The 44,988-nt window shown below is 46.9% G+C and carries 47 protein-coding genes, 1 pseudogene and 1 riboswitch (1 of these 49 running past the window's edge); of the genes and pseudogenes, 31 read left to right on the plus strand and 17 right to left on the minus strand.

The features are described from left to right. The 4 genes from LCM20_RS18380 to LCM20_RS18395 form a co-directional block, all read right to left on the minus strand. A protein-coding gene (locus LCM20_RS18380) for an ammonium transporter (RefSeq protein ID WP_225196956.1) crosses the window boundary here: on the minus strand, positions 1 to 546 show its beginning. The gene continues 846 nt to the left of window position 1, outside the view; 546 of the gene's 1,392 nt are visible here — the first part of the coding sequence; it begins with the start codon at positions 544 to 546; the stop codon falls past the left edge of the window. 24 nt (positions 547 to 570) lie between these two features. Then, positions 571 to 912, minus strand: a complete 342-nt coding sequence (locus LCM20_RS18385; protein WP_225196957.1) for a P-II family nitrogen regulator — start codon at positions 910 to 912, stop codon at positions 571 to 573. 205 nt (positions 913 to 1,117) lie between these two features. After that, positions 1,118 to 2,158, minus strand: a complete 1,041-nt coding sequence (locus LCM20_RS18390) for a ribonucleotide-diphosphate reductase subunit beta (protein WP_225196958.1) — start codon at positions 2,156 to 2,158, stop codon at positions 1,118 to 1,120. A 12-nt stretch (positions 2,159 to 2,170) separates the two neighbouring features. After that, a complete protein-coding gene (locus LCM20_RS18395) occupies positions 2,171 to 4,372 on the minus strand; it encodes a ribonucleoside-diphosphate reductase subunit alpha (protein ID WP_225196959.1) in 2,202 nt (733 codons plus the stop codon). 137 nt (positions 4,373 to 4,509) lie between these two features. Further along, positions 4,510 to 4,685, minus strand: a riboswitch (cobalamin riboswitch). Between the two features lie 145 nt (positions 4,686 to 4,830). Between LCM20_RS18395 and LCM20_RS18400 the strand changes: the two genes are divergently transcribed. Together LCM20_RS18400 and LCM20_RS18405 are read left to right on the plus strand one after the other, a co-directional pair. Then, complete coding sequence (locus LCM20_RS18400; RefSeq protein ID WP_225196960.1) at positions 4,831 to 5,517, plus strand: class I SAM-dependent methyltransferase; 687 nt, start codon at positions 4,831 to 4,833, stop codon at positions 5,515 to 5,517. A 47-nt stretch (positions 5,518 to 5,564) separates the two neighbouring features. After that, positions 5,565 to 5,714 (plus strand): hypothetical protein, encoded by a 150-nt coding sequence (locus LCM20_RS18405; protein WP_225196961.1) that lies wholly within the window; start codon positions 5,565 to 5,567, stop codon positions 5,712 to 5,714. A gap of 465 nt (positions 5,715 to 6,179) precedes the next feature. On the opposite strand, the gene LCM20_RS18410 is transcribed toward LCM20_RS18405, so the two are convergent. Beyond that, positions 6,180 to 7,013 (minus strand): alpha/beta hydrolase, encoded by an 834-nt coding sequence (locus tag LCM20_RS18410; RefSeq protein ID WP_225196962.1) that lies wholly within the window; start codon positions 7,011 to 7,013, stop codon positions 6,180 to 6,182. A 145-nt stretch (positions 7,014 to 7,158) separates the two neighbouring features. On the opposite strand from LCM20_RS18410, the gene LCM20_RS18415 reads away from it, so the two are divergent. Next, entirely contained in the window at positions 7,159 to 7,584 is a 426-nt protein-coding gene (locus tag LCM20_RS18415; RefSeq protein WP_225196963.1) for a pyridoxamine 5'-phosphate oxidase family protein, read from the plus strand. Positions 7,585 to 7,615: 31 nt separating this feature from the next. Here the strand turns inward: LCM20_RS18415 and LCM20_RS18420 are convergent, their stop codons facing one another. Then, positions 7,616 to 8,509, minus strand: coding sequence for a cation diffusion facilitator family transporter (locus LCM20_RS18420; protein ID WP_225196964.1), 894 nt, complete (start codon positions 8,507 to 8,509; stop codon positions 7,616 to 7,618). 180 nt (positions 8,510 to 8,689) lie between these two features. On the opposite strand from LCM20_RS18420, the gene LCM20_RS18425 reads away from it, so the two are divergent. From LCM20_RS18425 to LCM20_RS18435, 3 genes are all read left to right on the plus strand, one after another. Further along, positions 8,690 to 9,022, plus strand: coding sequence for a PadR family transcriptional regulator (locus LCM20_RS18425; protein ID WP_225196965.1), 333 nt, complete (start codon positions 8,690 to 8,692; stop codon positions 9,020 to 9,022). Continuing rightward, the gene (locus LCM20_RS18430; RefSeq protein ID WP_225196966.1) at positions 9,012 to 9,635 is read left to right on the plus strand and encodes an HAAS signaling domain-containing protein; all 624 of its coding nucleotides are present in this window, start codon (positions 9,012 to 9,014) and stop codon (positions 9,633 to 9,635) included. Before LCM20_RS18425 ends, LCM20_RS18430 begins: the two co-directional genes overlap by 11 nt. A gap of 70 nt (positions 9,636 to 9,705) precedes the next feature. Then, positions 9,706 to 11,163 carry a DUF4153 domain-containing protein gene (locus tag LCM20_RS18435; RefSeq protein ID WP_225196967.1) on the plus strand — a complete coding sequence of 486 codons (1,458 nt, stop codon included), beginning with the start codon at positions 9,706 to 9,708 and terminating at the stop codon, positions 11,161 to 11,163. A 227-nt stretch (positions 11,164 to 11,390) separates the two neighbouring features. Here LCM20_RS18435 and LCM20_RS18440 read toward each other — a convergent pair whose 3' ends face one another. Beyond that, positions 11,391 to 12,683 (minus strand): DUF2254 domain-containing protein, encoded by a 1,293-nt coding sequence (locus LCM20_RS18440; RefSeq protein ID WP_225196968.1) that lies wholly within the window; start codon positions 12,681 to 12,683, stop codon positions 11,391 to 11,393. A gap of 191 nt (positions 12,684 to 12,874) precedes the next feature. Between LCM20_RS18440 and LCM20_RS18445 the strand changes: the two genes are divergently transcribed. Together LCM20_RS18445 and LCM20_RS18450 are read left to right on the plus strand one after the other, a co-directional pair. Next, positions 12,875 to 13,330, plus strand: coding sequence for a GNAT family N-acetyltransferase (locus LCM20_RS18445; RefSeq protein ID WP_225196969.1), 456 nt, complete (start codon positions 12,875 to 12,877; stop codon positions 13,328 to 13,330). Between the two features lie 55 nt (positions 13,331 to 13,385). Then, positions 13,386 to 14,840, plus strand: coding sequence for an aldehyde dehydrogenase family protein (locus tag LCM20_RS18450; protein WP_263622183.1), 1,455 nt, complete (start codon positions 13,386 to 13,388; stop codon positions 14,838 to 14,840). 437 nt (positions 14,841 to 15,277) lie between these two features. Here the strand turns inward: LCM20_RS18450 and LCM20_RS18455 are convergent, their stop codons facing one another. Further along, a complete protein-coding gene (locus LCM20_RS18455) occupies positions 15,278 to 16,453 on the minus strand; it encodes a pyridoxal phosphate-dependent aminotransferase (protein WP_225196970.1) in 1,176 nt (391 codons plus the stop codon). A gap of 95 nt (positions 16,454 to 16,548) precedes the next feature. Here LCM20_RS18455 and LCM20_RS18460 point away from each other — a divergent pair, with 95 nt between their 5' ends. Further along, positions 16,549 to 17,880, plus strand: coding sequence for an FAD-dependent oxidoreductase (locus LCM20_RS18460; RefSeq protein WP_225196971.1), 1,332 nt, complete (start codon positions 16,549 to 16,551; stop codon positions 17,878 to 17,880). A gap of 16 nt (positions 17,881 to 17,896) precedes the next feature. Further along, positions 17,897 to 19,030 carry a nitric oxide synthase oxygenase gene (locus LCM20_RS18465; protein ID WP_225196972.1) on the plus strand — a complete coding sequence of 378 codons (1,134 nt, stop codon included), beginning with the start codon at positions 17,897 to 17,899 and terminating at the stop codon, positions 19,028 to 19,030. Positions 19,031 to 19,106: 76 nt separating this feature from the next. Here the strand turns inward: LCM20_RS18465 and LCM20_RS18470 are convergent, their stop codons facing one another. Next, a complete protein-coding gene (locus LCM20_RS18470) occupies positions 19,107 to 19,889 on the minus strand; it encodes a carbon-nitrogen family hydrolase (RefSeq protein ID WP_225196973.1) in 783 nt (260 codons plus the stop codon). Between the two features lie 99 nt (positions 19,890 to 19,988). On the opposite strand from LCM20_RS18470, the gene LCM20_RS18475 reads away from it, so the two are divergent. The 6 genes from LCM20_RS18475 (at position 19,989) to LCM20_RS18500 (ending at position 26,092) form a co-directional block, all read left to right on the plus strand. Next, complete coding sequence (locus LCM20_RS18475) at positions 19,989 to 21,734, plus strand: sensor histidine kinase (protein WP_225196974.1); 1,746 nt, start codon at positions 19,989 to 19,991, stop codon at positions 21,732 to 21,734. Then, positions 21,731 to 22,453, plus strand: a complete 723-nt coding sequence (locus LCM20_RS18480; RefSeq protein WP_225196975.1) for a LytR/AlgR family response regulator transcription factor — start codon at positions 21,731 to 21,733, stop codon at positions 22,451 to 22,453. The genes LCM20_RS18475 and LCM20_RS18480 overlap by 4 nt, the downstream gene beginning before the upstream one ends. A 161-nt stretch (positions 22,454 to 22,614) precedes the next feature. Then, positions 22,615 to 24,057, plus strand: a complete 1,443-nt coding sequence (locus LCM20_RS18485) for a carbon starvation protein A (RefSeq protein WP_225196976.1) — start codon at positions 22,615 to 22,617, stop codon at positions 24,055 to 24,057. A 373-nt stretch (positions 24,058 to 24,430) separates the two neighbouring features. Beyond that, a complete protein-coding gene (locus tag LCM20_RS18490) occupies positions 24,431 to 24,700 on the plus strand; it encodes a GNAT family N-acetyltransferase (protein ID WP_225196977.1) in 270 nt (89 codons plus the stop codon). A 22-nt stretch (positions 24,701 to 24,722) separates the two neighbouring features. After that, a complete protein-coding gene (locus LCM20_RS18495; RefSeq protein WP_225196978.1) occupies positions 24,723 to 25,190 on the plus strand; it encodes a GNAT family N-acetyltransferase in 468 nt (155 codons plus the stop codon). A 23-nt stretch (positions 25,191 to 25,213) separates the two neighbouring features. Next, positions 25,214 to 26,092, plus strand: a complete 879-nt coding sequence (locus tag LCM20_RS18500) for a diacylglycerol/lipid kinase family protein (protein WP_225196979.1) — start codon at positions 25,214 to 25,216, stop codon at positions 26,090 to 26,092. A gap of 115 nt (positions 26,093 to 26,207) precedes the next feature. Here LCM20_RS18500 and LCM20_RS18505 read toward each other — a convergent pair whose 3' ends face one another. Next, positions 26,208 to 26,408 carry a hypothetical protein gene (locus LCM20_RS18505; RefSeq protein WP_225196980.1) on the minus strand — a complete coding sequence of 67 codons (201 nt, stop codon included), beginning with the start codon at positions 26,406 to 26,408 and terminating at the stop codon, positions 26,208 to 26,210. Positions 26,409 to 26,887: 479 nt separating this feature from the next. Between LCM20_RS18505 and LCM20_RS18510 the strand changes: the two genes are divergently transcribed. After that, on the plus strand, positions 26,888 to 27,508 hold the full coding sequence (locus LCM20_RS18510) for a lytic transglycosylase domain-containing protein (protein ID WP_412098010.1): 621 nt from the start codon (positions 26,888 to 26,890) through the stop codon (positions 27,506 to 27,508). A gap of 292 nt (positions 27,509 to 27,800) precedes the next feature. Here LCM20_RS18510 and LCM20_RS18515 read toward each other — a convergent pair whose 3' ends face one another. Further along, positions 27,801 to 28,355, minus strand: a complete 555-nt coding sequence (locus tag LCM20_RS18515) for an NADPH-dependent FMN reductase (protein ID WP_225196981.1) — start codon at positions 28,353 to 28,355, stop codon at positions 27,801 to 27,803. Between the two features lie 213 nt (positions 28,356 to 28,568). Here LCM20_RS18515 and LCM20_RS18520 point away from each other — a divergent pair, with 213 nt between their 5' ends. From LCM20_RS18520 to LCM20_RS18570, 11 genes are all read left to right on the plus strand, one after another. Next, the gene (locus LCM20_RS18520) at positions 28,569 to 28,850 is read left to right on the plus strand and encodes a YkvA family protein (RefSeq protein ID WP_225196982.1); all 282 of its coding nucleotides are present in this window, start codon (positions 28,569 to 28,571) and stop codon (positions 28,848 to 28,850) included. A 72-nt stretch (positions 28,851 to 28,922) separates the two neighbouring features. Continuing rightward, a complete protein-coding gene (locus LCM20_RS18525; protein WP_225196983.1) occupies positions 28,923 to 29,339 on the plus strand; it encodes an organic hydroperoxide resistance protein in 417 nt (138 codons plus the stop codon). A 180-nt stretch (positions 29,340 to 29,519) separates the two neighbouring features. Continuing rightward, entirely contained in the window at positions 29,520 to 29,807 is a 288-nt protein-coding gene (locus tag LCM20_RS18530) for a hypothetical protein (protein WP_225196984.1), read from the plus strand. 77 nt (positions 29,808 to 29,884) lie between these two features. Continuing rightward, the gene (locus LCM20_RS18535; RefSeq protein ID WP_225196985.1) at positions 29,885 to 30,496 is read left to right on the plus strand and encodes a metal-dependent hydrolase; all 612 of its coding nucleotides are present in this window, start codon (positions 29,885 to 29,887) and stop codon (positions 30,494 to 30,496) included. Positions 30,497 to 30,677: 181 nt separating this feature from the next. Continuing rightward, a complete protein-coding gene (locus tag LCM20_RS18540; protein ID WP_225196986.1) occupies positions 30,678 to 31,718 on the plus strand; it encodes an AimR family lysis-lysogeny pheromone receptor in 1,041 nt (346 codons plus the stop codon). Between the two features lie 58 nt (positions 31,719 to 31,776). Beyond that, positions 31,777 to 31,989: a hypothetical protein gene (locus LCM20_RS18545; protein WP_225196987.1), complete on the plus strand. Its 213-nt coding sequence runs from the start codon at positions 31,777 to 31,779 to the stop codon at positions 31,987 to 31,989. Between the two features lie 191 nt (positions 31,990 to 32,180). Further along, the gene (locus LCM20_RS18550; RefSeq protein WP_225196988.1) at positions 32,181 to 33,497 is read left to right on the plus strand and encodes a DUF2254 domain-containing protein; all 1,317 of its coding nucleotides are present in this window, start codon (positions 32,181 to 32,183) and stop codon (positions 33,495 to 33,497) included. 139 nt (positions 33,498 to 33,636) lie between these two features. Further along, a complete protein-coding gene (locus LCM20_RS18555) occupies positions 33,637 to 35,148 on the plus strand; it encodes a BCCT family transporter (RefSeq protein WP_225196989.1) in 1,512 nt (503 codons plus the stop codon). Between the two features lie 144 nt (positions 35,149 to 35,292). After that, a complete protein-coding gene (locus LCM20_RS18560; protein WP_225196990.1) occupies positions 35,293 to 36,105 on the plus strand; it encodes a DUF368 domain-containing protein in 813 nt (270 codons plus the stop codon). 72 nt (positions 36,106 to 36,177) lie between these two features. Beyond that, on the plus strand, positions 36,178 to 36,495 hold the full coding sequence (locus LCM20_RS18565) for a thioredoxin family protein (protein WP_225196991.1): 318 nt from the start codon (positions 36,178 to 36,180) through the stop codon (positions 36,493 to 36,495). 56 nt (positions 36,496 to 36,551) lie between these two features. Then, entirely contained in the window at positions 36,552 to 37,637 is a 1,086-nt protein-coding gene (locus LCM20_RS18570) for an FAD-dependent oxidoreductase (RefSeq protein ID WP_225196992.1), read from the plus strand. Between the two features lie 188 nt (positions 37,638 to 37,825). On the opposite strand, the gene LCM20_RS18575 is transcribed toward LCM20_RS18570, so the two are convergent. The 5 genes from LCM20_RS18575 to LCM20_RS18595 are packed head-to-tail and all read right to left on the minus strand — an operon-like array spanning position 37,826 to position 42,293. Further along, the gene (locus tag LCM20_RS18575; protein WP_225196993.1) at positions 37,826 to 38,470 is read right to left on the minus strand and encodes a TVP38/TMEM64 family protein; all 645 of its coding nucleotides are present in this window, start codon (positions 38,468 to 38,470) and stop codon (positions 37,826 to 37,828) included. Beyond that, complete coding sequence (locus LCM20_RS18580) at positions 38,467 to 39,426, minus strand: ABC transporter ATP-binding protein (RefSeq protein ID WP_225196994.1); 960 nt, start codon at positions 39,424 to 39,426, stop codon at positions 38,467 to 38,469. Before LCM20_RS18580 ends, LCM20_RS18575 begins: the two co-directional genes overlap by 4 nt. Beyond that, a complete protein-coding gene (locus LCM20_RS18585; protein WP_225196995.1) occupies positions 39,423 to 40,223 on the minus strand; it encodes an ABC transporter permease in 801 nt (266 codons plus the stop codon). Before LCM20_RS18585 ends, LCM20_RS18580 begins: the two co-directional genes overlap by 4 nt. Further along, positions 40,220 to 41,080, minus strand: coding sequence for an ABC transporter permease (locus LCM20_RS18590; protein WP_225196996.1), 861 nt, complete (start codon positions 41,078 to 41,080; stop codon positions 40,220 to 40,222). The genes LCM20_RS18585 and LCM20_RS18590 overlap by 4 nt, the downstream gene beginning before the upstream one ends. Continuing rightward, on the minus strand, positions 41,061 to 42,293 hold the full coding sequence (locus LCM20_RS18595) for an ABC transporter substrate-binding protein (RefSeq protein ID WP_225196997.1): 1,233 nt from the start codon (positions 42,291 to 42,293) through the stop codon (positions 41,061 to 41,063). The genes LCM20_RS18590 and LCM20_RS18595 overlap by 20 nt, the downstream gene beginning before the upstream one ends. A gap of 158 nt (positions 42,294 to 42,451) precedes the next feature. Between LCM20_RS18595 and LCM20_RS18600 the strand changes: the two genes are divergently transcribed. Beyond that, positions 42,452 to 43,042 (plus strand): class I SAM-dependent methyltransferase, encoded by a 591-nt coding sequence (locus tag LCM20_RS18600; RefSeq protein ID WP_225196998.1) that lies wholly within the window; start codon positions 42,452 to 42,454, stop codon positions 43,040 to 43,042. Here LCM20_RS18600 and LCM20_RS18605 read toward each other — a convergent pair. Further along, complete coding sequence (locus tag LCM20_RS18605; protein WP_225196999.1) at positions 43,036 to 43,665, minus strand: pyridoxamine 5'-phosphate oxidase family protein; 630 nt, start codon at positions 43,663 to 43,665, stop codon at positions 43,036 to 43,038. The two genes, LCM20_RS18600 and LCM20_RS18605, sit on opposite strands and share 7 nt — an antisense overlap. Positions 43,666 to 43,720: 55 nt before the next feature. Between LCM20_RS18605 and LCM20_RS18610 the strand changes: the two genes are divergently transcribed. Continuing rightward, a complete protein-coding gene (locus LCM20_RS18610; RefSeq protein WP_225197000.1) occupies positions 43,721 to 43,975 on the plus strand; it encodes a DUF2164 domain-containing protein in 255 nt (84 codons plus the stop codon). 167 nt (positions 43,976 to 44,142) lie between these two features. Continuing rightward, positions 44,143 to 44,595, plus strand: a pseudogene (locus tag LCM20_RS18615) (cupin domain-containing protein); the annotation flags it as partial. Positions 44,596 to 44,988 lie beyond the last annotated feature (393 nt).

Consider the following 44,988-nt stretch of genomic DNA (forward strand, 5'->3'; position numbering starts at 1 on the left):
AGTAGAGCCTGCGAAGTCAACGAATCCTAGAGATGACAACCATCCGCCACCCCATACCCAGTGACCGACAACCGGGTAGATGAAGCCTGTCATAAGCACAGTCAGAAGAAGGTAAGATTTCAATTTCATACGCTCTGCGACAGCTCCGGAAATGATGGTCGCACACGTAGCGGCGAAGACGGCCTGGAAGACGAAGAATCCAATTTGATCGGCTTGACCGCTCAGGAAGAATCCATCTGTTCCGATGAATCCACCACCAGATGTTCCGAACATGATTCCAAATCCGACAATAAAGTAAAGGACAGCAGCGATAGACATCGTCATGAAGTTTTTCATCAAAATGTTGAGGGCGTTCTTGGAGCGGGTGAATCCTGATTCGACCATTGCGAATCCTGCGTGCATGAAGAATACTAAGAATGCGGCGATCATGATCCACACCATATCAACGGACTGTAGAACCGCTTCAGGTGTTACAGCTGTCTCGGCACTTGCGATGACAGGGAAGCTGAATAAAGCGATAAGAAATAAGAGCAATGTTTTTTTCATAGTAAATGATCCATCCTTTTCTTATTAGAGTAGGGCTTGCTTACCGGTTTCGCCGGTGCGGATTCGATATACCTCATCAATCGTTGAAACAAAGATCTTTCCGTCTCCCACTTCGCTTGTGGCGCACGTTTCCATGATGACATCGATAATGGAGGCAAGCTCGAAATTCTCAACGACCATTTCCACTTTCACTTTCGGATAGAGCTTCACTTCAAATCGGTTGCCTCGGAAAATCCCTTCCTGCCCCTTCTGTTGACCACAGCCGGCCACCTCAGAAACAGTCAGCCCTTTCACGCCGAGTTGATCGAGCTGATGACGCAGTGCCTGGAAGGCTTCCGGGCGGATGATGGCTTCTACTTTTTTCACTTTATTGTCCTCCTTTTCTCTTGTGTTAACTTTCTTAACATAAGAGGTAATGAATTAATCTAATCATAAGGGAAAATAGTCTGAAAAATCAATACATTTTGAAAATTAATGTCAGGAAAGGTTACACATATGCCGGTTCGTAACCGTTTCCATTGTTTGTATATCAACAAAAAATCCCCTCCAAAAAAATTTGAAGGGGACAGGCTTATAAATCGTCGAAACCGTTCGTTTCGGTCACTTTTGTGTACTGGCGGGATTTCTGTTCGAAGAAGTCCGATTTACCTTCATCGACTTCCTGATAGGCCCGGATCCATTTCAGCGGGTTCTTTTTATAGGAGGGGAAAGGTTTTTCAGCTCCGAGCTGTTTACTCCGCTTATTGGCCATGAATTTGATATAGTCCTCTAATTCAGATAGTTCGATACCTGTGAACTGATGGCCGATGATGTGGCGTGCCCATTTGATTTCAAGCTCAGCCGCTTTCGTGAAGGTATCGGTTACGAAAGCGTTCATCTCTTCCTGGTCGATTTCCGGATGTTCGTTCAAGGTCTCTTTGAAAATCCGGGCGAACAGATTGACGTGGATCTGTTCGTCACGGTTGATGTAATTGATCATCGTACTTGTCGACACCATCTTATGATTCCGTGCCAAGTTATAGAAGAAGGCAAAGCCGGCATAGAAAAACAGTCCTTCCAACACGACGTCATAGACGATGGATGTCAGAAAGCTTGGTACTGTAGGGTCGTCAATGAATTCCTGATAGCCATCCGTAATAAAGGCGTTTCGTTCAATGAGGATCTCATCGTGTTTCCAGTATTCGAAAATCGCTTCCTGCTCGTGCTGCGGAACGAGAGTGGAGAGGACATACGAATACGATTGATTATGGACGACTTCTTGAAAAGCCAAGACCTGCATTAAGGCCGACAAGCTGGAGTCCGTCAAATAGTCGGCTATTTTTCCTGAGTAGTCGGTTTGGATCGAATCTAAAAATGCGAGCAGGCCGATGATTTTCTTGAAGGTCTGCTGCTCTTCTTCGGATAAGTCCGGCCACTGCTTCAAGTCGTTGCTCATATTGATTTCATTCGGAATCCAAAAGTTGGAGAGCATATTTTTATACATCGGATAAGCCCATGAGAACGCGGTGTCATCCCAGTTCAAAACATTTGAGCTTTGGCCGTTCAGGATCCCTGTGGACTTATTGGGTGCATGGATGTCAACGAGTTTTCTTTTTTCTAACTTCTGTGTCATGACGATTCCTCCTTAAGATGAGCAGCTTTCGCATTCATCGTAGCTGCCTTGGCTGGATGTGGATCTAGTGTAATAGGTCGTCTTCAAGCCGAGCCTCCAAGCTTCCAAGTGAAGGTCCAGCAGTTCTTTGGCATGAATGGAATTTCGGACATAGAGGTTGAACGAAATCGACTGATCTACATACTTTTGACGGGCAGCATTCTGTCTGATGCTTGCTTTCTGATCGACATCATAGGCCGATGGATAATATCCGTACGTGTGGTGATCGAGCTCTGGTGCCGTGACCGGAATCTTGTAATCCTTCTTTTCTTCGGAATAAAACTTTTGGAAAATCGGATCGATACTTGCGGTGCTTCCGGCAATCAGAGATGTGCTGGAATTCGGAGCGACAGCAAGCAGGTACCCGTTTCGAAGCCCGTTTTGGTTCACCTTTTCTTGAAGGGAGCTCCAGTCCCACGCATCATGTTTGTGATAGCCGCGTTTTGAAAAGTAGGCCCCGCTCTCCCAGTCGGATCCTTCAAATAGAGGATAGCTTCCTTTTTCGTAGGCTAAGTCACTGCTTGCTTCGATTGTGTGGTAGGCAATCGTTTCGTACAGCGCATCGGCGTAATCGACCGCTTCCTCTGACTCCCAGTGGATTTGTTTTTTTGCTAACAAATGAGCCCACCCAAACGTCCCGAGACCTATGCCGCGATACTGCTGGTTCGTGAGTTGTGCCTGCAGGACAGGGATCGTGTTCAGGTCGATCACATTATCCAGCATCCGCACTTGGATTTGGATAATGCGCGCCAGCTCGCCTGAAGGAATGGCTCGTCCTAAGTTCAGGCTTGATAAGTTGCACACGACAAAGTCACCTGGTGCCTGGATGGTAATGATTTTTCCATCCTCTACAAATTGCTGCTGCTGAACGGTCGGGCTTTGGTTTTGAGTGATTTCTGTACACAGGTTGGAGCAGTAAATCATACCGGCGTGTCCGTTAGGGTTCTTCCGGTTCACCTCATCCCGGTAGAACATATAAGGGGTGCCTGTCTCGAGCTGACTCATCATCACACGCTTCATAATGTCGATGGCCGGAACCCGCTCCTTGCTCAAGGAAGGGTGATCGACACACTGCTCATAGCGCGTCCGGAACGTGCCGGCTCCGCGTTCTTCATCGTAAGCATCTTCAAGCGAGAAGCCCATCACTTCACGGACTTCATGTGGGTCGAATAAGTACCAGTCATCCCTATTTTCCACGGCTTCCATAAAAATGTCCGGAATGGAAACGCCTGTAAACAGATCGTGGGTGCGCTGGCGCTCATCCCCATTGTTCAAACGGCTGTCCAGGAATGAAAAGATGTCCTTGTGCCACACGTCGAGGTAGACGGCGATGGCACCCTGCCGCTGACCGAGCTGATCGACGCTGACTGCGGTATTGTTCAATTGCTTCATCCACGGAATGACGCCGGAGGAAACCCCTTTATACCCTCTGATATCACTACCGCGGCTTCTGATTTTCCCTAAGTAAACGCCAATGCCTCCGCCGTTTTTGCTTAAGTTGGCGATGTCCGTGTTGCTGTCGTATATGGATTGGAGGCTGTCATCAATCGTATCGATGAAACAGGAGCTGAGCTGCCCGTGCTGTTTTCCCGCATTGGACAGGGTAGGGGTAGCGACGGTCATATAAAGGTTGCTTAAAGCCCAGTAAGCTTCTTTGACAAGGTCTAGTTTGCGGTGCTCCTGTTCCTGCGCCATCAGCATCATAGCGATGATCATGAATCGTTCCTGAGGCAGTTCGAATATCTCCTTCGATTTTGAACGGGCAAGGTAGCGGTCACTTAATGTCCGTAAACCAATGTAGGTAAAAAGATGATCGCGTTCCTGGACGAGCTCTCGTTCGAGCTGTTTTATTTCCGCCGGGCTGTAGTACATAAGTATTTTTCTCGTATAGACGCCTTCCTCGATCAGCGTTGTGATCAATTCGTGAAAATCGCGATAAGGGGCTGTGGTGCCCCGGTTCTTTCTGGCTTCCTTGTACATCCACTTTAAATAGATGCGGCTGGCAGCAAAGGTCCAGTCCGGGGATGCTTCATCTACTTCGGCCAAGCAAGCGAGAATCATGTCCTGCGCGGCTTCTTCTATTCGGTGGTGCTTCCATTTGCCGAGTACTTGATTAATAGGTAAGGAGGGGAAGGAATCCTGCAGCCACTCCTGGTCTGTTGCGGTGTAATTCATCGTTTCACCTCTTTTATAAAATAAAAAAATCCGCTCAGAATTTGAGCGGATGAAACCATGAAAAGAACCACAGGAACCACGAAGAAGAAGCCTGCTTTCATTCCATCGCTTCATCTTCTCAATCCCCGAAGAAGTTGAAACTTGCAACGAAGGAAGACAGGTCTCCTGGCTCGCATACGATCTTACTCTGGTCCTTCCCGTGTGAACACAGTGGATGACCCATTTCGCGTATGCTTACAGTTGCGGGGGCAGCTCCGGTTTTTCACCGGATTCCCTATTAAGCCGTAGTGGCATCTCCGCTTCGTAGATACTATATATAGTGTTTTGTTTATGGTTTTTTACCTTATGTAGTAATCCAATCATAACGAACAATTCCATAACCTTCAAGTCTAAATCATTTCTTTAGAGAAAAAATCGGCGAATGGGTATATAATGGAAGGATAGGAGGTGCCTCTAAAATGGATTCATTCAATTGGCATTTAGAAGCGGAGCGGAAGTGGGACACGATGGCGGAATCGTGGTACGAACGAAGTCAGACGATGTGGGACGAGGGGAGTCGGAAGACGATTATTCCCTTCTTGAGAAGCTACATAGAAAAGGGAGCATCGGTCGCGGACTTGGGCTGTGGAGACGGTTACGGGTCATATAAGCTTTTTCAAGAAGGGTATGATGTCACAGGTCTTGACCTTTCGAAGGATATGATTGATCGGGCGAATGCGAGGATTAGTGAAGACGGTCTGCGATTTGTTCAAGGTGACTTGACGAAGCTGCCTTTTGAAGCGGAGACGTTTGATGGAATCATGGCTATAAATTCATTGGAGTGGACGGAAATCCCGTATGAGGGATTGGAAGAGATGAAGCGGATTCTTAAGCCCGGTGGGAGGGCGTGCATTGGTCTTCTTGGACCGACTGCCATGCCGCGTACAAACAGCTTCCGTCGTGTTTATGGTGAGGCGGTGGTGTGCAACACGATGATGCCATGGGAACTGCGTAGAATGGCCGAAGAAACAGGTTGGTCGTATATCGGAGGCGAAGGGGTCTACAAGCGAGGGGTTTCAGAAGAACTAGCCCGTTCTCTTGATGAAGAACTCAACCAGGCTTTGACCTTCATGTGGTTGTTCATGTTTGAAAAGCAGGAAGTATGAATCGCTGTCGTTTGTCATAAGTTGAAATCATAGGGAGGGATCTATCCATGGTGGCCTGGATGCACGCTTTTTTCTCCATGCGTATTTTATTTATCGGTTTCTTTTCACTGACGGCGTTAAGTTTACTTACTTTTCAATCGGTCGCAATCTTCCAAGCGGTAATGGAGATGTTCGAGGTCTTCATACATCGTAAATAATGCAGAGGAGAGGCTGAGACACTTTTGTGTCTCAGCCTTCTTGGTTGTTGAAAAAGTATGGAGAACGCTTCTGTTACAGATGAGGAGGACAGTTGGGTGGAAAATAACTCGCTTTCCGCGGCCCAACAGGACGTTGGGTCGTTCGACGTTGCCACAGGACGTGGCGATTTTAGTTCGAACATCCTTGTTCCTTTTTGTACTCAGGCGATGCCTGAGTGGATCTCGCCGTGGCCCGTTCATCCCACTGGAGTCTTATCATTTTCCACCACACTTTGCGATAATAGTGGATACAGAACCTAACAGTAACCATAGGCTAAAGCGATTGTCCGTGTGAACATCCAGCATTTGAGCATTCTATCTGCTGTATATCGACAAAAATTCTTCTACTTGAAAGCTTAGTAATTAACCAAACCCGGAGGGGCATCTTCAGATGATGCTCCTCCGGGTTTGGTTTTTGGGTGGATGTTAGGAGGTGTCTGGTTCTTTCCAGAGGAAATCGGCGACGAGTTTGTCGACGTAGGGGCTCTCGTGTAAACCGGAATGAGTGGCGAAGTTGCCACGAACGATTTCAAATTGGATCCGGTGCCTTGGAACGAGTGATTGAATGCCTCTCACGCTGTTACGTTTGACGAGTCCGTCCCACTGCTCGCTCGCACGATCTTCACGGTTGATGACGCCTGCAATGGCGAGAACATCAACGGAGTCGATCTGTCGTTTTTTCAAATCAACCAGCGCTTTCGATTCCGGTCTCAAATCGGTGGCGGCATCGCCGAAGTTCACTTTGAAATATCCTTCCTTTTCAATGCCGTTGAAGGGGCTTGCCATCACGACCAGTTTATTGACATCGGGAGCATCTTCCTCTTTTTCGGCAAGGAATCCTGCGAGGGAGAGCCCTCCCATAGAGTGTCCGACCAGGTTGATGTGGTCGACTCCGTAATCATCTTTCAAAGCAGACATGATACTCTTCAACCAATCCTTCTGCTGATCTATACTCGCTCTTGCATCTTCGAATATCACTTGAACCAGAGGAGCGGAACCTTCCAGATCCCCTTTGATTTGTACCTTTCCTTTTTCTGTTACTCGAACTATCATCTGTTTCTCACCTGGACCTCTCCGCTCCAGACGCTCCAGCATCGTAGCGAAGCTTCGTTCACTTCCTTTGTATCCGTGTAGGAAGAGGGTGGGCGTATCATTCGACGTGTACTCCGATCGAATGGACTTCGTAATCGAGAAAAAAAGGAGGAGACCGATGAGCAAGGTGAACAGGATAAAGGGGACTGCTCTCTTACGGTTTTTCAATGCTAATCCTCCTCTGCATAAACGGTTCTCTACCTTAGCATACCCTGTCGGCCAAGTTAAAAACAATCGGTGCGCAGCGAGATGTTTATAATTTACAGCTCTCAGGGAAAACTGAATGAGACTCTAGAAAAGGGGAGATTATGAAATGAATCAGGAAGAACTGAAGACAAAGATCCATAAAGTGATGGAAAATCATAAGATTGGAACACTGGCTACTGTTAAGGATGGAAAGCCGCACTCCAGGTACATGACCTTCCATCATGATGATGAATTCACCTTTTTCACAGCCACTAGTAAAAAGACACACAAAGTTGAGGAAATCGATGAAAATCCGAACGTCCATATTCTACTCGGTTACGAAGGAGAAGGCTATGGGGATCGCTACCTTGAAGTAGAAGGTCAGGCGAAAATCCGGGACGATCAGGAGATCAGAGATTGGATTTGGAAAGATCATATGAAGAACTGGCTCGGAAGCAAAGATAATCCGGACTTTATCGTGCTTGAGATTATGCCGGAATCCATTCGTTTGATGAACGAAGGCGAAGACACGCCGGAAACATTGGAACTATAAAAAGAGAGGGGTTTCCCTCTCTTTTTTAATGTTAATGTTCGTGTGCTGTGATGGCGCAGGGGTGGTCTTCGTATTCGACTTCGATCGTCACGTGATCAAGCTGCATGCTGTCTAAGATCTCTTTGATTTGATCTTTGACTTGGCAAATCTGCTGCTTCGAAGCGTCTTCGGGCACGACAACGTGGGTGGAGAAAGCATGGTGTTCGCCGTCCATGGACCATAAGTGAGTATGGTGTGTGGATCTGATATCCTCAATGGCGCCCATTTTCTCTATGATTTCGTTCAGGTCCATCCCGTCTGGAACGGCTTCGAGGAAGAGCTTCATCGTTTTAATGAAGTTCTTCACCACGTTATACAGGATGAACAGTGTGATCCCGATCGAAGCAAGCGGATCGAGGAAGGGCAGGTCCGTAAAGGCCATAATGATGCTGACGATCAACACGGCGACCCAGCCGAGCACGTCTTCGAGTAAATGCCACGTCATGACTTTCTGGTTCATGGAATCCCCGCCTCGCAAGCGAACAACGGCTGCGCCGTTCACTAGAACGCCTAAAATGGCTAAGGCGATCATCCCGGTCGTATTCGGCTGTACAGGATTCAACAGTCTCGGGATCGCCTCGGTCAGGATGAAGATCGACCCGACGATTAACACTACACTGTTAATCAAGGCAGCCAATAAAGAAAAACGCCGGTACCCGAATGAGAAGTTTTCGGAGTGTTCTTTGTTGCTGAATCTCTGTAAGAACCAGGCGATTCCGAGAGAAAGGGAGTCCCCGAGGTCATGCAGGGCATCGGATAAGATGGCCATACTGTTAGTCAGCAACCCGCCAATAATTTCAATGATGGTAAAAGCTAAATTTAGAAAGAATGCTGTTTTAATTTTTCCAGTCGACGAATCGACATGGTGATGGTGGTGATGTCCCATAGGATTACCTCCGATAACGATATATGATTATATGTTCATATATAATGATAAAAGCGTGGCTGATGACTGTCAATGAATGCTATTATTTTTCCTTGGTTCTCTCTTTTTAAACATCGCTTTACTTACCTCGTAAAATTAGGTATGCTGAATATACCTAATTTTACGAGGTAGGTGAGGAAGATGTTCAACCGTGAACTTGTTAAAGGAAGCACATCCTTATTAGTTCTGCAGTTGCTGAATGACCGTGATATGTACGGCTATGAGCTTGTCAAAGAGATGGATCGGCGGAGTGACCATAATTTCCAAGTGAAGGAAGGGACACTGTACCCCGCCCTTCACAAGTTAGAAAAACAGGGTTATGTGAGTCATTATTGGCACGAACAGGAAAAAGGACCGGCGCGGAAATACTATCAGGTAACCACTGAGGGGCAGAAGATGCTGGAAGAAAGAACGAGCGAATGGCACCGCTACGTTCAAGTGATGAATAAGCTGATGGGAAAACATGAGTCATAGCGAGCATGATCGTTATTTAGAGGAATTGTCACAAGCCTTGTCCTTCCATCCTGAGCGCGGCTCGATTGTCGAAGAATATAAGGGTCACCTTACAGCTATGGATGGAGCAGGGCAGCTGACGTATGATGATTTGATCATGCGTCTCGGGAGTCCTGGCGAAATCGCTGAGATGTTCAAAGAGGAGCATTCTGTCACAGAATCCCGTTTACAGTGGCTTTTTGTTCTGTGTAATATTGTGCTCTTTGTCGGTGGGGGATTGCTGACAGTCGGTTATCACCTGCTTGAGTGGAACGTGCTCGAATGGGTATTTGAACGGCTGATTTCCATTCCGACCATCATCATTCTACTTTATATCGGATTCTGGGCCCTTCTCGGTTATGAAATCGGGAAAGCCTTCGGGCCGAGAGGAGTCGCTTTATTGAAGAAGACCTATGTGATCGGCATCATACCGAATTTGATTTTGATGCTGCTGACGCTCTTCAAAGTGATTCCTCACAAGTGGTTTGCCCCGCTCGTGACGCCGCAATTCATTGTCGTCTGTATCGTCTGCACGGCTTTGCTGTACCCGATTTCGTGGTTAACGTGCCGCTGGGGAAGGAGGATGTCACTGTAACGGGCATTCTTTACACCCATATACATAGAATATCTATGATTAAAGAAAAACTAGGTATAGGAGGAGTTACATGTCTACACCACCACTGAAAATACAGGAGTTGCTGTTTTTTGTTATTTGTCTAGCTTTAGGAGGACTCGCTGAGCTGTCCTTTTTCCATGCGCCTGTCGGCATCAGCTATCTTGTCTTCACGACAGGCTTTTATCTCGTCTTCTTTTTAAGATACCGTCGTTTCCCATTCAGACAGAGACGCATGGGCATTCTGATGATGTTTGTCATCTTGGTTCTATCAGCCAATTATGTGTTATACGATGCGTTCATTTTCCAACTGCTGAATGCTTTGCTGCTTCCAACACTGATGCTCGCCCATCTCGTGTTGCTGACGAAACCGTCCTACATTCATTGGTATCGAGGGACCTTCCTCATCCGGATGATTACCACTTTCTTCGGTGCATTTGCCTTTAACGCATATTTTCTGCAGCGATTGTACAAACGAATCTTCAAGCAGATGGATGAAAAAAATTCAGAGGTGATGAGGAAGGTACTGCTCGGTCTTTTAATCGGTGCGCCACTTCTGTTTGTCGTCGTCGGTCTCCTTATGCAGGCGGACGCAGCGTTCCAAAACTTCCTCTCTGTATTTCCGGACTGGTTGAACGGACTGGAAGTGAACGAAGTATTCATTCGAGTGTTGATCGCATTGGCGCTCGGGTGGCTCTTCTTTGGCGTGATGCAGATTCTGCCTCGTGAAGAAACGAAGACGCCGGCAGAACCGAAGCAGGGGGAGACGTACGATGGCATCGTATCCCTGACTATTCTCATTCTATTGAATGTCGTCTATGCCTTGTTCACAGCTGTGCAGTTCACGTATTTCTTCGGTGGAGAATTGTACGAAGGCATGAGCTATGCTGAATATGCCCGCCGTGGCTTTTTCGAGCTTGTGGTCGTGTCGCTTGTGAACTTGACGGTGCTTGTCATCATGCTGAAGATCAATCGTCCTGATGCCAAAAAGCTCGATCGTACGTTGAGGAGCATGTACTCGCTGCTTATCGTCTTCAGTGGCATTTTGCTTGTTTCTGCCTTTCAGAGGCTGATGCTGTATGAAGCTGAATACGGCTACACGATGGCACGCGTCCTGCCGCATGTCTTTATGATTTTCCTTATCGTCATTTTCGCTTATACAGGGATCCGTGTCTGGATCGACCGTCTACCGCTGATCCACTTCTACTTGATAACAGCCGTTCTGTTTTATACAGGATTGAATGCGGTGAACGTGGAGGCGTGGATTGTGGACCGTAACATCGACCGTTACGAAGAGACCGGGAAACTCGATATCGACTACTTGAATTCACTAGGCTATACCGGCGTTGATGGTCTTATTGAAATCTACCAAGAGTACCCGGAGTATAAGAATCTGGAACGTAAGTTGGAGGAGAGAAAAGAAGAATGGACAAATCAAGAGAGAGCGTGGCAGTCCTTCAACATCCCGAGGTATGAAGTGGTGAAGAAGCTCGATGACCTCGAGCTCTGACTAACGTAGGAATGGTTGTGAGAAGAAGTGTCTGGACCATTACTCGTTAAACGTACATTCAAAACGGTCTCTAGAAGGGGCGCTTCAAGTTCGTTTTGTGGAGTGGGGGGGAGAAAAAACGTCCAGAGAGCCATTCTCTGAACCGTTTTAACCCTCCGCTCGTCTGCAAAAAAGCCGAACGATGATTCGAGTGCCTTAATAGGCTCGAAAATCGTTCGGCTTTTTTATTAAAGAGGTGAAAATTTTTTCTTAAGGTTCTCGAACTCTTCCATTTCATCAGTCTGGACAGCGAGTTTTTTTAGGGCGGATACTAGGAACCTTTGATCGAGCTCGTACAACGAGGTGGTGTCCATATGCTTCACCGTTTGACAGGCGAATCTCCATAGAGGCTCGTGTTTGGAATCATCGATCGACTCAGCAATCTTCGCAAGCGAGTTCAGGAGCTCTGTGATAATCAGGTGGTTGTCTTTTGCATAATGTCGGATGAATCCGAAGCCTCGGTAAATGTAGTAGTCGAAGGATTCCTCAAGCAGGATGACCCGAACCTGTTCATCCTCGTCCATCAAGTAGGGAGTGAAGGTGATATAGTCCTCGACTGTCAGCATCAGCTCCGCCATTCGGTGAATGGTGTTGATGGCCGTCTTCGGGTCATCGTTTCCTATTGACTTTATCGCGATTTCAGCCAGTTTGTGCATCCCCATCTGGATGTCTTGAATCTCTGTTTCTTTATGTCCAATCTCAAGCATCCGACAGTACTTCATGGCATCGACTTTCTCCGCGCCGGGGCCCCAGTAGCTGATTAAGTTATTGCCCTTTAATGTGTAATCACCGATTTGAGAGTGGAGTTGCACAATGACGTCGTCTTTTTTCGCTTCCGCGACCATCGTACGGTAATCGACAAGCTGCAAGTAACCTGATTTCACAGAGTCTACTGATATAGCATTTTCCCGTTCGATTTCTTTCGTATCGCCTGCGTCCATCGTTCTATAAGTTTCAAGCTCCTTGCTCAACGTCTGGTTGATGATTTCTTCAGATGTCTTTTTCATCGTATAGGTGATGTTGTGCACCTGCATCCACATCGTCGCGTGATTGATGAAGTAGATAAAGGTCAGAGCGGATATGAACGCAAGCAGGATGGTCATGAAGGGAATCGCTACGAAGAATTCTTCCGAAGAGTTCCCGATGAACAAAAAGACGACAAGCACAAAGACGAAGCTGCCGTTAAAGATGCCGAGAGCGTGCTGCGTTCGCTTGTCTGAGACGAAGTTGAGAAGCATGCGCGGAGAGAATTGACCGCTGAACGTCGTCAGGACCACGAGTAAGGAGTTGAGTGTGAAGGCGCTGAGCGTCAAGATTCCGCCAATCAGTGTGCTGACTAGTATTCTCGTTGAGTCTGAATTGATTTGTAAGAACGAGGGAACGTGTGGGTACAATTCAAATCCCTGATCGAGATAGAGGACGATGCCTGCTAGCACAATGGCTAGAGATATGTAAACGGCAGGCATGTACCATATGGCCATTTGCATTTCGTGTTTTCGTTGCCTCTTTGACATTTCAAAGTATTTTCTCAATGAGACAGGTAGTAGATCCAGTATCATGTTTGACTCCTCCATCCTGCTTTGTTGACATATTTTTTCCCATTCTGAATGCTTTTCAAACGAATTGGGTTTCGATATAGTTACAGGTACAAGAACGAAGGGGGAGACAGGGAATGGAATGGGTGAAGAAAACATTCGATCAACTGACGAAAGAGGAACTTTACACGCTGCTTCAACACCGTGTGAATGTATTTGTTGTAGAGCAGGAATGTCCGTACCCGGAAATCGATGGACGGGACCCGGAATGCTTACATATTTGGAAAGAAGAAGCTGGAGAGGTCGTAGCTTACTGTCGACTTGTGCCACCTGCTGAAGGTGAAGAGCATTATTCAATCGGAAGAGTATTGATTCAAGAAAAATACCGCAGAAAAGGTCATGCCAGAAAGCTCATGGATTATGCCATAGATGTCCTTGTAAATGAGATGGGTGTTCAAGGGATTGCCCTTCATGGTCAAGAGCACCTCCGCCACTTCTATGCATCTTTCGGATTTGAAGAGGTGTCGGATGTGTATCTTGAAGATGGCATCCCTCATGTAGATATGGTCAAGAGCACCTTGAAACGTTTATAATCTTCGTTTCGGTGGAATTTAGTTGTGTGCTATCAAAATGACGAGGAGGACAATCATGACTCAGAAAGATTTCACACAACAATTCATCAATGGACAATGGAAGAATGGGTCCAGTGAGAAAACCGTAGAAAACGTGAATCCATATACAAAAGAGACCATCGCCTCCATCCCTTCAGCGAATGAAGAGGATTTAAATGAAGCTTACGAAGCCGCGCGGTCTGCTCAGAAAGATTGGATGGAGCTTACTCCTGGTAAGAAGCAGGCTTATTTTGACGAGTTATTAAACGTCGTCCATAAACGAAAAGAAGAAATAGTCGACTGGCTGGTGAAAGAGTCAGGGAGTACGCTTGTAAAAGCGGAAGTCGAATTTCAGGCTGCGGCAGCGATTATCCGCGAATCCGCCAGCTTTCCGACGAGAATGAAAGGTGAGATTCTCCCGTCCAATACACCGGGAAAGGAGAACCGTGTCTATCGTTCACCGAAAGGCGTCATCGGCGTCATTGGACCATGGAACTTCCCGTTTCACCTGGCTATGAGGTCAATTGCTCCGGCCTTGGCGACAGGGAATACAGTTGTCGTCAAACCAGCATCTGATGCACCCGCCACTTCAGGATTGCTGATTGCCGACCTCTTTGAAGAGGCAGGCTTCCCGAAAGGTGTCATCAACGTTGTCGTAGGACGTGGCTCAGAGATCGGTGATGCTTTTGTCACTCATCCAACAGCGAAATTGATATCGTTCACTGGTTCAACAGAAGTCGGCAGCCATATAGGTGAACTGGCAGGCAAGCATATTAAAGATACGGCGTTAGAGCTCGGTGGGAACAATGCGATGATCGTCCTTGACGATGCCGATCTTGACCAGGCGGTGGAAGCGGCCGCGTTCGGGAAGTACCTTCACCAAGGTCAGATCTGTATGTCCTTGAACCGCATCATTGTCCATGAAAGCGTACATGATGACTTCGTGGAGAAGTTCAAAGAAAAAGTGGCAGGTCTAAAAGCCGGCGATCCATCCGATAAGGAAGTCGTCGTGGGTCCCGTCATCAATTCTGAGGCCGTAGAGCGTATTCAAGAAGACGTGAAAAAAACGGTCGAACAAGGAGCCGAGCTTGTGACAGGCGGCGAAGCAGAAGGAAATGTCATGGAACCGACCATTCTGACGGGTGTGACAAATGACATGCCGACGGCTAACCATGAAATGTTCGGACCTGTGGCTTCCATTATTAAAGTCGGGGATGAAGACGAAGCGGTTGAAGTCGCGAATGGCTCACCATATGGCTTGAGTGGATCGCTGTTTACGACGGACATCCACAGAGGTGTAGAATTGGCGAAGCGCGTCGAGACGGGGATGATTCATATTAATGATCAATCAGTCAATGACGAGGCGCATGTTGCCTTCGGTGGGGAGAAAGAGTCCGGCATCGGCCGTTTTGGCGGTGAATGGGCGCTTGATAAGTTCACCACGGTGAAATGGATCGGTGTCATGACCGGCTATCGTAAGTTTCCATTTTAATTGATGAAAAAAGCCCGGGGCTTCTGCCTCGGGCTTAGTTTATGGATGAAGGTTCTGTACGGGGTGGAGTGTTCAGTGGGGTGGAAAATAACTCGCTTTCCACGGCGGACGGTGAGCTACCTCCAGCTGCGCTGTCGGGGATCTCACCGTTGTCCGTGCATCCCGTAGGAGTCTCGTCATTTTCCACCCCACTGTGCGATAACAGGGAATACAGAACCTTATGTCAAAAGGTTATCGGACCAGCATTTGTGCAGGTAAGGGCTTCTCAAAAATTAAACACATTACAAACATTGACCATCCATGCAGGAAATGAGATAGCTTATTATATATTCTTGACACTTATGCCCGATGCTTATGTATCGGGCTATTTAGGCGAATACATGGAGGTGGGAAGTGCTTTTTCCACAGTGCTTTTCACTACACCAATTTCAGCATCCTTACGATGACTTGCTGTATTTAGCAAAGCGTTTCAGGGCGTCGTGTAGGGTTTGTTCTGGGTTGTTCAGTCCGATGCGTACATATCCTTCACCATGGGCTCCGAAGCCTACGCCTGGTGCGACGAAGAGGCCGACTTTTTCTAGTAAATCATCAGCGAATGCTTCGGATGTGAAGCCTTCAGGTACTTTCAGCCATACGAAGAAGGAGCCGTGGCAGGGCTGGACGTTGAAGCCTAAATCGTTCAAGCCTCCGACTAAGAGATTACGACGGGTTTCGTAGGTTTGGCGCAGATCTTCTACACACTGCTGCGAGTCGAGAAGGGCGGTTGCTGCTGCTTCTTGTTCAGCGCCGAACAGGCTGCAGAAGTAATGGTCCTGCACGGTTTCTAAGGCTTCAATCACACTTGGGTTTCCGACAGCGAATGCAATCCGCCATCCTGCCATATTATACGTTTTCGACATCGTGTACACTTCGACGCCGACGTCCTTCGCTCCAGGCACTTCGAGGAAGCTCATCGGTTTTTTGCCATCGAATCCGATTGCTCCGTAAGCGAAGTCATGGACGACGCATACGTCATGCTTGTCTGCATGTTCAATGGTTTGTTCAAAAAATGATTGGTCGGCGACGGCACCTGTCGGGTTGTTCGGATAGTTCAGGAACATCAGCTTCGCCTTTTCCCACGTGGCTTGATCAATGGCGTCATAATCAGGAAGGAAGTCATTTTCCTGAAGCAATGGCATCGGCTCCATGATGGCATCCGTCATGGCGACTCCAGACCAGTAGTCAGGGTAACCGGGATCAGGCATCAGAGCGATATCATCAGGGTTCAAAAAGCATTGACTCAGTTCCACGAGACCTGTTTTGCTGCCTGGAAGGATGGCGACTTCAGTCGTTGGATCAACTTCGACACCGTATTCTCGCTTATAATAAGTGGCAACAGCTTCCTTTAGGAATTCAAACCCTCGAAATGGTGGATACTTGTGGTAGACGGGATTGTCGGCGGCATCTTTTAATGCCTGTACGATATGTTCTGGAGTAGGCTGGTCTGGATTTCCCTGTCCAAGATTGATGGCGTCATGACCGTTTTCTTGATATGTATTGAGCTTGGATACGAGCTTTGCAAAGAATTGCTCAGGGAGCCGGTTCAGTGCATGGGATGGGGTAAAATGTTTCAATGGGATTCCACCTTTTTGAAGTAGTGTAACACGGTTGAGTAAGATTGTCCTCCTAGGAGAAGGGGTAATAGATACAGAAAAAGGGGTGTTACGAGATGGATATTGTCATTATTGGCGGTGATGCTGCGGGAATGAGCGCCGCTATGCAGATTGTTAGAAACAGTGAAGGACACACCATTACGGTCTTCGAGCATGGGGAAGTCACGTCATATGGTCAGTGCGGACTGCCTTATGTCATCAGCGGAGATGTAGAATCTACTGACGATCTGATTGCAAGGAGCCCGGAGACATTTCGTGAAAAATACGGCATCGATGTGAGGACAAAGCATGAAGTGACGCAGGTTGATTGTGATCATAAGAGAGTACACGGAAAGAATCTTGAAACGGGTGAGGAATTCGAGCAGAAGTATGATCGTCTACTCATTGCAACGGGGGCGGCTCCGATTCTGCCTCCATGGGAAGGACGGGACCTGGAGGGAATCTTCACGTTGAAGACGATTCCGGACATTGAAGCCATCATGGAGGATCTGACAGAAGATGTGAAGCATGTGACGATCATCGGTGGAGGATACATTGGTCTTGAAGTGGCGGAGAATTTAATTAAAATCGGGAAAAAAGTAAAGATGATCGATCGTGGTGACCGGATCGCCAAGATATTCGATCCCGAAATGAGCGATAAGATTCAGAAAGAGGCTGAAAGGCAGGGGATTGAACTGTGTCTCCATGAATCTGTTGAAGGGTTCAAAGGTACGTCCCGAGTAGAAGCGGTCGTCACAGATCAGGCAGAGCATCAGACGGATGCCGTTCTTGCAGCCGTCGGAGTGACGCCGAACACCTTTTTCTTAAACGGAACAGGGATTGCCAAAGGCGTAGCGGATGCGATACAAGTGAATGCCTTTATGGAGACGAGTATTCTGGACATTTATGCTGCGGGGGACTGTGCGACGCAGTTTCACCGGATTAAACAGCGTGCCGACCATATCCCGCTTGGAACACATGCGAACAAGCAGGGGCGTGTGGCAGGACTCAATATCGTAAATAAACGGAAGGTGTTTAATGGAATCGTCGGGACATCGATCATTAAATTCTTCGACCTCACACTCGCGCGTACGGGGCTGTCTGAGAAGGAAGCGAAGAATGAGTACATCCCATATAAGACGATTACCATCGACTCGACCCATGCCGCTGGCTACTATTCGAAAGAGGACCCGATGACACTAAAGCTTCTGTATCATGAAAAAAGTGAGAAGCTGCTCGGGGCCCAGATCATCGGCCACAGAGGGGTGGACAAACGGATTGATGTGCTCGCCACCGCTCTTTATAACGAGATGGACATGGAGCAGCTCGAGGAACTGGACCTCTCCTATTCCCCTCCATATAACAGTGTGTGGGATCCAATCCAGCAGGCGGCAAGGCGAGTGAAGTAGGACAATCTATGGTAGGATGAAAGAGCGAGAACTTGCAGGAGGAGTTAAGATTTTGAATAAAGAACTCTATCAAGAAGCTGAATCGTTCATCCGCCAGTATTATAAGGAAAATGAGCTGCCTGATGTAGAGGAGCGTCTTTCTGATGTGAAGAAGCAAATCGAAGACACAGGCACTTATCAACATACGTATCATGAACTCGTTTATGGAGCAAAAGTAGCATGGCGTAACAGCAATCGCTGCATCGGCCGGCTCTTCTGGGAGAATTTAAACGTATTCGACCATAGAGAAGTGGATGATGAAGAAGCGATTTATCATGCGTTGCTTGAACATATCGACTTTGCCACCAATAAAGGTCGGATCCGTTCTACGATTTCGATTTTCCGCCCAAAGGTAGAGGAAAAAGAAATCCGTATTTGGAACCACCAGCTTGTCAGGTATGCGGGATACGAAGAAGATGGAGTGGTGACAGGTGACCCCGCCTCTGTCGAATTCACCAGGATGTGTCAGAAGCTCGGGTGGGAAGGAGAAGGAGGTTCGTTTGATGTTCTTCCTCTCGTCATACAAATCGACCATCATGAGCCGAAATGGTTCAACATACCATCTGAGAAGGTGATGGAAGTTCCCCTTCGTCACCCGGAATATGACTGGTTCGACGACCTCGAATTCAAGTGGTATGCCGTCCCGTTCATATCGGATATGCAGCTTGAGATTGGAGGCGTTGAGTACACAGCGGCGCCATTCAACGGCTGGTATATGGGGACGGAGATCGGTGCGCGGAACTTAGCTGACGAGTTCCGTTACAACCTTCTGCCTACCATTGCGGAAGGCATGGGACTGGATACGAAGCGCAATTCTTCCCTTTGGAAGGACCGTGCCCTCATCGAGCTGAACCAGGCTGTCCTTCACTCGTATCGAGAAGCGAAAGTGAGCATCGTCGATCACCACACGGCTGCTCAACAGTTTCAACTTTTCGAGAAGAAGGAGAACAAAGCAGACCGTCAGGCGACAGGAGACTGGACATGGCTGATTCCGCCTGTATCACCGGCTGCGACGAACATTTTCCATTCTTCCTATGAAGACAGAATGGATTCGCCGAATTATTTTTACCAGAAGGAAGCCTATAAAAAATGTCCGTTCCATTCGTCTTAAGGTTCATTAAAAATACGTAAATACTTTCACAATAGTATGCAAAAGGTCCCTTTGAATTCATCAAAGGGACCTTTTCTTATTCGTATAAACCTGGACGGCGGTCTTGGAAGATGGGGATTTGTTTGCGGATCGCTTCCACTTCTGAGAAGTCAACGTCTGCTTGAAGCGTTTCTTCTCCACCTCCGGCTTCTGCCACAACCGTTCCCCACGGATCGATGATGATAGAGTGCCCGCCGAAAGTATTGTCCGGATCTTTTCCGACGCGGTTACAGGCGATGACGAAGCATTGGTTTTCAATCGCCCGGCTGATGAGCAGAGCGCGCCAGTGATCCACACGAGGCTTCGGCCATTCTGCAACGACGAAAAGAGCTTGCGAACCGTCGAGCATATGGGTGCGGAGCCATTCTGGGAAGCGGATGTCATAGCAGATGACACCAGCAGCCGGAACCTCTCCGATTGGGAAATTCCCTTTTGTGTTTCCTGACTGTAAATATTTTTCCTCGTTCATCAAGCGGAATAGGTGAGCCTTCCGGTACTCGCTGACTCTTTCTCCAGATGGATCATACACGACCATCGTGTTGTAGAACTGATTTCCTTCCCGTTCTGCGATGGATCCGATGATGGTCACGTGGTGATCGGAGGCCAATGCACGAAGCATGTCGTGAGTCGGTCCATCCAACGTTTCTGCGATTTGTTCAAACCGTGACAAATCGTATCCCGTCGTCCACAGTTCAGGCAATACAATCACTGTACTGCCGTCTGCAGCGGCTTTTTTAATTTTCTTTTCAGCAGTTTTTCGGTTTTCTTCAGGGTTTCCGAAAGCGATGTCCATTTGAATAATCGCTATAGTTGTTTTCACCTTGATCACCTCATTTTCCTAAGTGTACCAAATGAGTGGTGTATATAAAACGTTTACACCCGTGGTACAATAAAGAAAAAATGAGAGGACGAGGATCGGATGTTTGAATTGTTTCTGCCTATGCTTGAGCGGTTAGGCATCATCGTAACGGTAGCGTTCATCATCACACGATTCCGGTTCTTCCGTGAACTGATCGATCGTAAAACGCTTAATGCCGGAGATCGTTATATGGCGATCGGTTTCTTCGGCTTGTTTGGAATCATAGGCACATACACCGGCATCACCTATGATATCACCACATTCGAATTCGGAAGCTGGGCGACGGATCTTTCGAATACAGAAGCGATTGCGAATTCGAGGGTCATTGGCGTGGTGGCAGCCGGTCTGTTTGGTGGATATAGGATTGGGATCGGAGCCGGAGTGATTGCTGGTCTCCACCGTTTTTCACTAGGGGGATTCACAGGATTCGCCTGCGGGATTTCAGCGGTAATCGCAGGATTGATTGCTGGCTTTTTCCACAAAAAAGATCAGCCGTTGAAGCTGAAGACGGCCTTATTCGTCGGTGCTCTTGCGGAGACGATCCAAATGGGGATCATTGTTCTAGTCGCGAAGCCTTTTGGACTTGCGCTCGGACTTGTGCAGGAAATCGGAGTTCCGATGATTCTTGCAAACGGACTGGGTTCGGCGCTCTTCCTGTTAATCATCCGTAATGTATTGAATGAAGAGGAAAAGGTCGGGGCTATTCAAGCTCAAAAAGCGTTGAGGCTTGCAGAGTCAACCATTTCCCATTTGAGAAAAGGACTGACGGAGGGTTCGGCACAAAAAGTGTGCCAAATCATCTATGAAGAGGTGAACGTGAGTGCCATTTCGATTACGGACCATGACAGAATTCTTGCGCATGTTGGACAGGCAGACGATCACCACCAATCTGGTGAAGTGATTCAGACGACAGCGACGAAGCGCGTCATTGAAAAAGGAGAGATGGTCGTGGCCGGGCATGAGGATATTCATTGCCAGCACGACGGCTGCCCGCTTGGTGCCGCGGTGATTGCGCCGCTTAAGCGCCGGAAGGAAGTCGTCGGAACGCTCAAGTTTTATGTGCGCTCAGAAAAGGAAGTCTCTAATGTCTTATTGGAGCTGATCCAGGGGTTGAGTGCCCTGCTTGGACAACAGCTCGAAATTGCAGAAGCCGAGAAAGCGCAGGAACTGGCTCGTGAGGCAGAGGTGAAGGCGCTGCAGGCGCAGGTCAATCCTCACTTCTTGTTCAACTCACTGAATGTGACGGTCTCGCTGATTCGCACCCAGCCTGACCTAGCGAGATCACTTCTTATTGCCCTTTCAAAATTCTTCCGACAGAACTTAGGGGCCACGACGAAGAAATGGACATCGCTTGAAGAAGAACTGAAGCATGTGAAATCGTATTTACTTATAGAAGAAACCCGGTTCGTCGATAAACTTCACGTAACCTATGAAGTGGAAGAGGAAGCCCTCCGTGTCAAAATCGCTCCGCTTACCTTGCAGCCTCTTGTAGAGAACTGCATCAAGCACGGAATCAAAGACCAGGACGGCGATTGTGAAATTACGATTCGAATCAAACGACAGAGTGACGGGGTTCGGATATCGATCATCGATAACGGAAGCGGCATCGAGCAGGAGCGTCTGCAGCAGCTGGGAGACACTCAGGTGGATTCTGAAAAAGGAACGGGGCTTGGGCTTTACAACGTAAATAAGCGTTTGGAGTACATGCATGGTAAGAAAGCGAAAATAAACATTGAAAGCAGGGAAGGAGAAGGAACGACGATTTCTTTTGTCATTCCTTTTCATGAAGAGGAGGTGTCCGCATGATTCGGGCATTGATTGTTGATGATGAACGATTCAGCCGGGATGAGCTCGTCTTTTTACTCTCCAAGCATGAGTCGATTGAGGTGGTTGGAGAGGCCGATTCAGGCGAAGTGGCAGTGATGAAGACAATCCAGCTGCAGCCGGATGTTCTGTTTCTGGACGTGGAAATGCCGAAGATGGACGGGATGGAAGTGGCGAAGTCTGTGCAGGGGTTGAAGAAGGTGCCGAGTATCGTATTCGCGACGGCTTACCCCGACTTTGCTGTGGAGGCCTTCCGTCATGAGGCCGTTGACTATTTATTGAAGCCTTTTGAAGAAGAGCAGTTGGCTGATGCCATCACTCGCCTTGAGAAGAAGCTGGTTCCTGATCAGCCGGTGACAGGCGACGCAAAACCATCGAAGCTCGCCATTGAAGGGGAGGACAATATTCATTATCTCGACCCTGACGATGTGTTGTATGTATTCCGGGAAGACCGTCTGACGAAAATCGTCACGAAGAGCCGCGTATATGAAACGAAGTGGCCGTTAAAAGAAGTAGAGTCCCGTCTTAAAGGGTATTCCTTCTTCCGCATTCATAAAAGTTATCTTGTTAATCTTCAATATATTGAAAAGCTCACCCCGTGGTTCAACGGGGCTTATCAGCTTGAGCTGTGTGGGAAAGAAGAGAAGTTGTCTGTCAGCCGCAATTATGTGAGAGATTTGCGCAAGAAACTTGAATTATAGTGTTGAGCGGGTCATTCGTACCTGCTCCCACCAATTTCAACCCTCTTTCACGACATGTTAATCGTATTCTACAACATCTTAGTCATAATTCAGACACATGTAAGCGTTATCCTGATACTCTTTATGTAAGCGATTACAGAAGAACGAGGGAGGAACCTTATATGATTACGTTTTTAGTGAGTATTGCACTTTTAATTGTTGGTTATTTTACTTACGGTAAATACGTAGAAAAGGTATTCGGCGTGAATGAGAAGCGCCCGACGCCTGCGTATTCTCACAATGATGGAGTAGACTATCTGCCGATGGGGCAGAAGCGAAACTCATTGATTCAATTATTAAACATTGCCGGTGTAGGTCCGATTTTCGGTCCGATTCTCGGAGCACTTTATGGACCGGTTGCATTCCTATGGATTGTATTAGGCTCCATCTTTGCCGGAGCGGTCCATGACTATCTGACAGGGATGATTTCGATTCGAAACCGCGGCGCCCACCTGCCGGAACTGGCGGGACGCTTCCTAGGAAAAGTGATGAAGCACGTGGTGAACGGTTTTGCGATCCTGCTTCTTGTCTTAGTTGGTACGGTGTTCGTTACAGCTCCTGCCGACCTGCTTCATAATTTGACGTCCGGCTGGCTGGCACTGCCGCTTATCCTTGGTGTCATCTTTGTGTACTACCTGCTTGCAACGATGCTTCCGATTGATAAAATCATCGGTCGTTTCTACCCGATCTTCGGAGCACTTCTTTTGATCAGTGCACTTGGAGTGGGTGTATCCCTTGTCGTCACAGGCGCACCAGTTCCTGAACTGACATTTGAAAACATGCACCCTGGAGGCGCAGCGATCTTCCCACTGTTATTCTTGACGATTTCTTGTGGAGCGCTGTCTGGCTTCCATGCTACACAGTCTCCAATCATTTCACGTACGACTCAACAGGAAAAACAAGGACGCCGCATTTTCTACGGCATGATGATTGCAGAAGGAATCATTGCGATGATCTGGGCCGCTGCTGCGATGAGCTTGTTCAACGGTTCAGTCGGATTGAACGAAGTACTGGCTAACGGAGGACCAGCGAATGTTGTAAGTGAAGTTTCCATTACAATGCTTGGAGCTGTTGGGGGTACGCTTGCAGTCATCGGAGTTATTATCCTTCCGATCACTTCTGGGGATACAGCTTTCCGTAGTGCACGTATGATCATTGCGGACTACTTGAATATCTCGCAGCGTAAAGTTGCAAACCGTATCTGGATTGCGCTTCCGATGTTTGTCATCTCTTTTGCTCTGACACGAATCGACTTTACGATTCTATGGAGATACTTCTCCTGGGCAAACCAGTCAACGGCTGTCATTGCCCTCTGGGTCGGCGCCATGTATCTATTCTTGTCGAAGAAGAATTACTGGATTGCCGCCGTACCTGCAACGTTCATGACGATGGCGACTTTCTCGTATATCTTGAATGCTCCGATCGGATTTAACCTGCCATGGGGTGTGACCTACCCACTTGCTGCAGTGATTACGGTAGCGATTGTCACAGTCTTCTTCATCGCCGCGCGACGTGGATTAAACAAAGATATTCCACTTGAAGAAGAGCTTAAGCCTACAGCCTGATGGGGTGCTGTAACCCAAACAGCTATAAGCAGGTCCAAAAACAGGAAGATGAGATCAATAAGAACGGAAATGATGACTTGCCTGTATGGTTTAAAACTGCATGTATGGTTGTAGTCGTATCGGTCATAATGGTTCTGATCTTTTGAATGAATAGGGGAGAAGCCCGGGGGATACATCGGAAATCGATGTGTTCTCCGGGTTTTGTAATTGGAACAGTCCGGATTATGTAGAGCATTGTATCGGTTCAGACGGCAAACGTTTTTTTGGGATGTGAGGCTGCATAAAAAGGTGATTCATTTTTCTCAAATATTTCTACGTGAAGCATAGCTATGAAAGAGAAAGGGTATGGTGAAGAGAGGAAGGAGGTCATCTTATGAGTGAGATTCATGAGAAAGAAGGACTTTTTTATGTTGGAGATGTTGAAGATCCCGTGGCCCATCTATCCTTTGAGGTACGTGATGGAGATATGGTGATCACAAGTACCGTCGTCGATCCGGACCAGCGGGAGCAGGGTCTTGGAACAGAGCTGATTGATTATGCTGTAAACTATGCACGAAAACATAAATTACTAATCGATCCGGCGTGTCCGTTTGCTGGTGAGGTGATAGGAAATACCCCGGAATATCAAATTGTGTTGAAATAGCTTGAGATGAGGAGGCGTTGTCGTGATTCTGGTTCGAGAACCGAAAGAGAAAGATTTGATGCACTTCACCCGATATGCCATCGAACACTTTCGTTTGACGCTGAAAAACGGTTCTTCCGAAGCTCCAGATAATGAAGCTTTGCGAGAGCGGAAGTTCTGGGCTGCAGACCAATTATTTGCGAATAGTGACCATCAGCGTCTTCTTGTGGCTGAACGCGAGGGAGAAGTGCTTGGCTACATTCTGGGTACTGTGGACCGGGATGTGAACGGTCGACTGTGTGGGTGTGTCGAAGAAATATTTGTAGATGAGTTTTACCGTAGAGAAGGGGTAGGGACAACGCTGTGTCGTGAATTGATGGAATGGATGCAGGGCAAAGAGGTAGAAGGCATCCGTCTCAATTTATTAGCCGGCTATCCTCGTGCAGCGGCCTTCTTTGAAGCGATTGGTTTCACTCCGCTTAACACGTTGTATAAATGGAATCCGGAATAAGTTGGAAAGAAGGGGGGATTTTTATGAAGAAAGCGATGCTGATCGTCAACCCATCCTCGGGGAAAGAAGAAGCCTTGGATTATGTAGAAGAAATTACTTCTATATTAAATGATAAGGGGTATGAGGTGGAAGTGGCGCAGACAGAGAAGGAATTGGATGCGACTGCATTCTGCCAAAGGGCCTGCCGTGACGAGTTTGATCTTGTCGTTTCCATGGGTGGAGATGGAACGTTGAATGAGACAATCAATGGAATGGTCGATCAAGACCATCGTCCACTTCTCGGTATCGTTCCACTAGGTACCGTGAATGATTTCGCAAGAGCCCTTCAAATTCCGCTGAAAACAGAGAAGGCGATAGAAGTACTCGGAACGGACGAACGGAAGTCGGTAGACATCGGTCAGTTCAACGACCGTTATTTCGTGAACATCTTCGCAGTCGGCGCTGTGGCGGAGGCTACGTATGAAGTGACGCCCGAGCAGAAGACGAAGTTCGGCGCCTTCGCTTATGTGATGGAAGGCTTTAAGACCATTACCGAACAGAGAAGTTACCCGCTTCGAATCGAGCATGACAACGGAGTATGGGAAGGGGATTCCTTTTTGTTCCTGGCGGCGCTCACGAACTCCACGGCGGGCTTTGAGAAGCTTTCACCAGAAGCTGAGGTCAACGATGGAGTGATGCATGGATACATTATCAAGAATGTAAGCTTAGTGAGGACAGCTACTATTTTGACAGCCATTCTGAGAGGGCAGTTGAAAGAAGAAGGAGATGTTGAATACTTCACCTCATCGAAGATTCGTGTCACGTCTCCAGAGAAAATGATGACCAATGTAGATGGGGAAGAAGGCGATCCACTTCCTGTAACGGCGAAAGTCCTGCCTTCCCATATAGAAGTTCTCGTCTGAACCATAAGCGGAATACAGCAAACAGGCTGTGTTCCGCTTTTTTTTGTGAAAAAGAACATGAAAAATGCGTGCTGCTGATCGCGGCACGCTGCGTGGTTAAGAGTGATAGGTGTTGCTAGCTCTTTGTGAAGAAGTGAAAAAAGCTGAATATGATAATGACGAAAGAAAAGAACGCGACGGCAATGACGCCAACATAGAAGAATAGGGTCGAGAAGAATTCTCCCAGTACTTCATCGGATAACAAAATGAGTGCAAACCCTGATAAGATCGCGGCGAGGTAAGTAAAGACGTGTTTATCGCTCTTGAAGTGCAACATATTACCACCTCCTTTACTCTATAGATATGATTCACCTAAGAATAAAAGAAGTCGTGAATAATAAAAAAACCTTTCTGCAGGTTTCAGAAAGGTTTGGACGTCCCTGACTCCTGGTTGAGGGGGACAGAATATGAGATCTACGATTTTCTTTTCCACTTGAAAAAGAAGGTGATATAGACAAAAGAGACACTTGATCACTGTGCGTTAAAAAATCGGTTGACTAGACCGGATTAGAATAGGATCAACGGATACTGTCGCTTTTGCTCTGTCTATTATTATATCACCGTGGGTTTCCGCTCGCTTTGGGAAAATTGTTGTTAAAACACACGATTGAGTGAGGGGTGTTGAGAAAAATTTTCTCAAGTTTCTAGGTTGATTACGTGTTGCAGGAAAAAAGCAGGGAAGGTATGTTCTCATGTTGTGGCAGAATGTGGGGTAAGGTAGAATGATGATATACATATCAAAACGAGGTGGAAACAGTGGATTTGAATAAGATGCAGCACTTGATTCAAATGCAGAGTATGTCGATTATGAGTGGGAATTCAGCTGACAGTTTTTCGAGCGGAATACGGGATATGGCTTTTCAAAGCATGTTGGAAGCGGCTATGAGCCAGGGACCAAAGGCTCCAACCAACCGAAGTTTCACAGCTGTCGACCTTTTTCAAACGTATCCTCCCGAAACGACGGCAGGGGTGGAGAGTGTTAAGCCGAAAAAGGTTGAAGTGAAAGATTCTGAAATCGACGCCATGATTGCCAAAGCTTCTGAAGCCTATGGAGTAGACGCGGACTTGATCAGATCAGTGGTCAAAGCGGAGTCGAATTTCGACGCGGACGTTGTCAGTCATGCAGGGGCGCAGGGGCTGATGCAGCTTATGCCGGCAACAGCACGTGGTCTCGGTGTATCTGATCCGTTCGACCCGGAGCAGAACATCATGGGAGGGACAAAATACTTGAAGCAGATGCTGGATAAGTATGACGGGGACTCCAAACTTGCCTTAGCGGCCTACAACGCAGGTCCTGGTAATGTCGATAAATACGGTGGAGTACCGCCATTCCAAGAAACCCAGCACTACGTACGAAAAGTACTAGACTTTGTCTGAGATCCTTGGGAACTCAGACAAAGTCTTCGGGGATTTCGCCGTGGTTCGTGCATCCCGTAGAAGTCTCGCCATTTTCCGCCACTGTACGAAAGTAGCGGGAAGAGAACCGAGCAGGGATATGGAAAGTGGAACGTCATTCTGTGCCATATTCGCCTTTTCCGGACGGTAGCATAAGAGGTTCCGTCTCTCCTTCATAAAGTTGTTTCGCCAACACCGATTCTCAAACTATATAAGAACCGATGGGACTTTCTCGACAACCTGATAAAAAAGACCTCTTCGAAAGAGGTCTTTTCTAATGCTTATCTGGTTCGATTTCACGGCTCATCTGCATGTATTGGTTAAAGACACGTGTCATTTCCTTCAGGCGGTTGCGGACGTCTTCATCGATCAGCTCACCTTGTGTTGAAAAATGGTTGGTATGTGTGTACACGTAATTTGGTGTCACCATACAGCGGAAATAGTTCAAAATCGGCTTCAGCTGATTCTCGATGACGAGATGGTGCTGTAAGGTTCCGCCGTTTGCTACAATGGAGACAGGCTTGTAACGCATAGCCAGCGGTGAAACGGCATCGAACACATTCTTCAAGGTGCCAGGTATCGATCCTTGGAAGATCGGTGTCGCAATGACGTAAGCATCAGCTTCTTCTACTTCTCGGATAAGCTGCTGCATGTCTTCGTTATATTCTTCGGCGGGACGACCATCGACAAATTGTAGTTCGTAATCTTCAAGGTTGATGATTTTGGTTTCGTGGTGATCCGGGAGCTGCTTGATATCCTGTTGAATTTCTTCAAGCAGAACCCGCGTTTTCGAACCAACGATCGTTCCGTTAAGAAGTAAGATTTTCATGATCGTTTCTCCCCTTTATGTCTTAAAACTTAAGGTGTGTAAGTTTTATGTGTGTAATTAGGATATGTACATCGGCTTTTGAGGTTCATGGTACTAGTATCTCTCATTCTTCTTCCAATGTTAAATCATACGTTCGTATTTCGCAATTTGCATGGAAGCAAGGGTAATGGACAAGCGATTCGGGTAAATGGATAATAGGAGAGGAGGGATGGAATGATTAAGTTTTGGCGACGAATCAAATTTATATTCAATGTAAGAAAGTCCATTCCTTTCTTGAACCAATTTTTCAGATCGAAAGAAGTAAGCCTGGATAAGAAATTGTTATCAGTAGGTTTTTTGATTTTCTACCTTCTGTTCCCCTGGGATGTCATTCCGGATTTTCTTGTGTTTCTAGGTATTGTCGATGATCTAGCTGTTTTCACCTTCATTCTGCAGTTGATGGTGAAGATGGCACCTGAATCTTTAAAGGAACAATATCATCTGGAAGAGAAGTAAAGATGTTTAAAAGGACAAGCAATGAGGAAAAGTATTGTTGTTGATGATAATACCATTCAAGGAGTGATGTTCATGAGTAATGTAATGTTTACAGCACATGCTACAGCAAAAGGCGGCCGTGACGGTCACGTTAAATCAGATGATGGCTTAGTTGATGTAAATCTATCAACACCTGGTGAAGGTTCAGATAAGGGCTCAAACCCTGAACAGCTGTTTGCAGCAGGTTATTCTTCATGCTTCGATGGTGCGTTGAACTTAATGGCAAGCAAGCAGAAGAAGGAAATCGAGTCAGAGACGACAGCAGACGTCAGCCTTCTAAAAGATGAATCAGACAACGGCTTCAAAATCGGTGTTGTTCTGAACGTCCGCGTGAAAGGTGTTTCTCAGGAAGAAGCAGAAGCATTAGTGGAAAAAGCTCATGAATTCTGCCCGTATTCTAAAGCGACAAGAGGAAATATCGACGTAGAATTAAATACACAAGCTGTCTAATAAATAGCTAAAAGCCTTGCTGCAGGAGCAATCCTGAAGCAAGGCTTTTTATAATGGAAAAAGATACAGCATTCGTTTCTTTTCTGCCTTTTCTTCCAGACTTCACGTGGAACATCAAGGTTTTTCCTTTTGTAAAGGCGTGAGGATATGGTACTTTTAAATCGAAGGAGAGGAGCAGTCATGGAAATAACCGATCAAGCACGCGACTTGTTAAACCAAATACTTGAAGAAGAATCTGGAACACTGCGTTTATTTTTTGCGGGGTTCGGTTGCGGTGAGCCCGATATCGGGATGACCATCGGCGAACCTGAAGCAGATGATGAACTGCATTATATCAACTCGATTCCCGTTGCTATTGATCAGCGGATTGCCCACTTAACGGAACCATTGACGATTGAAGGTAAACAAACGATGGAAGGGCCGAAGTTTCAAATACTAGGTCTTCCTGAAAAGAATTGTGACGATTAAAAACCCGCACATGGTGTGGGTTTCTTTATCGTTGTAAGGCTTACACCATTTGCTACTCGGAAAGGATTCAAGACATCATGTTGGCATCAGGACACCAGGTTGTTGGATTTACATTTGGGATGGGAGCGGTCATGTGGATTCCCTACACGGAAGTATCGACCGCACAGCCCTTTCCCACGCTATTATTTTTCTCTTTTGTACTCGTAGGATCATTGCTTCCGGATATTGATACACCTAAGTCCAAAATCGGTCAGAAATTCTGGCGGGGACTTGTCATTGTATTAGCCCTTGCTCTATTGGGGTATTTATTTGCACCTACATATATTGATCATTACCGGGATGAGCTGAAGGTTTTCGTTATGATGCTCCTGCCTGTACTCGTGATGGTACGGGGCCACCGGAAAATGACGCACTCATTACTGTTTCTGGTCCTGCTTGTATTTTACAGCTATCTGATCGAGATGTGGAGCGGCATTACGTGGTTTTACTTAAGTGGACTTCTGATCGGGGTCGCCTCTCATTTATTTGCAGATTCCCTGACGAAACGCGGGATCCCGCTGGCTTATCCTTTCTCGAAAAAATACACACGCTTCTTTGTTACGTTCCGAACGGGTTCCAATGTTGAACGGATTCTCGTCTATTCACTGGTTGTTTGGAACATTTGGGTGCTGATCAATCAGCTTCTGTAATTTGATCCCCTTTATGCCTGTTTGGCATAAGGGGGATTTTTGTATAGGTAGAGAAATTTGTCGATTACCATCGACCTATATCATATTATGAAATAAAGTGTAAATTTTGAAAAAATAGTTATTAATTACTAGACTTTCGATCGCCGAAATATTACAATTTACGTATTAAGAGGAAAGGTTGATGGCGATGAAAGACTACCAGGTCCTGAAGCCGAAAGCAATTCAAACCTTACAAATGGACTACGATTCAATAGTCTATGACGTATATTTGGACAAGCTGCGGAATTTTTCAAAAGAAGAGGCTGTTGAACAGACGAGAGCTTTTTGTCTGATAATGCGGTCCCACAATATTGAAGATCAAATTGCTTGTCTTGAATTTCTGTATATGAATGATTTTATTGAAGATGTCGTTCAGGTTCTTAATTCAGGTGTTTTGAACGATGATGTTAAATTGCTGTACAGGATGACAATGGAACGATTAGGGTCCTCTTATGAGCAATCCCTTCACTGGTTGAAATCCCTGCATTTTTCACACCCCTCTTTACACTGTCTTCACCAAGCCATCATGGCTTACCGCTACTTTGATATGAACATGTATCAAGGGCTGGATGGTTATATTGAGAGTTATGACCAAGCACTCCAACAAGTAAATGAACCACTTGCTTTGTATTTCTTTGAGAGACGTTATCATGAACTGCTCTTTCATTATTATTGGAAATCGAACCATATCCTCCTTGCGAGAAGATATGCTTACAAACTGATTAATAAGGAGTTATCTCCAAGAAAAAAGACTACCATCCTCCATTATTTAACATTAACCTATGCATTTGAAAGTTATGAAGTGGCAATGGGGCATGCTTATGAAGCTCTCCATTATGCGGAAGAGCACAACCAAGTAAAACAGATTCCTTCTCTGAAGCATCGTACCATTCCATTTATTGCAGCTCTACATAGACAAACAGCGGATGTTACCACACCTGATTTTGTAGAGACTGCTCATTTAGCCATTGCAGATGGCAGGTATGAGGAAGGGGCGGCAATGCTTCAATCATTTGAGGATCTAACCCCATTTCAAGAATGTTATTTAGGCTTTGCTTTGCGGGATGAGAAAATGATCTATAACTCAGAGCGCCGTTTTATCGATGAAAGGGGAGATCGATTCTTTGCACAATTGTCTCATGAATATAGGAGGAGATTAAAAGGTGATGAGTTCTTCGTGTAGAAAAGGGCCTCTGCACGTGAGGATTTAAATATATGAAACTTAAGGAGGGCATTAAGATATGAGAAAGTTGTTTGTAGGTGCATTATTGGCATTGTTTCTTGTCGTAGGCAGTTTTTCATTCACTCCTCTAGCCGCTAACGAAGATCCGGGAGATCCAGGGATTGGCAATGTTGAGCCGGTAGATACGAGTGATTCAGGTGATGAACCTTCCTTTGATCCGGATGGAGTGGTTCAACCATCCTCAGATCCGGGAGACCCGGGCATCGGTTAATAAATCGTGCAGTCGGACCATGATCAATGGTTCCGGCTGTTTTTTTATGGCTTCTTCCTTACTCCTAGACCATTCGAACGCCTTCCCTTCACTCAAATCCCATTATTTTCAAGAATAAGGATGCGAAAATCTAGATGTAGAGTATGATGAAAAGGGAAAGAGTAGGTAGAGAGACAGAAGGAGGAGCTTCGATGAACAGAGAGAAGATGTGGGTAAACATACGTGACAGTTTTTGGTTTCTTCCTGCGTTGTATAGTGCGATATCCATTCTAATGGTCATTCTGACAAGTGCACTGGACGTATGGGTGGTTCCGAAAATAGAAGAAAGTCTGCCTAAGGTATTTTTTACAGAGAAGAGTGTAGCACAAACCTTGTACGGCTCGTTGATCACGTCGATTCTGACAATGACGACAATCAGTTTTTCAACGATTATGGTCGTGTTGACGACTTATACAACGCAGTTTTCCCCACGAACCCTTCAGGATTTCATGAGGAGTCGTGTGACCCAGCACGTGCTGGGGGTCTATTCTTTTGGCTTTGTGTTCTCGCTGATCAATTTACTGCTGCTCGGAAGTGAGAAAAGCCAGGGGCTGCTCAGTCCTTTTATTACCGTCTTCATTTCGATTGTATGTCTCGCCTTTTTCATCATCTTCATTCACCATTCCTCGAGATTCGTTCAAGTAAATAATTTGATCGGGAAGATTCGCACGGATACGTCGGATGTCATTGCGAAGACGTTTGACGAGAAAGATTATCATGAAAACGTAGAATGGAACCCGGCGGAGATCGATCAATACAAGGAGAGGGAGCCGTCCGTGATTACAGCTTCTGAATCAGGATATCTTCAAGGCATTCAAATCGATGGATTACTGCGTGCTGCCAAGCAGCAGGATCTGCTTCTTGAAGCGACCTTCCAAGTAGGAAGCTATATTCAAAAAGGAGTTCCGCTGTTTTATTACTGGGAAAAAGGGGAGGACGCCGAGTCTCCTGACGACTGTTTAGATTACTTGCTGATCGGCAATGAGCGGACGGATATTCAAGATATTGAGTTTTCGATTCAAAAACTTGTGGAAATTGCCGTCAAGGCCATTTCACCGAGCATTAATGATCCTCATACAGCCGTCAACTGCATCAATCGCATCGGCTCACTTCTTTCGGAACTAGCTGAGGTTCATAAACCCATTCGTTATTATGCCGACCAAGACAATCATCTACGGCTGATCATGGAGCCGAAAGAGTTCAGCGACTATTTGTATAAGAGCTTCTACCAGATCCGCATCTATGGGAAACAAGACTTGACCGTGATGAACGGCGTCCTGGAGGCCCTCCATAATATCGCGATTGTTCATAAAGGAACGGTTAAAGAAGATACGTGGCGATTCGGGAAGTATATGATTGAGTCTGTCGATACCAACGAGTTGAATGAGCTGGATTATGAGCGTTTTTACAACCATGCTAAGCGGCTTGCCGATGAATGCGAAGAAGAAATGACGCTTCCCCCTTTGTGAAAACAGAGGGGATTTTATTGTAGGTAATATTCCTCTCTCTGTTTATATTTTCCTACCCAGGGTACATAAAATTATACCTCGTGTCATTATTTCACGAAAATAGTCAACGAGGAGAACAGGATGAGGAAAGGAGAAGTCGATGAACAAAGTTACTTCGGTTTTTTGGATTACATTAGCCATCGCTTTATTCGGTGTGGTTTGGGGGTCCGTTGCACCTGAGAACTTACAAACCATCACCGGCGAGATCCAGTCCTGGATTTCCACCCACTTCGGATGGTATTACTTACTCATTGTCACAGGTTTTGTTGTTTTCTGTCTTTATATGATTGTAAGTCCGTACGGTAAGATCATACTCGGGAAACCTGATGATAAGCCTGACTACAACTATGCGACATGGTTCGCGATGTTGTTCAGCGCAGGAATGGGAATTGGACTTGTCTTCTGGGGAGCGGCAGAGCCGATTTACTTTTATGCTACGAATGCTCCTACGGCTGAAACGGGCACAGACCAGGCCATGAATGAGGCCATGCAGTTCGTGTACTTGCACTGGGGTGTTCACGCCTGGGGTATTTATGCGATTGTCGCATTAGTCCTCGCCTACTTTAAATTCAGACACGATGCACCTGCTTTGATCAGTTCCACGCTTAAACCGATTTTCGGAAGCGCAATGGACGGTCCCTGGGGTAAACTGGTCGATGTTGTAGCTGTATTTGCGACCATTATCGGGGTTGCCACAACGCTCGGATTCGGTGCTTCACAAATCAACGGTGGATTGACCTTCCTGACATCCATTGAGAACAGCTTCGGTGTGCAGTTGATCATTATCTTGATTGTAACGGTCCTGTTTATGGCTTCGGCTTATACAGGCTTAAGTAAAGGAATCAAATATTTGAGTAACACGAACATGATTTTAGCCCTGCTTCTTATTGCTTTGATGTTCATCTTAGGCCCCACACTTTACATCTTGAATGTCTTCACAGATTCCATCGGCGCTTACTTACAAAACCTTCCTTCCATGAGTTTCCGGACGGCGCCAAACAGTGAAGAGAATCGTCAGTGGATCAATTCATGGACCGTCTTCTACTGGGCATGGTGGATTTCATGGTCTCCATTCGTCGGGATCTTTATCGCCCGTGTATCCAAAGGCCGTTCGATCCGTGAATTTCTATCCGGTGTGTTATTAGTTCCATCGGTTGTTGGGTTTCTATGGTTCTCCACGTTCGGTTCTTCTGCTATTGAAGCTCAACGTGGCGGAGCTGGTATCGCTGATCTTGCGACAGAACAAGCGATGTTCGGAACGTTTGACCAGTATCCACTTGGATTATTGATGTCCATTATCGCGATGACGTTGATTGGAACATTCTTTATTACATCAGCCGATTCCGCGACATTTGTACTTGGAATGCAGACAACCAACGGCTCATTGACACCTCCAACGATGGTGAAGTTCGCCTGGGGTATCATTCAGTCCTCCATGGCTGCCGTCCTTCTGTACTCAGGTGGATTACAAGCCCTTCAGAACGCGTTGATTTCCGCAGCCTTCCCGTTCTCGTTCATCATGATTCTCATGGTGGTTTCGCTTTATAAAGCATTACGGGCAGACAAAGCTGCGATTGATCGGGAACAAAAAACAGAGAAAAATTCAGCTTAACTTAAGATAAGAGGCACAAACTCCTGTACGGGGGTTTGTGTCTGTCTTATTTAGAAGAAAAAATCTAATAATAGACGCATGATTGCTTACATATTTTTGTTAAAATAGAGAAGCATGTTGAAATTGTAAAGGAGATCTGAATGTATGTGGGAATGGAGAAATATTTATAGAGGTATGCTCATGGGGGCAAGTGACATCGTTCCTGGTGTGAGTGGTGGAACCATTGCGGTCGTGTTGGGGATTTACGATCGCTTAATCGAAGCCATCAACGGGCTGTTCAGTAAAGAGTGGAAAGAGCATTTGAAGTTCCTGATTCCTTTAGGGCTTGGAGTAGGGACAGCCATTCTACTGCTGGCGAACCTCATCAACTTCTTGTTTGATAATTATCCTGAGCCGACACAGTACTTTTTCCTTGGATTGATAATCGGAGTGCTGCCATATTTGACTCATAAGGCAGACATGAAGCACAACTTTCACGGGAAGCACTACGGCATTTTAATTTTAGGTGCCATTATTGTCGGATCGATGGCTTTCTTCCAGACAGCAGAGACCGATCCGATTGAAAACTTCTCAGCCTCGACGTATGTTCTGTTGTTCTTCTCAGGATTTATCGCCAGTAGTGCGATGATTCTTCCGGGGATCAGCGGTTCGTTCATCTTGTATTTGATCGGTATCTATTCGACGGTGACGACAGGTATTGAAGAGTTCAATTTCACCATCATCGGTGTTGTGGGAGTCGGAATTGTACTGGGGATCATCTCGATGAGTAAAATCGTTAAGTACTTCCTTGAGAACCATACTTCAGGAACCTTCGCGCTCATCATCGGTCTTGTCATAGGGTCTGTGTTTGTTGTGTTCCCAGGAATTCCGGAAATGCAGACGCTGATCGTAAGTGTCGTCACATTCCTAGGAGGACTGCTGGCAGCGTGGCTTCTCGGCCGTGTAGAATATAAGTAAGCACATGATAAGACAAATCTTCCTGATTCCCTTATCATGGAATCAGACTTTATTGAAAAAGGAGAATGACCAATGGAATCCATTCATAAATTAGAAACGTTCAATGAAACCATCAACAGCCAAGAGCCTGTCATTGTGAAATTCCAAGCCGATTGGTGCCCGGATTGCCGACGCATGGATATGTTTATCGGGGACATCCTTGAGGAATATAACCAATACAATTGGTACGACGTGAACCGCGATGAACTTCCGGAAGTTGCTGAGAAATACGAAGTAATGGGTATTCCGAGCCTGTTGATTTTCAAAGAAGGCGAGAAAATCGCGCACTTGCACAGCGCGAACGCGAAGACGCCTGAAGAAGTTCAAGAGTTTTTACAAGCGAGTTTGTAAGACAGCGTCCACATGGCTTTCCATGTGGGCGTTTTGTATAGGGGGGAGAAGATACAATGTCTAAGCGATTGTTACTAGTGGGTGCGGGCCATGCCCACTTAGAGGTCATCCATCAATTAAAGGAAAGGAAGCTCTCTCAAGTCGATGTGTGCTTGATCAACCCATCAAGCTATCAGTATTATTCAGGGATGTTCTCAGGTTATACGGAAGGTTTGTATGAGGAAGAGGATACACGGGTCGATTTAGAGGCATTGACGAAGAGGGCAGGGATCCATTTCATAAAGAAATCCGCTGGTCGTATCCTTCCTAAACAGAAGAAAGTCGTTTGTTCAGACCGCTCTGTCTACCCATTCGATGTCGTCAGTTTTGATACCGGTTCGAGAAGTCTGCCTCCTTCCTCCATCGCAAGAACCATCAAACCCAATTATCAATTCATCCCGCAAGTCAATGAGATTCGCAAAACGACGCATCCGTTGATTGTGGGGGGCGGTGCAGCGGGTTGTGAGCTTGCGATGTCCATTCAAACGTACAAGAATAAACATCAGATTCCTGGAAATGTCCGCGTTATAAGTGCAGAGAGGATCCTGTCCGATGCTCCTGCACACGTCTCACGCAAGCTCCGATCTATTTTTTCGAAAAAAGGGATTCAGTTGTGGGAGCATGAACGTGCTTCAGAAGTACTGGAGGACTGTGTGATAACCGATAAAGGCAATCGCGTCCGACATACGGGTGTTCTCTGGCTTGGAGGAGCGGAAGCGGATTCTTTGTTCCAAGACTCAGACGTAGCCTGTGATGAGCAAGGCTTCGCCTACGTAAGGGATACGCTGCAGTTCGAAGGGTATGATCACGTGTTCGGCGCAGGGGATTGTGTAACGATGACGGACCACCCTCACCTGGCGAAAAGTGGAGTATATGCTGTAAGGCAGGGGCCTGTGCTTTGGGAGAATCTGCAGAATTACTTGAAGGGCAACCCTCTAAAGCGGTACAATCCTCAGACGAATGCGCTGTATATTTTATCAACTGGGCATAAGAAGGGGCTGCTGACGTATGGTCCGATTGCCCACCACAGTCATCAAGCGTGGAAGCTGAAAAACAAAATTGATACGGAATTCATCCAGAAATACAAGTCCTTCAGTGAATAGCTGAAGGACTTGTTTGTTCGTTGAGGGATTCTGCACCACGGGGAAAAATCGACTTGAGAACGTTTGTCTCGTCCGTTTTGAAAATAAAGATACAAATAACGGTTGAGACAACTGATGTCTCAACCGTTATTTGTATGCATCCGTTGTAAAAGGGTCGTGAGCCGCCTGATCAGAACGTTTCTCAGCCCTCAGATGTTCAGCCACGCCCTCACTTTATTCCTGAACAGGAAGGTCGTGACGAGCAGGAGGGCAAAGACGCTGAGTGCGATAGCAATGAAGGTCGTATTGCCGGAAGCAAGGCTGCTGCCGACGAGACTGTAAGCGAAGGTGCCCGGTAACATCCCGATGACCGTTGCGGGAACGAAGGACTTCAACTTCACTCTTGTCAGACCTGCTAAATAACTTAGTATATCAAACCCGACAAGCGGGATGAGACGAAGGATGAAGACATAAAGAAAGCCTTGCTCTTTCATCCGCGGATAGATTTTGGCGGACCAGCTGGAATCCTGAAATCTCAAGACAGAGTCTCCGAAGAAGCGTCCCATCAGGTAGCCCGTGATGCTTGCTGCTGTTGCGCCGATTACGATGTAAAGCATACCCGGCCAAAGCCCATACGCGTACGCTGCGGCGAGGGAGAGGACCGAGGTTGGGAACACGATGATCGGACCGATGGCGTAGATGACCATAAAGAGAAGGGGACCATAAATTCCAAAGGACAGAATGAAGGATCGTACCCCTTCTGGAGAAACATCGAACTGGCTGCGTGCCAACCAGACGAATGCAATGAAAATCACGAGGAAGAGAAGGGCACGACCGATATGTTTGCGGTTCATGTTCTTCCTCCTTCAAACCGTTTGATTTTATCTAAAGGCAGGTAAAGAGAGAGTTCGGCTCCTACTGATCCCTCTTGGACCGGGAGGGAGACCTTTTCACCTAGTGACTCTAAGAAAAGGTGACCAATCGTCTGCCCGTGCTGATACGTCTTATGCTGGATAGTCCCTTCGTGCTGCTCATAAGAGGTATCGGAAGGCGGTCGGAAAAGACAAGACTGAACAGGGATATACCTTTCCTCATCGATGACAAGGTGACCACCTAAGAAATGGGCGACAAAAGGGTGATTCGGCGATTGAAGAAGTGTCGACGGCTGATCGACCTGCTGAAACTTCCCTTCATGAAATACCGCCACACGGTCTCCCATCAACATCGCTTCTTCTGTGTCATGTGTAACGAAGATCGATGTGATCGAGCGCTCTGTCAGGAACGTCCGTACCCACAGTCTCAATTCTTTTCGCAGCTGAGGGTCCAGACTGCTGAACGGTTCATCGAATAAGATCACTTCAGGTTCTGTCGCCATCGCTCTCGCTAAAGCGACGCGCTGCTGTTGTCCTCCTGAAATCTCTGCCGGGTAATAGTCTTTATAATCTAACAATCCAATCGCCTCTAGGAGAGATTGGGTTTTTCTTTTAGAGTCCTTCTTCGCAAGCTTGGCTCCATAGCGTATGTTTTCTTCCACCGTCATATGGGGGAAGAGGAGCGGCTGCTGAAAGACGAGACTGACGCTTCGCTTGTTCGCTTTTTTCTCCGTCACATCCTGACCGGAAATTGAAATGGTTCCGGTCGTCAAAGGCTCGAGCCCTGCAAGGATTCGGAGGAGCGTCGTTTTGCCGCTTCCGGACGGTCCGACAATGCTTAACACCTCTCCTTTTTCCACTGAGAATGTAATGTCCCGTAAAATCGACTGCTCGTTGAATTGTTTCGTCAGTTTCTGGATTTCTAATGTGTTTGTCATGTTCGATTCCTCCAAGGGATGTTGGTGTAAGGAAGCAGCAATAGGATCGCTTCCATGATCACATACAAGAGGAGTGGGATCATAGCGAACCAAATCGAGAAGGCTGCCATGATCGATGCATTCGCCGTATCAAGAAACGGGAAGAACACCATCGGAAGCGTAATGACCGTTCCGCCGCCAATGATTGCTGTAATGGCGTATTGACTGAGGCTGATTACGATCGTTAAAAAGGTCACGCTGCGAATGGCTGGTTTCATCAAGGGCAATTCAACCGTGAATAGTTGATGAACAGGTGTTGCACCTAAGATTAAAGGCTGCTCCAGCAAATCGCTTCCCATCTGCCTGTATGCATTTTGAAAGATCTTTACGCTATAGGGCACGGTGGGGACGAGGTGGATGAGGATGACCCCGGCCAGCGTATCCGCAAGTCCGATGCGTATCATAAACAAATGGAGCCCCATCGCAATGGCGAGAACCGGAATTAAGATGGGGGAGAGCATCATCGCTTCAACGAAAGACTTCCCTTTGAAATCCATGGTGGCCAATGCCTTGCCTGTCAGAATGCCGATGAGCAAATTGGTGACTAAAACTCCAGCTCCGATGGCGATCGACCAACCCGTTGCTGACCAAAGATTAGGGTCCGAGGTGAGTACCTCGAAGCTGTCCAACTGGAAGGTGAAGCCTTGCCCAGCCTGGAACCGCCACGTTTCAGAAACACTTTGCAAAACGAGCAGAAGGACGGGAAGCAAAAAGAAAAGGGCAGATGTGATGATGAAAAGAAGTCGATTCCTGCTCATTCGATACGCCCCCTCATCGCTCTCCATCGTTTACGGTTCAGATAAAGATAAGCCACACATGTAATCATCAATAGAAAGACACTCATCAGAGACATCGCCGCAAAGGCTAATGGTCGGTCCTCCCATACACTTCCATAGAACCAATCATAACTCAGCACAGACAGCATCTCCGGGTACGTCGTTCCAAGGAGTGCCGGGACTTCGTAAGCGGAAAGGGTGAAGGCGAAAATGATCAGGAAGGATTCTACGACAACGGGAAGAAGGTGTGGCCATTCCACCGTTTTAAATCGCTCCCAAGCCCCGCCGCCGAGGCTTTGGACCAAGTCATAAAACTCCGGCTTGATCGAGGCATAGACAGGCAGAAGCATGAGAATGACAAACGGAACTTCCTTCCACACGTAGGTCAGTGTAATGCCAATCCCGTAAGGATCCCGTGTCCATACAGGAAAGTCAGCCGGGACTCCGATTAGACCGGTCATCTGCATCCATTGAGACAGGACACCTGATTCTGATAACAGAAGAATCACCATATACCCCCAAACGAAATGAGGGAAAAGCATAGGCAGCCAGACGATCAGTCTGGGGGTGTATTTTTCAAGTAACGGGTAACACGCTCTCGTGATCCATAGACCGATGATCAATGAGAGCAACGAGGACACAAGTGAAACCTGCAGGCTGAAACCTGCAGATGTGAGAAAACGCTCCGATTCGAATAAGCTCGTATAATACTGGAACGTAAAGGCCCCGTTGTCTCTTACACTCTGTGCGATCGCAGAACCCAGACCATAAAGAGGGATCAGTAAAAAAAGGACGCTCGGTATAAATAAGTAATAGCTTCTAGTTTTGAACCACTTCATTGAACCACTGCTCTTTCATCCAATCCACATAAGCGGCTTCCGATTCTGGAAGGAAACTTTCCTCCAGTTCCTGTTGGGACAGGACACTTTCACCTCTTTCAATGGATTCAAATTCTTCTTTCATACCTTCTGGTAACTTGTCGATGCTGATCGGCGTATTTTCCCCCCAGTAGTTCGGCGCGAGTTTCGCAAGCTGTGCTTCTGGTGAAAGCATGAAATTGATGGCTGCCAAAGCTCCGGGGTAATTGGTGCTGTTAAACGGGATGGATAGGAAGTGTGTGTTTCCGATCGAACCTGGATCCATCACAAAGGAGCGCGTCGTCTCTGGGAAAACGCCTTCTTCGATCAAGGATTCTGCGCGCGCTTCGTTGTATCCCATCGTCATCCACACGTCTCCTTGACTGTATAAGCGGTCAAGCTCGGTCAGGGAGTTCGGGTAATGCTCTCCGGAACGCCACAGGTTCGGTTCGATGTCATTCAAATAGCTCCATGTCTGCTCGGCTGTCCCGGCTATGTTTTCTTCATCTAAAGGTTGATCATAAATGGAAGCAGGGCTGTCCGCCTCGGCATATAAAATATGGCGCAGAAAAGCGTTCCCCGTGAAGTCATCCGCATTCGGATAGGTGAACTTTCCTGGGTGATCTGCTGTCCATGATTTCAATTCTTCAAAGGATGAAGGTGGACGGTCCATTTTGGCAGAGTCGTAAAGGAAGACGAACTGCACTTTCCCCCAAGGGGCCTCCATGCCGTCAACCGAAGTACCGAAGTCCGTTTGAAAGGCTGGGTCTTCGGTTTCGTAATATTCATTGAAGTTCGGCAGGCTGTCTACGAAGGAACCGGCGAGCAGTTCATTTTCCTTGGCATTTTTAAAATTCTCACCGTTCAACCAGATCAGGTCAATCGTTCCATCGGTTTTTCCGGCTTGTTTCTCGGTTTGAAGCTTCTGTAGAATTTCGACGGTATCCATTGGTACACGCTCAAGCGTAATGTCGTACTCTTCTTCCATCCGTGGGGCAGCCCATTCATCGATGTATTGATTGATTCCCTCATCTCCGCCCCACATAAAGAGGCGCACGGTTGTATCTGCCGCGGATTCTTCTATCTCAGACCAGTCCATCTCCGTGACGGTGGACAGGCTTTGTGTATTCTGATCGTTTGAACAAGCTGCTAGAAAGAAAACCAATAACAGCCAGGCTAACCCATATCGTTTCATCGTGTTCCTCCTCAACTGAATACCCTACTATGAAGTGTACCCGTTTCTTGTATCTTTTACTTGTAATCTATCATACAAATATTCTTACATAATGAGAATTGATATGCAGGTTCAAGGCGATGAAGGTTGGGAATAGAACGAACAGAGGAGGAATCAATGTGCTCGATCAACAGTTCGCGAAACCAAATGGATGGATCGGAAAAGCAGTAGGGTGGTTTATGACGCAAGAAAACGACGAATTGAATAAGTGGACGGTTTCTTTTCTTGATATTCAGGAAGGGGATGCTGTGCTGGAGATCGGCTTCGGTGCAGGAGAGTCATTATGTCAGGTTGCTCGAAGGAGTAGAGGCAGGGTATTTGGCATCGATCCTTCAGAAGCTATGGTCGAAACGGCAGTCAGAAGGCTCCAGAAGCGATCACCAGCTTGCGATATATGCTTGATACAAGGGGAAGCCGCGTTGATTCATCAATTTGAGACGACTTTTGATAAAATCTATGCTGTCAATAACATCACATATTGGGAAAAGCCGGTGGAGACGCTGGTGCATCTGCGCTCGCTTCTCTCAGAAGGAGGGAGGATCGCCCTCACCCTCTGCCCGCACGAAAAAGGAGCAGAGGACCAAACGACGGAGGTGCTGGGTGGACAGCTCCGCGCCCTCTTGAATCAGGCGGGCTTTTCCTCCATTGAAGTGTTCATTAAACCGACAAAGCCTAATAACACAGTATGTGCAGTAGCTATGAATCAATAAAGCCGCTTCGTGTAACTTTCGTCTAAGGACTTCTGAACACTTATGGCATCGACGCCATCCAGTTTGACATGTGCGGCAATCATTTTCGCAGGTGTGAAGAGTTCTTCCGTATTCGGCCAATGGTCCGGCTTCCATAGATGGGACCTTATGAAGGCTTTCGCGCAGTGGATGAAGCACTCTTCGACATGAATGACGATGGCTACATTCGGAACATGGCCTTTGTCTTCTAAAGGCTCAAGCAGGCGGCGGTCATCGGAGATGTAGGCTTTTCCGTTAATGCGCAGTGTTTCGTTCACGCCTGGAATCATAAAGAGCAGGCCGATACCGGGATTTTCTAATAGGTTAAGCATTGAATCCATCCGTTTGTTGCCGATTCGCTCAGGCAGGACCAACGTCTCGGAATCCAGGATCATCGCAAACCCCGGTCCATCGCCCCGTGGAGAGGCGTCGCAATGCCCGCTTTCATTCGATGTGCTGATGGTTGCAAAGGGTGAATGCGCAATGAAGTTCCGGCAGTTTTCATCTAAATGGTGAATCACTTTATTCGCAGCGACTCTCCCGGGAGTGCCTTGAATGCTCTGTAATTGCTTTACTGAATTCACTTTCGAATAGGTTTCTGTCATGTCCGTTACACTCCTCATTCGTGTGCTAGGATAATAAATACAGGAGGGGTACTGAATGAAATCATTAAGAAAAGAAGAAAAAGAGTATATGATCACCCGCATCCAAGAATTCTTTGAATTGGAGCGCGGCGAAGAAATCGGTGAGCTTGCCGCCGATCAATTCCTCGACCACATGGTCAAAGAGCTCGGTCCATTCCTTTACAACAAAGGCGTCCATGATGCGAGGGAAATGGTAGAGCAAAAGGTGATGAACCTGGACGAAGATCTTCTTTCACTAGAGCGTCCAGCAGGGCGTCCTTCCAGATCCTGATCCTTTCCTCATTTTAACGAAAGAGTGCGTACGTGTGTCAGAGTATGTGTTTTTCTGTCGTGACAATGACACTACGGTAAACGATGCATAAGATAGGTTTATCAACTATTGAAGGGATGAAAAAGATGTACTATACCCCTTATATGTATCCTTATCGTAGTGACCACATGTATCCAGTTCCTTTTTCGTATGCGCCTTATTATACTGGGCGTGACGTTGCCATTCAGGATTACGGCCCAAGTCCGTATGTCGTCAATATCAATGAGGCAACGAAACAAAATGATACGTTCCGAACCGCTCTGTGGACGGGAACACACTTGCAACTGACGTTGATGAGCATTGGTGTAGGAGAAGATATTGGACTCGAAATGCACCCTCATGTCGATCAATTTCTTCGTGTGGAAGAGGGAGAAGGGATTGTCAAAATGGGGAAAGAGAAAAATCAACTGACGTATGAACGGTCGGTTCAGGATGACGATGCGATCTTCATTCCTGCCGGCACGTGGCATAACCTCATTAACACCGGGCAGACTCCATTAAAACTGTATTCTATTTACGCGCCGCCTAATCACCCGCGTGGTACGATACACAAGACGAAGGCGGATGCAGAAGCGGCTGAGGGCATGCACGTGAACGGCCATCAGCAGGCCCAGCAATATTGGCATGCTGGCTCACCGGTGCAGTGGGTGAACTACACTGGCTTTTAGGTATCAGACCGGTTCTGATACAAATGAGGCGGACAGCGGGGTGGAAAATAGCTCGCTTTCCGCGGCGGCCCAACAGGACGTTGGGTCGTTCGACGTTGCCACAGGACGTGGCGGTATTAGTTCGAACATCCTTGTTCATTTTTGAACTCAGGCTTAAAGCCTGAGTGGATCTCGCCGTGGTCCGTGCATCCCGCAGGAGATTCCTGTGGGATTGTATGAAGGGGTCCTTGTAAAAAAAGAAGCCCTCCGATATGATGCGTTTGTACAACCAAATACAAACATCAAAAGGAGGACTTCCCTTTGAAT

The organism is Halobacillus litoralis (genome assembly GCF_020171725.1).
Classification (GTDB): Bacteria; Bacillota; Bacilli; order Bacillales; family Halobacillaceae; genus Halobacillus; species Halobacillus litoralis_F.

What these genes read in the sequence shown, in the direction of transcription:
- LCM20_RS18390 (WP_225196958.1), bottom strand. Translation starts at nt 2,158, where the DNA reads ATGACACAGAAGTTAGAAAAAAGAAAACTCGTTGACATCCATGCACCC.
- LCM20_RS18395 (WP_225196959.1), bottom strand. Translation starts at nt 4,372, where the DNA reads ATGAATTACACCGCAACAGACCAGGAGTGGCTGCAGGATTCCTTCCCC.
- LCM20_RS18400 (WP_225196960.1), top strand. Translation starts at nt 4,831, where the DNA reads ATGGATTCATTCAATTGGCATTTAGAAGCGGAGCGGAAGTGGGACACG.
- LCM20_RS18405 (WP_225196961.1), top strand. Translation starts at nt 5,565, where the DNA reads ATGGTGGCCTGGATGCACGCTTTTTTCTCCATGCGTATTTTATTTATC.
- LCM20_RS18415 (WP_225196963.1), top strand. Translation starts at nt 7,159, where the DNA reads ATGAATCAGGAAGAACTGAAGACAAAGATCCATAAAGTGATGGAAAAT.
- LCM20_RS18420 (WP_225196964.1), bottom strand. Translation starts at nt 8,509, where the DNA reads ATGGGACATCACCACCATCACCATGTCGATTCGTCGACTGGAAAAATT.
- LCM20_RS18425 (WP_225196965.1), top strand. Translation starts at nt 8,690, where the DNA reads ATGTTCAACCGTGAACTTGTTAAAGGAAGCACATCCTTATTAGTTCTG.
- LCM20_RS18430 (WP_225196966.1), top strand. Translation starts at nt 9,012, where the DNA reads ATGAGTCATAGCGAGCATGATCGTTATTTAGAGGAATTGTCACAAGCC.
- LCM20_RS18435 (WP_225196967.1), top strand. Translation starts at nt 9,706, where the DNA reads ATGTCTACACCACCACTGAAAATACAGGAGTTGCTGTTTTTTGTTATT.
- LCM20_RS18440 (WP_225196968.1), bottom strand. Translation starts at nt 12,683, where the DNA reads ATGGCCATATGGTACATGCCTGCCGTTTACATATCTCTAGCCATTGTG.
- LCM20_RS18445 (WP_225196969.1), top strand. Translation starts at nt 12,875, where the DNA reads ATGGAATGGGTGAAGAAAACATTCGATCAACTGACGAAAGAGGAACTT.
- LCM20_RS18450 (WP_263622183.1), top strand. Translation starts at nt 13,386, where the DNA reads ATGACTCAGAAAGATTTCACACAACAATTCATCAATGGACAATGGAAG.
- LCM20_RS18460 (WP_225196971.1), top strand. Translation starts at nt 16,549, where the DNA reads ATGGATATTGTCATTATTGGCGGTGATGCTGCGGGAATGAGCGCCGCT.
- LCM20_RS18465 (WP_225196972.1), top strand. Translation starts at nt 17,897, where the DNA reads ATGAAAGAGCGAGAACTTGCAGGAGGAGTTAAGATTTTGAATAAAGAA.
- LCM20_RS18475 (WP_225196974.1), top strand. Translation starts at nt 19,989, where the DNA reads ATGTTTGAATTGTTTCTGCCTATGCTTGAGCGGTTAGGCATCATCGTA.
- LCM20_RS18480 (WP_225196975.1), top strand. Translation starts at nt 21,731, where the DNA reads ATGATTCGGGCATTGATTGTTGATGATGAACGATTCAGCCGGGATGAG.
- LCM20_RS18485 (WP_225196976.1), top strand. Translation starts at nt 22,615, where the DNA reads ATGATTACGTTTTTAGTGAGTATTGCACTTTTAATTGTTGGTTATTTT.
- LCM20_RS18490 (WP_225196977.1), top strand. Translation starts at nt 24,431, where the DNA reads ATGAGTGAGATTCATGAGAAAGAAGGACTTTTTTATGTTGGAGATGTT.
- LCM20_RS18500 (WP_225196979.1), top strand. Translation starts at nt 25,214, where the DNA reads ATGAAGAAAGCGATGCTGATCGTCAACCCATCCTCGGGGAAAGAAGAA.
- LCM20_RS18505 (WP_225196980.1), bottom strand. Translation starts at nt 26,408, where the DNA reads ATGTTGCACTTCAAGAGCGATAAACACGTCTTTACTTACCTCGCCGCG.
- LCM20_RS18515 (WP_225196981.1), bottom strand. Translation starts at nt 28,355, where the DNA reads ATGAAAATCTTACTTCTTAACGGAACGATCGTTGGTTCGAAAACGCGG.
- LCM20_RS18520 (WP_225196982.1), top strand. Translation starts at nt 28,569, where the DNA reads ATGATTAAGTTTTGGCGACGAATCAAATTTATATTCAATGTAAGAAAG.
- LCM20_RS18525 (WP_225196983.1), top strand. Translation starts at nt 28,923, where the DNA reads ATGAGTAATGTAATGTTTACAGCACATGCTACAGCAAAAGGCGGCCGT.
- LCM20_RS18530 (WP_225196984.1), top strand. Translation starts at nt 29,520, where the DNA reads ATGGAAATAACCGATCAAGCACGCGACTTGTTAAACCAAATACTTGAA.
- LCM20_RS18535 (WP_225196985.1), top strand. Translation starts at nt 29,885, where the DNA reads ATGTTGGCATCAGGACACCAGGTTGTTGGATTTACATTTGGGATGGGA.
- LCM20_RS18540 (WP_225196986.1), top strand. Translation starts at nt 30,678, where the DNA reads ATGGCGATGAAAGACTACCAGGTCCTGAAGCCGAAAGCAATTCAAACC.
- LCM20_RS18545 (WP_225196987.1), top strand. Translation starts at nt 31,777, where the DNA reads ATGAGAAAGTTGTTTGTAGGTGCATTATTGGCATTGTTTCTTGTCGTA.
- LCM20_RS18550 (WP_225196988.1), top strand. Translation starts at nt 32,181, where the DNA reads ATGAACAGAGAGAAGATGTGGGTAAACATACGTGACAGTTTTTGGTTT.
- LCM20_RS18555 (WP_225196989.1), top strand. Translation starts at nt 33,637, where the DNA reads ATGAACAAAGTTACTTCGGTTTTTTGGATTACATTAGCCATCGCTTTA.
- LCM20_RS18560 (WP_225196990.1), top strand. Translation starts at nt 35,293, where the DNA reads ATGTGGGAATGGAGAAATATTTATAGAGGTATGCTCATGGGGGCAAGT.
- LCM20_RS18565 (WP_225196991.1), top strand. Translation starts at nt 36,178, where the DNA reads ATGGAATCCATTCATAAATTAGAAACGTTCAATGAAACCATCAACAGC.
- LCM20_RS18570 (WP_225196992.1), top strand. Translation starts at nt 36,552, where the DNA reads ATGTCTAAGCGATTGTTACTAGTGGGTGCGGGCCATGCCCACTTAGAG.
- LCM20_RS18575 (WP_225196993.1), bottom strand. Translation starts at nt 38,470, where the DNA reads ATGAACCGCAAACATATCGGTCGTGCCCTTCTCTTCCTCGTGATTTTC.
- LCM20_RS18580 (WP_225196994.1), bottom strand. Translation starts at nt 39,426, where the DNA reads ATGACAAACACATTAGAAATCCAGAAACTGACGAAACAATTCAACGAG.
- LCM20_RS18585 (WP_225196995.1), bottom strand. Translation starts at nt 40,223, where the DNA reads ATGAGCAGGAATCGACTTCTTTTCATCATCACATCTGCCCTTTTCTTT.
- LCM20_RS18590 (WP_225196996.1), bottom strand. Translation starts at nt 41,080, where the DNA reads ATGAAGTGGTTCAAAACTAGAAGCTATTACTTATTTATACCGAGCGTC.
- LCM20_RS18595 (WP_225196997.1), bottom strand. Translation starts at nt 42,293, where the DNA reads ATGAAACGATATGGGTTAGCCTGGCTGTTATTGGTTTTCTTTCTAGCA.
- LCM20_RS18605 (WP_225196999.1), bottom strand. Translation starts at nt 43,665, where the DNA reads ATGACAGAAACCTATTCGAAAGTGAATTCAGTAAAGCAATTACAGAGC.
- LCM20_RS18610 (WP_225197000.1), top strand. Translation starts at nt 43,721, where the DNA reads ATGAAATCATTAAGAAAAGAAGAAAAAGAGTATATGATCACCCGCATC.